We start from the raw sequence: 56,542 nt of genomic DNA, 5'->3' as shown, positions 1-56,542 counted from the left end.
TGATCGTGCCAGTGGCGTTGCGCGTGACACGAACGGTCTTGTCCACTTCGTAATTGGTGACGGCCTCGCGGCGGCTGGTACCGGTGGTGCCACCGGCGCCTTGGCCTGCTTGCAAAGCTTGTGCGGTGCCATTCACTGGCGCCGTGGCGGGTGTGGGTGGCTGGTTGCTGGCAGCCCCGGGCACACCCGATGGCGTGACCGAGCCGCCCCCCGCTTGCTCGGTGCTTTGCTGGCTGCGCACCGAAGCGGGCGCCTGGCCTTGGTTAGGTTTGTACTCTTCAGCGGTCGACTCGACCTGCGAGAAATCCACATCGGCCGTCACTTGGGCGCGCAGGTTGTTCTGCCCCAGCACCGGCTCCAGGATGTCCTTGATGCGCTGTGTGTAGTTGGCCTCGATCTGGTGAACGTACTGCAGTTGCTGCGCATCCAGGCCCGCTTGGTCCACACCATCATTCGGGCCCGACAGCAAGCCGCCCGACTGGTCCAGCACGCTCACGGCCTTGGTCGGCATCTCCGGCACGCTGGACGACACCAAATGCACGATGCCAGCCACCTGGCCACGGTCCAGGGTGCGACCGGGGTACAAAGTCAGCACCACGGAGGCCGAGGGCTTTTGCTGTTCGCGGAAAAAACCGTTTTGATTGGGCAGCGCCAAATGCACGCGGGCGCTCTGCACGCCATTCAGGGTCTGGATCGAGCGGGTCAGTTCGCCTTCCAGGCCCCGTTGAAAATTCAAACGCTCCTGAAACTGGGTCACGCCGAATTTCTGGGCTTCCATCAACTCAAAACCCACCACCGAGCCTTTGGGCAAGCCGGCCGAGGCCAGCTTCAGACGCACGTCATGCACCTTGTCGGCAGGCACCAGGATGGCGCCGCCGCCATCGGCGTACTTGTAGGGGATGTTCATTTGCTGCAACGAGGCCACGATCGCGCCGCCGTCCTTGTCGGACAAATTGGCGTACAGCACCCGGAAGTCGCCCTGCTTGCCCCACATCACCATGGCAATGAAAATCGCGACGATGGCCGCCACGCCGCCCCCCAGCATCAACTTGCGCTGCATGGGCAAAGCCCCCACGCGCTGAACGAAGTTGAGCGGCGGCTTGGGTTCGATCACCTGATTGGGCGATGCGATGACAGCTTGAGTTGGTGCGACTGTGACTTCCATGTGTGGTCGAAGCGTTGGGTCGCGCATCGAAACCATACGATGCCGCAAACCCGCCGGAACACGTCCATTATTCGAAGGAAGAGCAGGCAAAAGTGCCGGGAACAGCCGCAGATTTACCGGGCACTTCCCAACTTCGGATCAAGCATGAGTGCCTAGTATTGGCAACGTGGTGAACTGCATCACGCCTTGTCTGAGATAACGGCACCATGGACCTGAAACTTAAGCCTTTTGATTTCGCACAGGCCGCCGCCAAGGCGGGCATGTCCGACATCGCCGAGCGCGTTCAGGCCAAAACCCGGTTGGACGCCCTCGGCGGCACCGGCACGGTCGAAAAATCCAGTTTCCAGGCGGCTTTCTCCAGCGCACTGGGCTCGGTCAGCCAGGCGCAGAACCAGGCCTCCGCCATGCAGCGCGAAGTCCAGTTTGACAACCCCACTGTCAGCTTGGAGCAAACCATGATTTCGATGCAAAAGGCCCAGCTGGGTTTCCAGTCGGCGGTGCAAGTGCGCAACAAGCTGGTGCAGGCTTACACGGATATCATGAACATGCAGGTCTGACCGACCCGCCACCGTTCAATCCACCGCGCCCGTCGGGCCGCCCTCCTCATGCGCAACGATTCCCGCCTGCCTTTGCAGCAACTGCTGCTGTGCGGCGCCTTGGTCGTCACCCTGTCCATGGGCATCCGCCACGGCTTTGGCCTTTGGCTGCAACCCATCATCATGGAGCGGGGCTGGAGCCGCGAGTCGTTCTCGCTGGCCATGGCGGTGCAAAACCTGGTGTGGGGCGCTGCCGGCCCCATCGTGGGTTGGTGGGCCGACCGCCGTGGCGCCTTCTGGGTGCTGTGGGCAGGCGCTCTGCTCTACGGTTGCGGCCTGCTCGGCATGGCCATGGCCGACACCCCGACCCTGTTCATGCTCAGCACCGGTGTGCTGGTCGGCCTGGGCCAGGCCTGCTCCACTTACGCTGTGGTCTATGGCGTGCTGGGGCGGCATGTCGACCCGGCAAAACGCTCGTGGGCCATGGGCATCACAGCGGCAGCCGGGTCTTTCGGACAATTCCTGATGGTGCCGGTCTCCAGCCTGTTGATCAGCCACTTGGGTTGGCAGCAAGCCCTTTGGGTGCTGGCCAGCTTCGCGCTGCTGTTGATTCCCCTGGCCTGGGGACTGCGCGATGACCCCCAAGCCCTGCGCGACGAAGCCACCGCCCGCAACATCCTGAATCCCGAGCTGAAGCAAACAGCCGGACAAGCGTTGCGCGAAGCCCTCACCCACCCCAGCTACCTGTTGCTGACCGGCGGCTATTTTGTGTGCGGGTTTCAGCTGGCCTTCATTGGCGTGCACCTGCCCAGCTACCTCAAAGACCATCAACTGGATCCCACCGTGGCCACCACGGCCCTGGCCCTGATTGGGCTGTTCAACGTGGTTGGCACCTACATGGCAGGCGCCTTGGGGCAAAAATGGCGCAAGACCTGGATCCTGTCCGCCATTTACACCTTGCGCTCCGTGGTGATGGTCGCCTTCATCCTCACGCCGCTCAGTCCACTCAGCGTGGGCCTGTTTGCCGCCGCCATGGGCACCTTGTGGCTGTCCACGGTGCCGCCCACCAATGCCGTGGTGGCGCAAATGCTGGGCGTGCAGCACTTGTCCATGCTGGGCGCGCTGGTGTTCTTCTCACACCAAATCGGCTCTTTCATGGGTGTGTGGCTGGGTGGCCGCCTGTACGATCTCACGGGCAGCTACGATGTCGTTTGGTGGCTGGCCGTGGGCCTGGGCTTGTTGGCCGCGGCCCTGAACCTGCCCGTCAAGGAAAACGAAGCCCCGGCAGGTCGGTCCTTGGCCAGAGCCTGATCCCTGAAGCAAGATGAACATGCCACTCATGCCATCAAGGCGACCATGGCGCTGGCTGGCCTACCTGGGCGCAGTCGCTTTGCTCATGCTGGTCTTCCTCATGTATTTCCGAAGCCACTTGGTCTTTGACCTGGCCTCGCGTCTGTGGAGTTGCTTTTGAGACAAGTCGCGATCATCACCGGGGCCTCTGATGGCATTGGCGCCGAACTGGCCCGGCAAATGGCCCGGCAAGACGGCGCCAAGCTGGCCCTGGTGCTGGCAGCCCGCAGCGCCGACAAACTGGAACAAGTGGCCGAGCAATGCCGCCAGGCTGGCGCGCAAGTGCTGGTGCGGCCCACCGATGTGGGCCAGGAAGACGCCTGCCGAGGGCTGATCGCCGACACGGTGGCCCGCTTCGGCCGCATCGACACCCTGGTCAACAACGCCGGCATGTCGGCGCACGCCCTGCTGGAAGACGTGGCCGACATGGCCTGGTACGAACAACTCATGCGCATCAACCTGTGGGGCAGCGCCTGGTGCGCCCACGCTGCCCTGCCGCACCTGAAAGCCAGCCGGGGCCGCATCGTCGTGGTGTCCAGCCTGGCGGGCCTGGTTGGCATACCCGGTCGCACCGCCTACAGCGCCACCAAATTCGCCATGACGGGATTTTTCGAGGCGTTGCGCATTGAAATGCTGCCGCACGGTGTCTCGGTCACGCTCACCTATCCCGGCGTGGTCGCCACCGAAATCCGCTACCGCGGCCTCAACGCCAAGGGCGAGGTGGCCGGCAAAAGTGGCTTGGATGAACGCGGCGCCATGTCCATCGAAGAATGCGCCCGCCTGATCCGCGTGGGCGCTGAAAAACGCCAGCGTGAAGTCGTCATGTCAGCCAAAGGCAAACTGGCGCGTTGGTTAAAGCTGATCGCGCCGGGGCTCGTCGACAAACTCGCCCTGGCCGCGCTCAACCAGGACGTTCACAACCCCCATTGATGCGCTTGCTCAGGCGCTCCACCACAGAGCCCCCGGGCATACCCCGCACGCCCCTTTACACACGACCCCGTCGCGCTGGGTAAAATCCCGCGATTGAAGGAACCAGCATGAAATCCATTTTTGGCAGTATCGTCGCCCTCATCACCCCTCTGCACGACGACGGCAGCGTTGACTACGACAGTCTGCGCAAGCTGATCGACTGGCACATCGCCGAAGGCACCAACTGCATCGGCGTGGTCGGCACCACCGGCGAATCGCCCACCGTGTCGGTTGAAGAGCACCGCGAAATCATCCGCGTGGCGGTGGAGCAGTCCGCTGGCCGTGTGCCCATCATGGCCGGTTGCGGCGCGAACTCCACGCGCGAAGCGATCGAGTTGAGCGAATACGCCAAAAGGGTCGGGGCTGACTGCACCCTGCAGGTCGTGCCCTACTACAACAAGCCCACCCAAGAAGGCATTTACCAGCACTTCAAGGCCATCGTTGAAGCGGTGGACATCCCCGTGGTGCTGTACAACGTGCCTGGCCGCACCGTGGCCGACATGCTGCCCGAAACCGCCCTGCGCCTGGCCACCTTGCCTGGCGTCATCGGGCTGAAGGAAGCCACAGGCAACATTGAACGCGCCGCCTGGCTGATCAAGCACGCCCCCAAGGGCTTCAGCATCTATTCGGGTGACGACCCCACCGCCGTGGCGCTGATGCTGCTGGGCGGACACGGCAACATCAGCGTGACGGCCAACGTGGCCCCGCGCGGCATGGCCGAGCTGTGCAAAGCCGCCATGGCGGGCAATGCCAAGCATGCCGTCGAATTGCACATGGGCTTGCTGCCACTGCACAAGCACCTGTTCGTCGAACCCAACCCCATCCCCGTCAAGTGGGCCCTGGCCCGCATGGGCAAGGCCGGTGGTGCACTGCGTCTGCCATTGACCCCGCTGACCGAGTCCAGCCAGACCATCGTTGAATCCGCGCTGCGCGAATGCGGCCTGTTGTGATCCCTGTAGGATCACGCCCTGTGCGCAATTCATGCGCCGATTGACTTGACCCCGGATGCCCTTGCCCATGTTGAAGACACAAAGCCCTCTCCGCCTGACCGCTCTCAGCCTGGCGCTGATCGGCGCACTGAGCACCACCGGGTGCTCATCCGTCAGCAACGTGCTGGCCGGCGACAAGGTGGATTACCGCAGCAGCGGTGCCAAAACCGTGAACCTGGACGTTCCACCTGACCTGACGCAGTTGTCCGGGCAGTCTCGCTATGGCCAGCAAACCCAGCCTTCCACTGTGTCGGCCACCAGCATGGCCATCCCTGATCGCGCGTCTGGCGTTGATGCAGGCACCACCGTCGCCATGCCGCAGTCCGGTCTGGTCAAGCTGGAGCGCAGTGGCCAGAACCGCTGGTTGAGCGTGGCCTTGCCCCCTGAAAAGGTCTGGGAACAAGTCAAGTCGTTCTGGCTTGAGTCAGGCTTTGAATTGCCGGTTGAACAAGCCAGCACCGGCCTCATGGAAACCAATTGGTCGGAAAACCGCGCCAAACTTCCCCAAAGCGGCGTGCGCAAACTGTTGGGCGGCATCCTGGACAGCCTGTACGACACTGGCGAGCGCGATCAATTCCGCACGCGCATCGAACGCACGGCACAAGGCAGCGAGATCTACATCACCCACCGCGGCACGCAAGAAGTCTACGAAGACTCGCGCAAGGACCAGACCAAATGGGTGGCCCGTCCGGCCGACACGAGCCTGGAAGCAGAAATGCTGTCGCGCCTGATGCTCAAATTGGGTTCCCCCAAGGACACGGCTGCTGCGGCCAAGGCCAATGTGGCGGCTGGCACGGCGGCTCCCGCAGCCCCCGCGCGTGTCAGGCTGGAAGCCGATGGCGTTTCGCTGGCCGCCGATGACGATTTCGACACCGTGTGGCGCCGCGTGGGCCTGGCCCTGGACCGTGGCGGCTTCACGATTGAAGACCGCGACCGCAGCCAAGGCACCTACGAGATCCGCCTGGCCCCAAGCAATGACCCCAATGCCAGCAAACCTGGCTTCCTCTCGCGTCTGTTCGGCTCATCGGATGGCAGCGCCGATGGCTTGAAGCGTTACCGCGTGCAGGTCTCCGCCAAGGGCATCAACAGCGCCATCAAGGTGCTGAACACCAAGGGCGAAGCCGAGACATCGGACACTGGTCGCCGTATCACCAAGCAGTTGCTGGACGAACTCAGCTGACCGGAGACGGCCACGCGAGATGGCCCGCGCCTCAAAGGCCAAAAGCCCTGTGCTGGTATCAACCAGCCAGGGCTTTTTTCTGTGCTCACGCCTCAGCCAGATGCAAAAAAGCCGCTCCGAAGAGCGGCTTTTTAATCTGCGAGGACAGATTACTTCGAGGCAGCGTCAGTAGCGGCCGAAGCTGCTTCCATGACGGCCGAAGCGGCTTCCGAAGCGGAAGCAGCCACAGAAGCGGCAGCTTCCGAAGCGACTTCAGCAACAGCCGAAGCGGCGGAAGCGGCTTCCGAAGCAGCCGAAGCGGCTTCAGCAACAGCGGTTTCTTCAGCTTTCTTACCGCAAGCGGCCAGGGCCATGGCAGCGATCAACGAAGCCAGCAGGAGCGACTTTTTCATGCTTGTGTCCTCAAAAGGAATAGTCAAAAAACGGGGTTCTATGGAACTATGTGCAAAGCTCACAGCCCCAAAAAAATGTGAGACGGTGACTTTGGATGTGCAGCAATCGTTAAATTGCCACTCATTCAGACTGCAATTATACGATGCTTCGGGCAATTCCCTATAGGCCCAAAGTTGTCGGAGGCAAGGCCTCGCTGCAACGTTGCAAAATAACATCAGCTTCTTGACGCCATTCGCTGAGGTCGGAGGGCCTGCGAGACCACAGGCCTCGCCCAGAAATGGGATCGAGCAGGCGCAGGCCCAGCTGTTTTTCAAGCACCAAGGTGGGCATCAAGGACGGCGCTTGGTCAGGATCTGCCAGATAGCATTTCACGCGGTGTGCCCAAGTACCGCGCCAAGCCACCCAGCGCGGATGCCGACGGGGCAACTCATCCAGCGTGGCCGCCACCAGCGTGCAATGGGTTGTGCGGCTATTCAGCCCCCACTGCTGAAAGGCCTCCATGACGCTGCGCTCACCCAACGGCCACCGGCTGAAATCACCATCGCAGAAATACAAAGGCACCGGGTGGGCCGCCGCCATGGCCATCGCGGCACGCACACGGTCAATGAAGTCCGGCCAACCATCGATTCGGCCCAAGGCAGATTCGCTGTGATCGCCCGGCGGCGCCGTCATTTCAAGGGGGTCCATGGCAAGCCTCCATCAGCCAACAAACGTTTCTACACGCGGGGGTGAAGCCAGCCATCTTCCGACCACTGGTCCAGCAATTCTCGGGCATCGGCGCTGGCCTTGCCCACGGTAGCTGCACTGAGTTGACGTCGGTCGGCCAAGGCCCGCATCAAGCGCGCGTCGGCACCGGCCGCCAACCAGGACTCGCCGTTGGCAAAGATGCGTTTGTCGTCATAGGCCATGCGGGTTTTGGCATCCAGTACCACGCCCACACCATCGGGCAGAGGCTCACCGGGCTCGAACCACACGCGGGGCTTGAGCTCCGTCAAGGACTCGCCCAAGGCGGCCTGGATCTGTTGTGGATCATTCAGGAAGCGCTGCACCGCATCAAGCGCGAACTGCTGCAGGTCGGCCGGAATGCGTCCTGGCTCATCGGTCGCGGCTTGGTGCGGATCTTTGTAAAGGCGGGGTTTGAGGGCAGGCTCCAGGGCCTGGGCACAGCGCCCCATCACCTCCCGGGTGATCTCGGTGGCCTCGGGCGCGCGAAAGCCGATCGAACAAGTCATGCACTCACCCTCGGCCACGCCGTCGTGACCCCACATGGGCGGCAGGTAGAGCATGTCGCCTGGCTCAAGCAACCATTCCTCCTGGGGCTCGAAGTTGGCCAGCACCTTCAGCGGCATGTCAGGCCGCAGAGTGGCGTCTTTGAGCGGCCCCACGCGCCAGCGGCGGCGTCCGTGAACCTGCAGCAAAAACACGTCGTAGGAGTCGTAATGCGGCCCCACACCGCCGCCATCGCTGGCATACGAAATCATCAGATCGTCCACACGCGCCTGGGGCACGAAGCCAAACAGTCGCAGCAGCGCATGGGCGGCAGGCACGTGCAGGTCCAGGCCCTGCACCAACAAGGTCCAGCCTGCTTGGTCGAGCTTGGGCAAGGCGCGCCGCGGGATCGGGCCTTGGCGCAAGCGCCAGTCGTTGCTGGCCAGGTCTTGCACGATCAGGCGGGATTCGACCTCGTCCTGGCCCGCCAAAGTGAACAAGGCGGAGCGGTCCACCGGGGGCTTGACGCCGGGGATGGCCTGGCGGATCAGCAGGGGTTTTTTCTGCCAATGGCGGCGCATGAATTGCTGGGGCGACAAGCCGCCCAGCAAGGTCGATGGCGCGTCCAGAGGCGCGTGGTTCAAATCGTTGGTGGTCAATGTCATGGTCGCCATTGTGCGACCACTCGCCCCAGCTGGAATGTGGGCCATGAGATGATTGAGGGATGATGATTTCCTCCCCCTGCGTCGTCAGCCTGGTCTGGCGACTCGAAGATGCGCAAGGCCAACTGATCGATGAACTGCCCGAACCCATGGAGTTCTTCGTCGGTGGCGATGACCTGCTGGCCAAGGTCGAAGAAGTCCTGCTCGGGCAAGTCCCAGGCTTCGCGGCCGACCTGAACCTGGAGCCTGAAGAGGCTTTTGGCGACTACAAGGCCGAACTGGTTTTCTTTGAAACCCGCGACGTTTTTCCAGCCGAAGTGGACGTGGGCATGCAGTTCGAAGGCCCCCCTGAGGGCTCGACCACCCCCGACCTGCCGCTGGACGTGCTCTACACCGTGACCGAGGTGTACGACACCCACGTGGTGCTGGACGGCAACCATCCCTTGGCGGGTGTGGCGCTGCGCTTGTCCATGAAGGTGGAAGGTGTGCGCACGGCCACGCTGGAAGAGATTGAGCAAGGCTCGGTGGCCGAATCGGTGTTCACGCTGGCACCCAGTCAGGCGCCGCCGGGCTCAGTGTTGCACTGAGCCTGCTGCCTCACCCTCGACCTGTTGAGCCGAAGCCGCCCTCGCCTCGCGCCGTGGCTTCAAACGACTCAACGCGCCGAAAGCTGGCCTGCACAACCGGCACGATGACCATTTGCGCAATGCGCTCCATGGGCTCGATGGTGAAAGGCGCGTTGCCACGGTTCCAGCAGCTGACCATGAGCGGGCCCTGGTAGTCGGAGTCGATCAGCCCGACCAAGTTGCCCAGCACGATGCCGTGCTTGTGGCCCAGCCCGGAGCGCGGCAGGATCATCGCCGCCAGGCCGGGGTCGCCCAGGTGCATCGACAAGCCCGTGGGGATCAGTTGAGCCTGCCCAGGCTCCAGCACCACGGCCTGTTCAAGGCAGGCGCGCAAGTCCAGCCCCGCGCTGCCGGGCGTGGCATACGATGGCAGGTAGTCGGCCATGCGGGCATCCAGCACTTTGATGTCAACGGTCGTCATCGAAATCTCAACTCAGTTCACTTCACGGAAAGAAGATTCAGCCTGCGCGCCAGCTCCAACATGAGTGCGCGCGCCAGCACCAGCTTGTCGGCTTTGCTGCCGTCTTCGGGCAACTGGCGCTGGCCGGTGGCATCCACCACCAGCAGGGCATTGTCGTCGTGGCCAAAGGTGGCCGGGCCCAGGTTGCCGATGATCAAAGGGATGCGCTTGCGCAGCAACTTGGCCCGGGCGTGCTCCAGCAGGTTTTCGCTTTCGGCGGCAAAACCCACACAGTAAGGTGCGTTGGGCAAGGCGGCCACGGCGGCCAGGATGTCGGGGTTCTCGGTCAGCTCGAAAGTGGGTGCCACTTTCTTGCCTTCCTTCTTGATTTTGTGCTGGCTCAGTGAAGCTGGGCGCCAGTCGGCCACCGCCGCTGTGGCGATGAACACATCGTGATCGCTGGCCACCGGCAGCACGGCGTCCTGCATCTGCAAGGCCGACATCACGTCGATGCGGCGCACGCCGCGCGGTGTGGGCAAATGCACCGGGCCAGCGATCAGGGTGACCTGGGCACCCGCTTCGACCGCCGCGCGCGCCAGGGCAAAACCCATCTTGCCGCTGGAGTGGTTGGTGATGCCGCGCACCGGATCGATCGACTCGAAGGTGGGCCCGGCGGTGATCAATAGCCGCTGCCCTTGCAGAATCTTAGGCTGGAAAAAGGCGATCAGGTCGGCCAGCAGGTCGGCGGGCTCGTTCATGCGGCCGTCACCCACCTCGCCGCAGGCTTGGTCACCACTGTCGGGGCCGAGCAGGATGGTGCCGTCGTCTCGCAACGTTTGCGCGTTGCGCTGCGTGGCGGGGTGCGACCACATCTCGCGGTTCATGGCGGGGGCCACCAGCAAAGGGCAACGCTCACGAGGGCGTGCCAGGCACAGCAAGCTGAGCAGTTCATGCGTGCGGCCCTGCACCAGTTGCGCCATGAAATCAGCACTGGCGGGCGCCACCAGGATGGCATCGGCCTCGCGGCTGAGGTTGATGTGCGCCATGTTGTTGGGCTCGCGCGCGTCCCATTGGCTGGTGGCCACAGGCCGACCGGACAGCGCCTGCATCGTCACCGGGGTGATGAAGGCCTGCGCCGCTTCGGTCATGACCACTTGAACGGTGGCACCTGCCTTGACCAGCAGGCGGACCAATTCGGCCGATTTGTAGCAGGCGATACCGCCTGTCAGGCCCAGCACAATGTGCTTGCCCAGGAGATCTGAACGTTCTGACATGGGCCGGACTCTAGCAGGGTTGTCCAGCCCGCCGGGTCATGCGCGCCGCAAAGCCGCCACGGGTGACTGGAGAACCCGTGCGCGGTAGGTGCTGGGCGAAATGCCCGACCAACGCTTGAAGGCGTAGGTAAAAGCGCGCCGGTCGGAAAAACCCAGTTCGACACTGATGCTCTCCATGCTGATGGCCTTTTTGCTCAGCATTTGTCGGGCACGGGTGTACTTGGCCTGGGCTTGCAGGTCGGCGAACTTGAAGCCTTCGGCCTGCAGGCGCCGCTGCAAGGTCCGTGCATGGATGCCCATGGACTCGGCCACCTCGTCCAGACCGCCTTTGAGCAGTTCGGGCTGAACCTCAAAGGCTTGGCGCACCGCTTCGGTCGAAGCAAAGTGCGGTTTGCTGGCCTCCAGCTCACGCACGATGGCCTGGCGCGCCTGGCCGTGGACGGACGGGAGCGCGCCTTGCAGCGCAACGTCCAACAGGGCCTTGGGAAAGACCAAAGCATTGCGAGGCGCCCCGAATTGCACATGACACAGGAAGAAATCCTGAAACAGGGCCGCGTTATCAGGACGCGCCCTTTGAAACTGCACGGCGTGAAGCGGCTGTGGGAACAGCGCCAGGGAGCGACCCAGCATGGCCTTGGCGAACTTGCGGCACGCGGCCAGCACGATCTCAATCACGAAAGGCGCCTCGGGTCGGCGGGCCAGTTCGGGATCGAGGGTCACCACGATCGCGGCTTCGGTGTCGGTCTCTTCCAGACTGACCCACAGCCACGGCAGCTGCATGGCCCGAATCCAGGGCAAGGCGTCAATGGCCTCGCGCATGGTGGGGCTGGTGGCCAGAAAAGCCTCGACCTGGGGGAAACGGTCAAACACATAGGCTTCACCCAATGCCAGAGGGAAATAGTGCGTGGTAGAGCGCTTGACACACACCTCAATGGCCCGCAGCAGGGCATCAGCGGTGACCATGCCACCGTGCGGTTTGGTCACGTCGAGCTCAACGCCCGCCTCTTGGAATGCGGCCTCAACCGGAAAGCCGCACCGGGCGGATGCGCGCACCCAGCTGGGGACACCGAACATGGGAATGGGGGCAGACAAGCTCGAAATCTCAGGATTCCAGACAGGCGCCTCAGTTGATCTGGATTGGACATTGGAGGGGAACAAAATCATTTCCAATCAATATCTGAATACATGCGTTTTCTAATAAATGGGACAAATCAACGAATATCGAACGATCGTATGAATTGATTATTCCAATCTATTTAAATTCGCGACCCACCACAAGCATTTCAGGTATCAATCAGGAACAAATGGCGACAACAATCGCATCCATGTAGCTAAATATGGTTCGTCAGGCCCCGCACGGCAAGGAGGTCATGGCGCATGGCGCCCACGTTCAGACTGCAGAAAAGCCGCCGCTCTCACCATTTGGATACGGGTGTTGTCCGCACAGGCGTGGCTCAGCGACTCAGAACCGGCCCTGCTGGTCGCGCCAATTGCTGGGGGTGCAACCTTCCCAACGCTTGAAAGCCGCCGTGAATGCCCGGCGGTCTGAGAAGCCCAGGCGCGCGCTGATGTCGTCGATGGACATGTCACCCTTGCGCAGCCAATCGCAGGCCAGCCGGTGACGCATGCGGGCTTGCAGGTGCAGGTAGCCGTCGCCCTCGTCCTTCAGGCGGCGTTGTAGCGTGCGGGGGTGCAGGTTCAGACGCTCGGCCATGTCTTCCACACCCAGGGCCAGCAGGCCGGGTTTGAGGGCGATGATTTCTTCGATCTCAGCAGCCACGCCTTGGCGGCGGGCCTCTTTGCCCAGGCGCTGCTCGGCCAGGAAGTGCGCCTGCTCGTGCAGGGCTGGGAAGGCGCCTTCCAGCGGCAGGTCAAGGATGCGGCTTTCAAACACCAAAGCATCAATGGGCTGGTTGAAGTTGACCGGCACTTCGAAGAATTGCTGCAACTGCTCGGCGTAGGGTGGTGGTGGCCGCTTGATGGACACCGACACGAAACCATCGGATGAACCCTGCAAGGAGCGCCCGAACTTGCGAATGCAGGCCAGCAGGGCTTCGGTCACATAGTGCAATGGCAGGCCAAGGTTTTCAACGTCGATCACCGGGATCTCGAAGCTGATGGCCACGTAGGCCAGCTCGCCTTCTTCGCGGATGTCGAACTGTGCCCAGGGCAGCACCATGCGCTTGGCCATTTCGGCCACGTCCAGGGCCTGGCGCAAGGTGGGGCTGGTGGTCAGCAAGGTTTCAAATTCCGGCAGGGATTCAAACGCAAAGGTGTCGCCCAACACCACCGGGAAATGCTTGTGGGGCGACATGGCCACGCACTGCTCCAGCACCGAGATCAACTGCAAGGGCGACACGCGGGCGTCTTCCAGACGGATCAGGTCAATGGTGATGCCGGCCTCTTTGAACAGCGGTTGCACGTTGAACCCGCACTTGGCGGCCGCCTTGATCCAACTGGACAACATGAACAGCGGAATGGGCTTGATGCCCAGGGCTTTGAGAACGATCGATGGAATCTGCATAAATGAAAACGGCCCACTCAGCGTGAGTGTGCCGCAGTCTACCGAAGATCGGGGTTTCAACAACGACGCAAAAAAAAGCCTCCGTCACCGGAGGCTTGTTGGCCAAGATGTCACCGATCACATGGCCAGGGACTGGCGCATTTGCTCGCTCGCCTTGACGGGATCACCCCCACTGCCATTGAAGGCGGCCAGCCATTCGGCGTAACCGCGTTGTTCGGACTCTTGCCAGGGGTGGAAGCCCACTCGGTAGTAGGTCCAGTAAGCCTTGGCCATGGGCTGCAGCAAGCCGTTGGGCTTGAGCAACCACCACAGGCCGCCTGCTGTCATCTTCACGCGCTGGAAGAAGCCGAAGCCGTCCTGGATCAACATCTTGCGTTGGATGTAGAAAATGGTGACGGGGAACAGGATGGTGGCATCCACCAAAGCCAGCACGCGCTTGAAATAGCCCACCTTGGCCACATCGACCATCACGTCGTAGGCGACGCCCTTGTGCTCGACTTCTTCGATGGCGTGCCAGGCGTACATGGCGCGCACACGGGGGTCGGCTTCCTTGAGCAAGTCGCGCTTGTCGAACATGCTGTGGGCAATGATTGAGGTGAAGTGCTCCAACGCAGCGGTAACGGCCACGGTGTAGCTGCGGCTGTACCACTTGCGGTAGCGGTTGGTCAGGAAGTTCTCGACCCAGGCGCTCAGGGCTTCGGTGTCGATGCCTTGCTTGCGGATGCGTTCGTTGTCCTGGCGGTGGACGATGCCGTGCTGGGCTTCTTGCTTGTTGAAGTCCTTGATCTCTTGCAGCATCTTCGGGTCGGTGACTTGGTCGCGGAAATCGCGCACACAGGTCATGAAGAATTTTTCGCCAGGCGGGAAGATGATGGACAGTGCATCCCAGAAGCGCGACTTGAAAGGGTCGCCGCCAAACCAGTATTTGGGGATGTCGCCGTCCAGGTTGAAGTTCAGCTTCTCGCGGGGGACGATGGGATGGATTGCAACGGGGGTGGTCATGAGCAACACCTTTCTTGTAGTAAGTCGGTCCTCGGTGATTGAACTATAGGGAGGCGATGCCCTCGTTCACAGGATGCTGGATGACAAGATGGCATTGGCGCCGACATTCGCACAAAGAAAAAGGCTCCCGAAGGAGCCTTTTAGGGTGAACTCACGACATCAGAGTCGCTCAGTCACCCATGCGGGCACACTGGCCAGCGCTTGTGCCAGTTTGGAGGGGTCGGTGCCGCCAGCCATGGCCATGTCGGGCTTGCCGCCCCCCTTGCCACCCACTTGCAGGGCCACGAAGTTGACCAGCTCGCCGGCTTTGAGCTTGCCGATGGTGTCGGCGGTCACGCCAGCTGCGATTTGCACCTTGCCCCCCTCAACGGCGGCCAGCACGATGGCGGCGGTCTTCAGCTTATCCTTGAGCTTGTCCATGGTGTCGCGCAGAGCTTTGGCATCGGCACCGTCCAGCACGGCGGCCAGCACCTTGATGCCCTTGATGTCCACGGCTTGGCTCAGCAGTTCATCGCCTTGGCTGGAGGCCAGCTTGCCCTTGATGGCAGCGAGTTCTTTTTCCAACGCGCGGATCTGATCTTGCGCTGCAGCAACGCGGGCAGGCACTTCGGCGGGCGCGGCCTTGAGCAGGCTGGCCAGACCCTGCACGGTGCCTTCCAGCGATTGCAGGTAGCTCAAGGCGCCAATGCCGGTGACGGCTTCAACACGGCGCACGCCAGCGGCCACACCGCTTTCGGCCACGATCTTGAACACGCCGATGTCGCCGGTGCGCTTGACGTGCGTGCCACCGCACAACTCTTTGGAGGTGCCGATGCTGAGCACGCGGACTTCGTCGGCGTATTTCTCGCCAAACAGCATCATGGCGCCGGTCTTTTGGGCGTCTTCCAGGCCCATCACGGCGGCGTTGGTGGCCTCGTTGAGCAGGATCTCGGCATTGACCAGTTCTTCAACCTGGCGGATTTCGTCGGCCGTCATGGGCGCGTTGTGCGCGAAGTCAAAGCGGGTGCGGTCGGCGGTGACTTGCGAGCCCTTTTGCTGCACATGGCCGCCCAGCACTTCGCGCAAGGCTTTGTGCATGAGGTGGGTGGCGCTGTGGTTGCGGATGGTGCGGGCGCGCACGTCGGCATCGACGCGGGCGTTGAGGGTATCGCCCACCTTGATCTCGCCTTCGACCACGCGGCCGTGGTGGCCGAACACATCGGCCTGGATCTTCAGGGTGTCTTCGACCACGAAGCGCGAGGTGCCGTTGCGCAGGTCGCCGCTGTCGCCAGCCTGGCCGCCGGACTCGGCGTAGAAGGGGGTGTCGTCCAGCACGATGACGGCGTCGTCACCGGCGCGGGCGGATTGGGCAGGTGAGCCATCCACGTAGACGGCGGTGACTTGGGAGCCCTCGTGGGTCAGGTGGTCGTAGCCGTGGAAGGTGGTGGGCGTGCCGGTGTACTCCAGGCCAGCGGCCATCTTGAACTTGCCCGCAGCGCGGGCTTGTTCGCGCTGGCGGGTCATGGCGGCATCGAAACCGGCGCTGTCCACGGTCACATCGCGCTCGCGGCAAACGTCAGCGGTCAGGTCGACCGGGAAGCCGAAGGTGTCATGCAACTTGAACGCGGTATCCCCGTCGATCACCTTGGTGCCGGATTTTTCGACGGCGGCCAGGGCCGTTTCCAGGATCTCCATGCCATTGGCGATGGTCTGGAAGAAGCGCTCTTCTTCGGTCTTCAAGACCTCGGTAATGCGCTTTTCATTCTGGCGCAGCTCGGGGTAAGCATCGCCCATCTGTTCGACCAGCGCGCCCACCAGCTTGTGGAAGAACGGCGTGCGGGCGCCCAGCTTGTAGCCATGGCGGATGGCGCGGCGCGTGATGCGGCGCAGCACGTAGCCACGGCCTTCGTTGCTGGGGATCACGCCATCGGCCACGGTGAACGAGCACGCGCGGATGTGGTCGGCGATCACCTTCAGACTGGGGCTGGATGCGTCGACATCACCACCGCCTGCCGCGTCCACGGCGGACTTGGCGGCAGCCAGCAGCGCCACGAACAAGTCGATCTCGTAGTTGCCGTGCACGCCTTGCAGCACAGCGGCGATGCGCTCCAGGCCCATGCCGGTGTCCACGCTGGGCTTGGGCAACTTGTGCATCACGCCCGCTTCGTCGCGGTTGAACTGCATGAACACGTTGTTCCAGATCTCGATGAAGCGGTCGCCATCTTCATCGGGGCTGCCGGGCGGGCCGCCGGGGATGTGGTCGCCGTGGTCGTAGAAGATCTCGGTGCAGGGGCCGCAGGGGCCGGTGTCGCCCATCATCCAGAAGTTGTCGGAGGCGTAGCGCGCGCCCTTGTTGTCGCCGATGCGGATGATGCGCTCGGCGGGCACGCCGATCTCTTTGTTCCAGATCTCGTAGGCCTCGTCGTCTTCGGCGTAGACCGTGACGGTGAGCTTGTCCTTGGGCAGCTTGAAGACCTCGGTCAGCAACTCCCAGGCGAAGCTGATGGCGTCGCGCTTGAAGTAGTCCCCGAAGCTGAAGTTGCCCAGCATCTCGAAGAAGGTGTGGTGGCGGGCGGTGTAGCCCACGTTATCCAGGTCGTTGTGCTTGCCGCCGGCGCGGATGCACTTCTGCGACGAGGTGGCGCGTGTGTAGGGGCGCTTGTCGAAGCCCAGGAACACGTCCTTGAACTGGTTCATGCCCGCGTTGGTGAACAACAGGGTCGGGTCGTCACCGGGCACCACGGGGCTGGAGGCCACGATGGTGTGGCCCTTCGACTCGAAGAACTTCAGAAACTTGGAGCGGATCTCGGCGGCTTTCATCTTGGGGGCTTCCAGTTCGGGACGTGGGCGGGGCGACCCGGGCCTGATGGCTGCCGGGTGAAGCAAAGCTTCTGATTATAGGTTTCAGGGGGGTGGCCTATGATTCTGGCCCGTGCATGCTTTCCCGAGAACCGCCATGACCGCTTTTCCATCTCCGCTGGCCGCGCTGAAAGACCCCTCGCTGCTGAAGACCCGGGCCCTCATCGACGGCCAATGGGTGGACGCCGCCGAACGCTTCGATGTGTGCGACCCGGCCACGGGGCAATTGCTGGTGCAGGTGCCCAATCTGGGCTTTGCAGAGACGGAAGCCGCCATTGCCGCCGCCAACCGCGCTTGGCCCGCGTGGAAGGGGCTGACGGCCAAGGCGCGGGCCACCATCATGATGAAGTGGTACGCCCTGCTGATGGACAACGCGGACGACCTGGCCCGCATCATGACCGCCGAGCAAGGCAAGCCGCTGGCCGAATCCAAAGGTGAAGTCGCCTATGGCGCCAGTTTCATCGAGTGGTTCGCCGAGGAGTCGCGCCGCGTTTATGGCGAAACTGTGCCCAGCACCGACCCCAGCAAGCGCTTCCTGGTGATCCGCCAGCCGATTGGCGTTTGCGCGGCCATCACGCCCTGGAACTTCCCCATTGCCATGATCACTCGCAAAGTGGCGCCCGCGCTGGCCGCTGGCTGCCCCGTGGTCATCAAGCCCGCCGAGGCCACGCCGCTGTCGGCCCTGGCCGTGGCCGAACTGGCCTTGCGCGCGGGCATGCCGCCGGGTGTCCTGAACATCATCACCGCCGATGCCGACCGATCGATCGAAGTGGGCAAGGCGCTGTGCGCCAGCGACACGGTGCGCCACCTGTCTTTCACGGGCTCGACGGAAGTGGGCCGCATCTTGATGAAGCAGTGCGCGCCCACGATCAAGAAGCTGTCGCTGGAGTTGGGCGGCAACGCGCCCTTCATCGTGTTCAACGATGCCGACATTGACGCGGCCGTGGAAGGCGCCCTCGTCGCCAAATACCGAAATGCGGGACAGACCTGCGTCTGCGCCAACCGCCTGTACGCGCAGGCCGACATCTACGACCAATTCGTGGCCAAGCTGGCCGAGCGCGTGGCGCAGATGAAGGTGGGCAATGGTTTCGAAGCGGGCGTGACGCAAGGCCCGCTGATCGACGACCAGGCCCTGGCCAAGGTGGAAGACCTGGTGGCCGATGCTTTGGCCAAGGGCGCCAAAGTGGTCACCGGTGGCCAAAAGGCCGCCATCGACGGCGGCAACTTCTACACGCCGACGGTGCTGTCGAATGTGTCGAGCAGCATGCGCTTGGCGCGTGAAGAGATTTTCGGCCCGGTGGCCCCAGTGTTCAAATTCGACTCGGAAGCTGAAGCCATTGCCATGGCCAATGACACCGAGTTCGGCTTGGCAAGCTACTTCTACAGCCGCGACGTGGGCCGCATCTTCCGCGTGGGCGAGGCCCTCGAATACGGCATGGTCGGTGTCAACACCGGCCTGATTTCAACCTGTGAAGTGCCCTTTGGGGGCGTGAAGCAATCGGGCCTTGGCCGCGAGGGCGCGCGCCAGGGCATGGACGATTACCTGGAAGCCAAGTACCTTTGCCTTGGCGGATTGGACAAGTGAGCCGAGCATGAGTTTTCTGAATGAGCTGTGGCCTTTGGCGCCACGTCACTGGGTGCTGCTGGCCTTCATCGCCGCCGCCCTGCACTCGCACTTGCGCGGCAAGATGCGCTTTGGGCTGGTGCGTGCCCTGACCGACTTCACGGTGCTGATCGCGCCTCTGAACTCGCTGATGGTGCTGTTCTCGAAAGTCGGCTCGCAGCCCTACCTGGACCCGAAGAAGTTCCCTGAGCTGCAGTTGCTGCAACAGAACTGGCAGGTCATCCGCGAAGAGGCCCTGCACCTGGACGGGCGCGGCAACATCAAGGCCGCCGACACTTACAACGACATTGGCTTCAACTCCTTCTTCCGCACTGGCTGGAAGCGTTTTTACTTGAAGTGGTATGCCGATGAACTGCCCTCGGCCCAAGAGTTGTGCCCCAAGACGGTGGCGTTGCTCAAGCAGATCCCCAGCATCAAGGCGGCGATGTTCGCCTCATTGCCACCCGGTGCTCGCCTGGTCCGTCATCGCGACCCGTACGCGGGCTCACTGCGCTACCACATGGGTCTGATCACGCCCAATGACCCCGGCTGCTACATCGACGTCGATGGCGAGAAGTACCACTGGAAAGACGGCGAAGTGGTGATGTTCGACGAGACCTACATCCACTACGCCGAGAACACCACCGACCACCCGCGCATCATCTTGTTCGCCGACATCGAGCGCCCGGTCTACACACCGGTCATGCGTTGGATCAACCACCTGTTCGGCACCCTGGTGATGACCGCCGCCGCCACGCAGAACGTGGAAGGCGAGCCCGTGGGCGGCCTCAACAAGTTCTTCTTCCACTTTTACCAATTGCGTGCCAAGGCCAAAGTCTTGAAGGCCCGCAACCGCACCGCCTATTACGTGGGCAAGTGGGTTTTGATCGGTGGCCTGCTCTGGGCGTTGTTTTACTGAGGAGACCTGCTGACTGGCATGGCCGCCTGATCAGTGATTTAATGGGCAAGAAATAAAAGGGAAGGGGCTCATGCCATGGAAGCCGAGACCGTCGCCTTGATGACCCTCGAATCGCCCGACGCCCTGGTCTTGCTGACGGCCAAGGGCCATGTTGCGCACTGGAGCAAAGGCGCCCAGTCCATATTTGGTTACAGCGAGCAAGAAGCGGCTGGCCAACACTGGGAAACCCTCAGCGTCCCTGCCGACCAGGCGATCGAACCAGGTCTGCACATTCAGGAAACTTTGAGCCTAGGCACGGTCACCTATGAAGCCGTGCGCCGCAGAAAAGATGGCTCGCTGCTGTATGTCGATGTCACGACCAAACTCGTGCGTACTGCCAATCTTGAGCCCATGGTCCTGTCGGCCGAGAAGGATGTGACCACCATCAAAGTCTTGCGAGACGCCAAGCTGATGGAAGCCCGGTTTCGCGACCTCCTCGAATCCACCCCAGACGGCATCGTGATGGCCAACCCCACCGGGCACATCGTCATCGCCAACAGCCAGGCCGAGCGATTGTTTGGCTATTCCGAAGGTGAGTTGCGAGGCCGGTCTGTCGATGCGTTGCTGCCAGAGCGCTACCGCAAGGCCCATGTGGGGCACCGTTCCAACTACTTTTTGCAACCCCGCAAGCGCGCCATGGGCTCGGGCCTGGATTTATCGGGTTTGCGCAAAGATGGCAGCGAGTTCCCGATCGAGATCAGCCTCAGCCCTTTGCGCACCGAAGAAAGCGCTTTCGTGATGAGCGCCATCCGGGACATCAGCGAGCGCAAGCGCTTTGAAAAGGCCCTCCAGGAGAAGAACCTGGAGCTGGCCAACGCCAACCAGGCCAAAGACCGGTTTCTGGCCAGCATGAGCCATGAGTTGCGCACCCCTCTGAACGCCATCATCGGCTTCACCGGCACGCTGTTGATGAAGCTCCCAGGGCCTCTCAACGATGAACAGCAAAAGCAGCTGAAAACCGTCCAATCCAGCGCACGCCATCTGCTCGCGCTCATCAATGACCTGCTGGATGTCTCCAAGATCGAAGCCGGCAAGGTGGAGTTGCACCTGGAAGCGGTGGACGCGAGGGCCCTTCTGGATGAAGTGGCCGACACCCTGCAGCCGCAGGCGATCAGCAAGGGATTGACCCTGGCCGTGCAGGGACCTGCGTTGGGCTCCATGATCCACACTGACCGGAGGGCGCTCAGCCAGATCGTGCTGAACCTGGCAGGCAATGCGCTGAAGTTCACCGAGCGAGGTTATGTGAGGCTCATCCTGGCACCGGGGGTGAATGGCGCCGCCACGATCCACATCGAAGACACGGGCATTGGCATCTCGAAGGACGATCAGGGCAAACTCTTCGGCGCGTTCAGCCGCGTGCGCAACGAACGCCCCGACGCGCCCGAGGGCACCGGGCTGGGCCTGCACTTGAGCCAGAAGCTGGCCGAGTTACTGGGGGGCAAAATCGTCTTTCGAAGCGAAAGCGGGAAAGGCAGCACCTTTTCGCTGATGCTGCCTGGAGACTGACTCATGACGACAACCTTCCTCATCATCGAAGACAACGCCGCCAACATGGAGCTGGTGCGCTACCTGTTGACATTCAGCGGCTACAAGGTGCTGCTGGCGCATGACGGCCAGCAAGGACTCCAAATGGCCTTGAACGAGCGCCCCGACCTCATCATCTGCGACCTGCAGATGCCCCGGCTGGACGGGTACCAGGTGCTTGAGCAACTGCGCTCCAGCAGCCAGGGTGAGCAGCCCATCGTGATCGCCGTCACCGCGTTTTCCATGCCCAATGACCGTCAGAAGAGCCTGACAGCCGGGTTCAACGGCTACATATCCAAGCCCATCGAACCGGAAAACTTCGTCAGCCAACTCGAATCGTTTCTGCCCGAGCAGATGCGCTTGCCGCGTCCCGTGCCGGGCCATTGAGGTCCCTGCGCCATGGCCAAAATACTGGTGGTCGATGACCATGCCCCCAACCGAGAGTTGATCGTGGCCCTCATGGGCTACAGCGGGCACCAATCGATCGAGGCTTCGGATGGCAGCATTGCCCTGGAACAGGTTCGCGCAGAACGCCCGGACCTGGTGATTTGCGACATCCTCATGCCGACCATGGATGGGTATGAGTTCGTCAGGCAGTTGCGTGCAGACGCCGCCATCGCGCAAACCGAAGTGGTCTTTTACACGGCAACATTCATGGAGCGCGAAGCCCGCAGCCTGGCCCATGCCTGTGGGGTGTCCAACGTGCTGATCAAGCCGTGTGAGCCGCAAGAGATCCTGCGCGTTGTCGAGCACGCGCTGGCCCACGCCAGCTCACCCGAAATGCAGCCCGACGCCGAGCAGTTCGACCGCGAGCATTTGCGTTTGCTGACCGACAAGCTGGCCCTCAAGGTCAGCGAACTGGAATGCGCCAACCAACGTCTTTCTGCGCTGACCGACCTCAATTTGCAGCTGGCTTCCGAGCGAGACCCCTATGTGCTGCTAGACAAGGTGTGCCGTGGCGCCAGAGACCTGCTGGGGGCACGCTACAGCGTGCTGGGCGTGCGTGACAAGCATGGTGCTGCTGACCAGTACATGTCGACTTGGGGTTTGGCGCCGGAACAATCAGACCAGGTGAAAAGCCTCGGCATCGAGGGGAAGATCTTTCGCGAGGTCATGGCGGATGGTCGCGCTCGCCGCTTTTCCCAGTCGGACCCGGCTTCTTCTACCTCGGGGCTGCCAGACACCTACCCCCCGGCGCAAAGCATTTTGTTGGCACCCGTGATGTCGCTGAACCGAATCCATGGGTGGATCCTGCTGGTCGACAAGCTCGGTTCACCGGCCTTCACGCTCGACGACGAACATCTGTTGACGATCCATGCGGCCCAAGCCGGGCGCATCTACGAAAACGGCAGCCTCTACAACGAGATCAAACGCACCGCCGAGCAACTGCAGATCGAGATCGTGGAGCGCAGGCTTGCAGCGGAGGCCCTCGTCAAAGCCAATGAAACACTGGAACACCGGGTGCAACTGCGAACGGCCGAGTTGAGCGAAACCATCGACGGCCTTGAAACCTTCAACCGAAATGTCTCCCACGACATCCGTGGTCCGCTGGGTGGCATCGCCAGTGCGGCCAAGATGGCACAAGCATTGATCGAGGGTAACCAGAAAGACAAGGCCATTCGCCTGCTTCAAGCGGTGGCCGCACAGGCCACGATGACCGAGAAGGTGGTCGAGTCCCTGCTGGCACTGGCGCGGACCAGCAACGTCACCCTGCGAACGCGCAACGTGGACATGAACGCCCTCTTGAGTGAAGTGGTCGAGTCCATCCGCCAGGCCCGATCGGTGGGGACGATTCCCGTGACCCAGGCCCCACTCCCGGAAATCGAAGCCGATCTCGAACTCGCCCGGCAGGTTTTTGTGAACCTGATCGGCAACGCACTGAAGTTCGCGGCAGAAGTCGGCAAGCCCCAGGTTGAAGTGGGCGTGATCAAGTCAGCGGATCAGCCCGTGTTTTTTGTACGTGATAACGGCGTTGGCTTTGACCCGGAACAGGCCAAACGCCTTTTCAAACCATTTCAGCGCATGCATGACGCCCGTTTTGAAGGCTCGGGGGTGGGTTTGTCCATCGTCAAGCGCATCATCGATCGCCATGGCGGAAAGGTCTGGGCGGAAGGCACACCTGGTCAGGGCGCCACTTTCTATTTCAGTTTTGGCGAATCACCATTGCCTTGCTCTCAGGCAACGTGACTCATCATAGAAAGGATCGGCATGTTCATTGATGTCCCAGGGGCCAAATTGTTCACCACCCGAAGCGGCCCGCCCAAGGGCACCGCCATCCTCGCGATCGGCGGGTGGATCGGAAGCTCCGAGTTGTGGACGGAACCGCTGGCCGCCCTAGGGCCACCCTTGAGCGATTTGTCCAGCTTTGCGTGCCCGAGGCGGAATCAGAACATGTCAAGGCATGTGGGCTTAAAAATGGGCATCGCCTTGGCCAAAGCCCTGCCAGACGAGGAACTCATGGTTTTTGCAGGAGCCGGGCACGTGCCAATGCTCACGCATCCGACCAGGGTGGCGAACACCATCCGCGACTTCCTGCACCGCCGTGGCGCTTGAGCGCATGGCAAATAACCGGAGCCCTTCATGTCCCATGAATTCATCAAGCACCTTGTGTTGACGTCCGCACTGACCACAACCTGCGCCATCGCCAGTGCGGCAGAGCCTCCTCAATTTGTCACCGATGCTGCCAGCAAGGCCTCGTCGGTGGCGGCCAAGGTCGAAAAATCTGTCAAGCATGGCCTGCAAAAAGCAGCCAGCGCAGTTGAACGCGGAGCCTCCGCCACAGGCCATGCTGTCAACAAAACCGCACGCAAGCTCGGCCTGCCCACACCACCAGCTTCTTCTGCCAGCGAATGAATAAGCCTGAACTGTGGGTTTAGAATGCGCCCTGTTCGCGGGTGTCGTTCAATGGTAGGACTCTTGCTTCCCAAGCAAATAACGTGGGTTCGATTCCCATCACCCGCTCCAAGACCAACGCTATCGGCGCCGAGACCTGCCCAGCCCATGCAGTCCGATGGCGACCAGGCCCAAGCCCAACAAGGCAAAGCTGGGCGACTCGCTCACCGTGGCAACCGGGCTGGACGCCCGCTCCTTGACCTTGCCCGACGCCTCGGATGCAGCAGCATGGGCACTCATGCCGACGAGCAAGCTGAACGCCGCCAAACAGCGACTGGCATTCAGCAACAAAGGGGCACTGCTCACGTTCAAAACTCCACTCAGGGCATGGCGGGCAAATCCGCTCACCCAATGATGCGCGCACGTTCCTTGGAAAAGCGGACTCTTCACCCCCCAGATGAATGCCTGCCCCGCACTGATCAGCCTCCCGCGTGATTTAGTGCCCTGCCTGGCTTAAGGGACAGCCCTAGGGCGGCCGGTAAAGGACAATGGCGACCTGTATCCAGTTCCAAGCCGCATTGCCCCCCGACTTCACCATGAGCACCGACCTGCCCCCTGACGACGACGCCCAATCGGCGCCCGCCTACCCCCACCGCACCATCCGCAGTTTCGTGATGCGCGCCGGGCGGACCACGGAAGGCCAGGCCAAGGCTTTGGCCGAACTGGGCCCCAAGTACCTGCTGCCTTTTGACAAAGCCCCGCTGGACTACGTCGCCACTTTTCAGCGCCAGGCCCCCGTGGTGCTGGAAATCGGTTTTGGCATGGGCGACGCCACAGCCACCATTGCGCAAACCCTGCCTGACACCGACTTCATCGGCGTTGAAGTGCATGAGCCCGGCGTGGGGGCCTTGCTCAAGCGCATTGGCGATCAAGGCATCACCAACCTGCGCCTGATCCGCCACGATGCGGTCGAAGTGCTGGACCACATGATCCAGCCCGCCTCGTTAGCTGGCGTGCACATCTTCTTTCCCGACCCCTGGCACAAGACACGCCACAACAAGCGCCGACTGATCCAGGCGCCTTTGGTGGCCCACCTCGCCTCGCGCCTGGCCCCTGGCGCGTACCTGCACTGCGCCACCGACTGGGAGCCCTATGCCCGCCAGATCCTGCAAGTGCTGAGCGACGAGCCCACCCTGGTCAACGCCGCCGAAAGCTACGCCCCCAAGCCCGCCTACCGCCCCCTGACCAAGTTCGAGAACCGCGGCCTGCGACTAGGTCACGGTGTTTGGGACTTGGTGTTCAAAAAGCGCTGAAAAGCCCCTCTGATGACCTAGACCCCACGCACCCGTTGACGTTACGCTGAAGACGTTGACTGGAGTGCGCTGTGAATAAACTCTCCGACCGCTTACCGCTTCCCTGGGCCGATGAAGCCGCGCAAATCGACAAGCTGAGGCTGCGCCTGCAAGACAAGCTGGACTGGGGCATCGTGCGCCAGCAATGCGAGCCCTGGGTGCGCGGCATCCGCCACCGCCCGCCGCCCTTCTGGGCGCTTGAATCCCTGCTGCAAGAGTTCCCGTTGTCCAGCACCGAAGGCCTGGCCTTGATGCGACTGGCCGAAGCCCTGTTGCGCGTGCCCGACCAGGACACCGCCCAGGCCCTGATCGGCGACCAGTTGACCCAGGCCGACTTTGCCAAGCACGCGGGCCACGGCTCCGCCCACCCCTGGCTGTCCGGCGCCTCGGCCCGCGTGCTTGACCTGGCGCATCAACTGCTGCCATCACCCGCTGGCCGCACGACCGCGCCCACCTTGGTTCAACGCCTGGGCGGCCCCACCGTGGTGTCCGCCACCGCCCGCGCCCTGCAATTGCTGGGTCGCCAGTTCGTGCTCGGCCAGACCGTGGAAGAGGCCCTGACCCACGCCCGCAAGCAAACCCAGTCAGACGCCGATCAAGGCCTGACCACCCGCCACAGCTTCGACATGCTGGGCGAAGGTGCCCGCACCTGGGCTGATGCTGACCGCTACCTGGCTTCTTACCAGCGGGCCTTGTCGCAACTGGGCCAGCCAGGTGACAAGAAAGCGCGGCAACTGCCGTTTTCGCAACGCCCCGGCTTGTCGATCAAGCTGTCGGCCCTGCACCCGCGCTTCGACCCTTCGCAACACGAGGCCCTGGTGCGCGAACTGCTGCCCAGGCTGGAACAACTGGCCCGCCAGGCCGACGAGGCCGGCGTGCTGCTGACCTTGGACGCCGAAGAATCCTTCCGCCTGGAGTTGCAGCTGGACCTGCTGGCCCGCTTGATGCCCGCCGTCGGCGACGGCCTGGGCCTGGCCGTGCAGGCCTACCAGCACCGCGCCCTGGCCGTGATCGACGAAGTGCAGCGCCTGGCCACCTTGCACGACAAACGCCTCTCCGTGCGCCTGGTCAAGGGCGCCTATTGGGACACCGAGATCAAGCGCGCCCAGGAGCTGGGCCTGAACGGCTACCCGGTCTACACCCACAAGGCCAACACCGACCTGTCCTACCTGGCTTGTGCCGATGCCCTGCTGGCCCGCAGCGACGTGCTCTACCCGCAGTTCGCCACGCACAACGCGGCTACCATCGCCGCCGTGATGCAGCTGGCCAAGCAGCATGGCGTGGGACCGGAGCGCTACGAATGGCAGCGACTGCACGGCATGGGCGAAGGCGTCTACCGCGAGCTTCGCCACCCCAAAGCCTCGCCTGAAACGGGCGCGGCCCTGCGCATTTACGCGCCAGTGGGCGAACACCGCGACCTGCTGGCCTACCTGGTGCGGCGCCTGCTGGAAAACGGTGCCAACGCATCCTTCGTGCACCAACTGGCGGACCCTCAGGTCAGCCTGGACGAGTTGCTGGCCTCACCCTGGCTCAGCGCCATCGACACTGAACACGGCCCTGGCGTGGTGCCGCCCGCCAGGCTCTACGGCTCCGATCGGCGCAACGCGGTTGGGCGAGACCTGAACTGCCAGATGCACCGCGAGGCCCTGGAGGCCGCTGTGCACGTCAGGCGCCAGCAATCGACCGTGCCCTCGCCTGCCCATGCCCTGTGTGCTGCCGAGGCTCAGGCCCTGATGGAATCGCTCAGCCAAGGCTGGCAAGACTGGGAAGAAACCACCGCGCCTGCACGCTGCGCGGTGCTCGACAAAGTGGCCAACCTGCTGGAAGCCGAGTTCGACAGCTGGGCCGCCGACCTGGTGGTGGAAGCCCGCAAGACCATGAGCGATGCCGTGGCCGAGGTGCGCGAAACCATCGACCTGGCCCGCTACTACGCCCAGCAAGGCCGTCACCACCTGCAAGTGCAGGTGCTGCCCGGCCCCACTGGTGAAAGCAATGAATGGCAACTGCGTGGCCGTGGTGTGTTCGTCTGCATCGCGCCCTGGAACTTCCCGCTGGCGATTTTCGGTGGCCAAGTGATGGCCGCGCTGGTGGCCGGCAACGCCGTGGCCGCCAAGCCCGCCGACCAGACGCCGGACATCGGGCGCCGCTTTGTGGCCCTGCTGCACCAGGCCGGCGTGCCCACCGACGCGCTGGGCTGCGCCTGCGGGCCCGGTGCAGTGGTGGGTGCCGCTTTGGTGGCCAGCAAGCACTGCGCGGGCGTGGCCTTCACCGGCTCGGTAGCCACCGGCAAACGCATCCAGCGCATGTTGGCCCAGGGTGACCGCCCCATCGTGCCTTTGATTGCAGAAACCGGCGGCCTCAATGCCATGGTGGTGGACAGCACCGCCTTGCCTGAACAGGTGATGGACGCGGTCGTGGCCAGCGCCTTTTTGAGTGCAGGCCAACGCTGCTCAGCCTTGCGCCTGCTGTGCCTCCACAGCGCCACGGCGGACTCGCTGGAAGCCATGCTGGCGGGCGCCTTGCAAACCCTGGTGATCGGCGACAGCGCTGATTGGGCCACCGACGTGGGCCCCGTCATCGATGCCCAGGCGCACGATCTGCTCAATGCCCACCTGTCTGAGCTGGACCATCAGTCGCAGCAGCCCCGTTCTGGCGTGCGCCTGATTGGTCGAACCACCTTGGCCGCGTCATCAACCGCACCGCACACCGTGCCCCCCACGGCCTACACCCTGCCCCGCGTCAGCGCCCTGACGGCCGAGCACTTTGGCCCTATCCTCCACGTGGTGCGCTGGGGCCCGGGCACCCAGGCGCCCGACATCGACGCGCTGATCGAGCAGATCAACGCCACCGGCTATGGCTTGACTTTGGGGGTGCAGACGCGCATCGACTCGCGCGCACAGCACATCGCCCGCCGCACGCGTGTGGGCAATGTGTATGTGAACCGGGGAATGACTGGCGCCGTGGTCGGGTCGCAACCCTTTGGCGGCCAGGGATGGAGCGGCACCGGCCCGAAAGCCGGGGGCCCTCACTACCTGCTGCGGTTTTGCACCGAGCAGGTGGTCAGCATCAACACCGCAGCAGCAGGCGGCAATGCCGCGCTGCTGACACGGGGAGACTGACCCGATCGATGATCAGTTAGCCGCAGCAGCAGGTGCGCTGAACTTGAAGTCGGTCTTGGCCTTGGCCTTCAGATCGTCGCGGTACTTGGCCAGCTTGGCTTGCCCATTGCGCTGCTGCAGCTGAGCCTTGACTTCGTCATAGGGCGGGAACTGCGTGGCGCGCGAGTCTTCCAGCTTGATAATGTGGTAGCCGAACTGCGACTTCACCGGGGTTTCGGTGAACTTGCCTTTTTCCAGCTTGGACATGGCTTCGGAGAACTCAGGCACGTAGTTGCCCGGTGCCGCCCAATCCAGATCGCCACCGTTTTCGGCAGAGCCGGGATCCTTGGAGTTCTTCTTGGCCAGGTCTTCGAACTTGGCACCGGCCTTGAGCTGGGCGATCAGCGACTTGGCGTCTTCTTCCTTCTCGACCAGGATGTGGCGAGCGCGGTATTCCTTGTCACCGTTCTGGGCCTTGATCTTGTCGTATTCAGCGCGCAGATCGGCTTCGCTGTCCTTGGACTTGGCCTGGAAGTCAGCAAACAAGCCTTGGATCAGGATAGACTGACGCGCGAATTCCATTTGCGTCTTGTAGTCGGCGGTGGCGGCGATGCCCTTCTTTTCGGCCTCTTGCACGAAGATCTCGCGCAGCACCAGCTCTTCCTTGACCTTGGCTTCCAGATCCGGCGTCTTGGCTTGTTGGCCTTGCTTGAGGATCTGGGTCATCATGGCGTCGAACCGGGCCTTGGGCACGGGCTTGCCATTGACCATGGCGATGTTCTGGGCCATCACCAGAGGTGCGGCCAGCGACAGGGTCGCGGCCAGCACGGCGGACTTGATGACATGGGTGCGGAAAGTCTTCATGAGCGAATTTTGTTAGGTTGTTTCGTTGTCAGACAGGCTCGGCTTTGATGGCCAGCGCATGGATGCCCTGCGGTATCAAATCGCGAAGGGCATCATACACAAGGCGATGCCGTTGAACGTGTGACAGTCCGTTAAAGCACTGCCCACGCAAATGCACGCTGAAATGCCGTCCGGCTTTGGCGCCTTCGTGCCCGGCATGGAGGTGACTGTCATCGGTCACGTCAATGCTGAGCGGCTGCAGCGCCAATGTCAGGCTGGCTTGGATCTGTTCGGCGGTCACGCCTTGGAGTGGAGTCATGGTCGGGCCTTAAAGTTCACTTGGCCTTGGCGGTATCGTCGGCGGGCAGCGGAGGCATGTGGCGGCTCAGGTACAAACCCTGAGCCAGCATGAACAGCAACATCAAACCGGAAGCCCCCCAGACCTTGAAGGTGACCCACTGCTCTTCGGTGTAGTTGTAGACCACGTAAAGGTTGAGCACGCCCATGAAGGCAAAAAAGCCGACCCAGGCCCAGCCCAGTTTGATCCAGACGGCATCGGGCGCATCGATCTGGCCGCCCATCATCTTGTGCAGCACCCGGCGCTTCATGACGATCTCGGCCACCAGGAAGCCCGCGCTCATCAGCCAGTACAGCACCGTGGGCTTCCACTGGAAGAAGATGGCGCTGTGCAGCCACATCGACACACCGCCCAGCACCGTGCCCACGATCAGAGTGCCCCACAGCATCATGTCCACCTTGTGGCGCAGGATCTTGAGCACGGCGATTTGAATCACCCCGCAAAACACCATCACCACGGTGGACAGCAGCATGGGCGCTTCCTTGGCCGCGACCACGCCCCCAGACACCATGAAGCCCAGGTATTGCGTCATCCACTCGGCCGCCAGCTCCTTGTGGCCACCGGCCCAGGTGTAGGCGCCGAAAAACAGGAGGAGTGGCAGCAGGTCAAAAAATATCTTCATGGGGAACCGGTTTGAGGGTCAGGGGCGCAGATCAGCGTGGCTCGAAGTCTATCGCGGCCGAGTTGATGCAGAAACGCTCGCCGGTGGGCGCCGGGCCGTCGTCGAACACGTGGCCCAGGTGGGCGCCGCAGTTGTTGCAGCGCACCTCAACCCGCACCATGCCGTGGCTTTTGTCCACCACGCGCTCAACGCTGCTGTCGTCCACCGCCTGGGAGTAGCTGGGCCAGCCACAGCCCGCGTCAAATTTGGTGCTTGATTCGAACAACTTGGCGTTGCAACAGATGCAGCGGTAGGCGCCATCCACGAAGTGGTCCCAATACTGGCCGCTGAACGCCCGTTCTGTGGACGCATGGCGCGTGACTTCGAATTGCATCGGATCCAACTGGGCACGCCATTCCGCGTCGGACTTCTTGACTTTGTAATCGCTCATGATGAACAGGACACCTCGATGGATTGAGCCCAGTCGGGCGGGAAGTCGGCATCGGCCTCGCAGCCGGGTTGCTCGTCGAAAGGGGTTTGCAAGAGCTGGTGCAAGCGCCGCACCTCGGAGTCGTCACCGGCCTGGGATAGACGGATCGCTGTTTCGGCCAAATGGTTCCGCAAAACGTAGACCGGGTTGACGCGGCGCATGCGGGCGCAGCGCTCGGCGTCCACGCTGTTTTCCAGCTTCAGACGCTCGGCATAACGGCGCGCCCAGGCGTCAAATGCCTCGCGGTTGATGAACAAATCGCGCACCGACGCGTTGGCGGCGTCTTCTGGCGGCAGGCTGCTTTGGAAGTCGCAGAGGCGGCGGAAGGTGATGGTGAAGTCGGTGTGGTGCTCGGCCATCACGGTGAGCAGGTCCACGGCCAGGGCGCCATCGTCGGCTTGCTCGGTGGCCAAGCCCAGCTTGGCTCGCCAACGCTCGGTCATGGCTTGCGGAAAGCGCTGCTCGTACGATTTGAGCACGTTGAGGACGACGTTCTCATCCTTGTCGAATTCCGGGATCGCGGGCAACAAAGCCTGGGCCAAGGCCCGCAGGTTCCAGTAGCCGATCTGGGGCTGGTTCTGCCAAGCGTAGCGGCCCTGGTCGTCGGAATGGTTGCAGATGTGCTGTGGGTCGAAGCCATCCAGGAAGCCGAAGGGTCCATAGTCGATCGTCAGGCCCAGGATCGACATGTTGTCGGTGTTCATCACGCCATGGCAAAAGCCCACCGATTGCCAGGCCGCCATCAGGCGGGCGGTGCTGTCCACGGCGTGTTGCAGCAGGGCCAAGGCGCGCTGGGGCGCGTCTCCGTGCTCGGGCCGGTGGTGCGCGATCACGTGATCGACCAAGGCCTGCAAGACCTCGTGATGCCCGGCCTCGCCGCTGTGCGCGAAATGCTCGAAGTGGCCGAAGCGGATGAAGCTGGGCGCCACGCGGGTGACCACGGCGGCGGTTTCCATGGTTTCACGGCGCACGCCTTGCGGCGAGGCGGTCAGGGCCAGGGCCCGGGTGGTGGGGATGCCCAAAGCGTGCATGGCTTCGCTGCACAGGAACTCGCGGATGGACGAGCGAAGCACGGCCCGGCCATCGGCCCGGCGCGAATACGGGGTCGAGCCTGCGCCCTTGAGTTGAAATTCGCGCGTGCCCACAGCCGTTTGTAACTCGCCCAGCAACAGCGCGCGGCCATCGCCCAACTGGCCGGCCCACACGCCGAACTGGTGGCCGCTGTAGACCGTGGCCACGGGCTGCATGCCGGGCCACTGCGCGTTGCCGGTAAAGACACGTAAAGGCAGATCGCCCTCGCGCCAACCCACGGGCCAGCCCAGGTCATGAGCCAGCTCATCGCTCCAAGCCACCCACCGCGGTTCAGGCAAGGCTTGCGCCTTCACCGACGTGGCCATGGGCGCTTGCAAGCGAGCCCGCCACGATTCGCTCAGCTGCGCATAACGGTTGACCCAATCGTGGGCAGGCGGGGCGAAAACAGCATCGAGATCAGAGGACATGTGGCGAAGTGTAGACAAGACCCCCCATCCAAGGGTGGCAGTGGGCAATTTCTGCCGACGGGCATGTGGCTTTGAGGCGCTTGCCCTGCCCTAAGATGCCGCTTTGCTTGCAACACAGGACTCGCCGACGTGGATACCTTGCTGTTTTTCAAAGCCGTGTTGATGGGCATCGTCGAGGGGCTGACCGAGTTCCTGCCCATCTCCAGCACCGGCCACCTGATCCTGGCAGGATCGCTGCTCGACTTCCAGTCGAACGTGGGAGCCGACAAGGCCAAGGTGTTCGACATCGCGATCCAGTCGGGCGCCATTTTTGCCATCGTGCTGGTGTATTGGCAGCGCCTGCGCGACACCGTCGTCGGCCTTGGATCCGAACCCAAAGCCCAGCGTTTTGCACTCAACATCATTGTCGGCTTCCTGCCAGCAGCCATCCTGGGCCTGGCATTCGGCAAGGTCATCAAGGCGCATTTGTTCAACGCCCCGGTGGTGGCCAGCGCGTTCATCGTGGGGGGGCTGATCATCCTGTGGGCGGAACGCCGCGCCGCCAGTGCGGGCACCAGCCACTACCGTGTCGAGGCGGTGGATGACATGAGTCTGCTCGATGCGTTCAAGGTCGGGTGCATCCAGTGCCTGGGCATGATCCCCGGCACCAGCCGCTCGGGCGCCACCATCATCGGCGGCATGTTCCTGGGCTTGTCGCGCAAGGCCTCCACCGAATTCAGCTTCTTTTTGGGCATCCCGACGCTGTTCGGCGCCGGGGTGTACAGCCTCTACAAAGAGCGCGCGCTGCTGTCGATGGACGACCTGCCGCTGTTCGGCGTCGGCCTGGCGTTCTCGTTCTTGTCGGCCTGGGTGTGCGTGCGCTGGTTGCTGCGCTACGTGGCCACGCACAACTTCATCCCCTTCGCCTGGTACCGGATCGCGTTCGGGATTTTGGTGCTGGTGTCAGCCCACCAGGGTTGGATCTCGTGGGCTGAATGAAGACCCTCCGCAAGCAGGCCCTCCAACTTTTGCTGACCCGCGACCCTGAGGCAAAGGCCCAGGGCACGATGAAACTTGACCTGGCAGAGCAAGTGGGCGCAGAAGAAGTCATCGCGGAGCCCGCCGACATCCCGGGGCGCCCGCTCCTTCCTGAACTGGTGCCGCCTACCCAGCTCAAAACGCGGTCGGTGCGAAATCCTGAAGGCCATGCCGCGCTCATCCACGCGCTGGCTCACATCGAGCTGAACGCCATCGATCTGGCACTGGATCTGGCCTTCCGCTTTCACGGCATGCCCGATGAGTTCTACCTGGACTGGCTGAACGTGGCCAAGGAAGAAGCGCTGCACTTCACCTTGCTTCGCAACCACCTGGTGCACCTTGGCCATGACTACGGCCACTTTCCCGCCCACAACTCCCTTTGGGAAATGGCGGAAAAGACCAAGCATGACATCCTCGCCAGAATCGCCCTGGTTCCCAGAACGATGGAAGCACGCGGCCTCGATGCGTCGCCCCCCATCAAAGCGAAATTGCTGACCATCGAGGATCAAAAGGGCGCGGAGATCATCGACCTCATCTTGCGGGATGAGATTGGGCATGTGGCCGTGGGCAACAAGTGGTATCGCGTGCTCTGCACCGAACGCGGCCGTGATCCTCTGACGACCTATGCGGCCTTGGCCTCAGCCTTCAGCGCACCGCGCCTGAAAGGCCCGTTCAACCTCGAAGCCCGGCGCGCCGCTGGCTTCGATGAGGATGAGCTTTACGCGCTGGAACAACTTTGGACCTCCAAAGCAAACTGACCGCCGGGAACCAGGACTGAAGGTTCAGCCGCGCGGATGGTGTTGCGCGTGCAGCAAGCGCAGCCGCTCTCTCGCCACGTGCGTGTAAACCTGAGTGGTCGAGATGTCAGCATGCCCCAGCAGCATCTGCACCACGCGCAAATCAGCGCCATGGTTCAGCAAATGGGTGGCGAAGGCATGGCGCAAGGTGTGCGGTGACAAAGGCTGGCTGATGCCCGACAGCACAGCGTATTTTTTGACCAGCTTCCAGAACATCTGCCGCGTCATGGGCCCACCACGCGCCGTGACGAACAAGGCGTCGCTGCTTTGGCCGTTCAGGATGAATGCCCGAGAGTCGATCAGATAACGTTCAAGCCACACACCCGCCTCGGCCCCAAAAGGCACCAACCGCTCCTTGCTGCCTTTGCCCGTGATGCGCAGCACGCCTTCATTCAGGCCGACGTGCACGGTCTTGAGTTCGACAAGCTCACTCACGCGCAGCCCACTGGCGTACATCAGTTCCAGCATGGCACGGTCACGCAGGCCCAACGTCTCGTGGGCATCGGGCGCGCCCAACAGGGCCTCCACCTGCAACTCGGTCAAGGTGCCTGGCGTGCGCAGGCGCTGGCGGGGCGCATCCATGCGCAAGGTGGGATCCTGCGCGGTGAGGCCTTCGCGCAGGGCCCAGCGGTAAAACCGCCGGAACACGCTCAAACGCCGCCCCACCGAGGTGGGTTTGGATTCAGCGTGGCGGTGAGCAGCATAGGCCTGCAAATCCAGTTCGCGCGCCTGGATCAAGGTGGGAGCATCCGGCTGCTTGGCCAGCCATACGGCCAGCCCCGCCAGATCGCGCCTGTAGGCGGCCAGGCTGTTCGCGCTCAGGCCATCTTCCAGCCACAGCGCGTCAATGAAGCGGTGCAGGTGCGGGTCGTCAGACGCCCGCGTCTCGTCAGGCAGCCGCACCACGCAGCAACCCCGCCTTCATGCGCTTGTCCACTGGCCGTTCGCCAATGAAAATCTTCAAAATGGCCCGGTAAAAATCATCGCCCGCGATGGGTTTGGACAGGACCTTGCCATTGAGCACCAGTTGCGTGCCCTGACCTGGCACAAAGTCCAGGTCCAGCACGTCGCCCGGGCGGAACGTGCCGATGCTGTCCAGGCCCGAAGCCAACAGTTCGACGCGGTCGCGCAACTGGGCATGGACCTCGGCAGGCTCGTTGCGCTGCACGCCCCGGCGCATGGATTTGGTCATCTCGATACTGGGGGCTTCCAGCATGACCTTCAAACGCAAACGCTTGGGGCCTTGCATGGCCAATATTTGCGAGGGCTCCCTGGAAGGAGCCGCCAGGTAAAGCCCGGCCACAAAGGCCTTGACCCAGGCCACCCCCCGCAGGCCCAAGCCATTGAGGCGCAGGGTGCGGTCGGACAGCACCATCGTGTCGTCAAAACCCTGCCCCTCCAGCTTGGCAGCCTGGGCAATGCCAGGTTGTACCGGAACCGGCAGGCCGAACGCCCCCGACAGCAGCATCAGGGCAGCGGCCACCATCAGTTGCCTCAAGGCCAGCGTGGCAATGCTTGTTGAATTCATGAACCCCTCGCTCGCCTAGGAATAGGGCGATGAGTGTTCAACGTGGGGACGACCTTCCACGCTGACAAGCTCGGGTCAACCCGGTGTAAAGCTGCGTAAACCGTTACCCTTGCGACCATCTCTGTTTCCTGCCAATGCGACATCCGTGCACTGATCGTGACAGGTTTGGCCAGCGCGGTCATTTCCGCTTTGAAACAACCATGCCTTTGACACCCTAGCTGGGGTCCACCGAATTCATCGACCACACCCATCCAGCCATCGCAGGCAAGGCCAGAGAGTTGACTGATGGCTGCCAGACGGATGTCGACATGGCCCAACGCTGCTTCGAATTCGCGCGCGACCGGTCTGAATGCCGTTCACTGGCCCGACCATGAATGCAAAAAAAGCCGCCGGGTTACCCCAGGCGGCTTTTCAGTGCAAGCGCTGATCAGTGAACGATCAGTTCTTCGATTGGTCAACCAGCTTGTTCTTGGAGATCCAAGGCATCATCGCGCGCAGGTCGGCGCCCACGGTTTCGATGGGGTGCACGGCGTTCAAACGACGGCGAGCGGTCATGCTCGGGTAGTTCGTCTTGCCTTCTTGAATGAACATCTTGGCGTATTCGCCAGTCTGGATGCGCTTCAGGGCATTGCGCATGGCGGCGCGCGATTGCTCGTTGATCACTTCCGTGCCGGTCACGTACTCGCCGTATTCGGCGTTGTTCGAGATCGAGTAGTTCATGTTGGCGATGCCGCCTTCGTACATGAGGTCAACGATCAGCTTCAGTTCGTGCAGGCATTCGAAGTAGGCCATTTCAGGCGCGTAACCGGCTTCGGTCAGCGTCTCGAAACCCATCTTCACCAGTTCGACCGCACCACCGCACAGAACGGCTTGCTCGCCGAACAGGTCGGTTTCGGTTTCTTCGCGGAAGTTGGTCTCGATCACGCCACCCTTGGTGCCGCCGTTGGCCGCCGCGTACGACAGGGCGATGTCCTTGGCCTTGCCAGACTTGTCTTGGTAAATGGCGATCAGGGAAGGCACGCCGCCGCCTTTGAGGTACTCGGAGCGCACGGTGTGGCCGGGGCCCTTGGGGGCGACCATGATCACGTCCAGGTCAGCGCGGGGGATGACTTGGTTGTAGTGCACGTTGAAACCGTGGGCAAAGGCCAGCACGGCGCCTTGCTTGATGTTGGGCGCGACGTTGTTGTTGTACACCTCGGGGATGTTCTCGTCGGGCAGCAGGATCATGACCACGTCGGCGCCCTTGACGGCGTCATCGACTTCAGAAACCTTGATGCCAGCGGCTTCCACCTTGTTCCAGGAAGCGCCGCCCTTGCGCAGACCGACTGTGACGTTCACGCCAGAGTCGCGCAGGTTTTGGGCGTGGGCGTGGCCTTGCGAGCCGTAGCCGATGATGGCGACATTCTTGCCCTTGATCAGGCTCAGGTCAGCGTCTTTGTCGTAATAAACCTTCATGTTCAGCTCCGTCGAAAAATCAGTGAATGTGTGAGTGGGATGCGCAAATAAGCGGGAAAAGTTCAGACGCGCAAGATGCGCTCGCCACGCCCGATCCCGCTGGTCCCGGTGCGCACGGTTTCTAGGATGGCGGCGCGGTCGATGGCTTCGATGAAGGCATCGAGCTTCGAGGCGTCGCCCGTCAATTCAATGGTGTAGGTCTTGTCGGTCACGTCGATGATGCGGCCACGGAAGATGTCGGCCATGCGCTTCATCTCTTCCCGTTCCTTGCCCACGGCGCGCACCTTGATGAGCATCAGCTCACGTTCGGTGTAAGGGCCTTCGGACAGGTCGACAACCTTGACGACTTCGATCAAACGGTTGAGGTGCTTGGTGATCTGTTCGATCACGTCATCCGAGCCGCTGGTGACGATGGTCATGCGCGACAGAGAGGCGTCCTCGGTCGTGGCCACGGTCAGGCTCTCGATGTTGTAGCCCCGGGCGGAAAACAAGCCGACCACACGCGACAGCGCGCCGGGTTCGTTTTCAAGCAGCAATGCAATGATGTGTTTCATGTCGTTATCGTCCTTCGCGCTCTTGAACCAGCGGGCGGTAACCCGATGGCCGTGGCCACGTCGTTCGATGAATCAGGAGTGTTGAAACCCCGGCATCGCTTGAGAAACCGCCCGCGCAGGCACCGGCAAGCACCTGGCTGCGGCCCTCTTGCAAAGGCCGGGAAGATAAAACCTCAAAGGTCTTCGGAACCCAGCAGCATCTCGGAAATGCCCTGACCAGCCTTGACCATCGGCCAGACGTTTTCCGTCGGGTCGGTGCGGATGTCCAGGAACACGGTGCGGTCCTTCAGCTTGATGGCTTCGCGCAAAGCGCCTTCCACATCACCCGGACGCTCGATCAGCATGCCGACGTGGCCATAGGCCTCGGCCAGCTTCACGAAGTCAGGCAGCGCGTCCATGTAGCTGTGCGAATAGCGGCTGCCGTAATCCAGCTGCTGCCACTGGCGCACCATGCCCAGGTAGCGGTTGTTCAGCGACAGCACCTTGACCGGGGTCTGGTACTGCAGGCACGTCGACAGCTCCTGGATGCACATCTGGATCGAGCCTTCGCCCGTCACGCAGAACACGTCGGCGTCAGGCTTGGCCAGCTTGATGCCCATGGCGTAAGGCAGGCCCACGCCCATGGTGCCCAGGCCACCGGAGTTGATCCAGCGGCGGGGTTCGTCAAAGGGGTAGAACTGCGCCGCGAACATCTGGTGCTGGCCCACATCGGACGTGACGTAGCAGTCGGTGCCACGGGTCAGCCTGGCCAGCGTTTCAACCACGAATTGCGGCTTGATGACGTCGTCAGACGTTTTGTACTTCAGGCACTCGCGCTTCTTCCATTCGCCGATCTGGTTCCACCACGTGGCCAGGGCGTTGGGGTCGGCGCGTTGGGTCGATTCCTTGATCTGGGCGATCAGCTCTTGCAGCACGTCCTTGACGTCGCCCACGATGGGGATGTCAACCTTGACGCGCTTGGAGATCGACGAAGGATCGATGTCGATGTGGATGATCTTGCGTTCGACCTGGGCGAAGTGCTTGGGGTTGCCAATCACGCGGTCGTCGAAGCGGGCGCCCACGGCCAGCACCACGTCGGCGCTCTGCATGGTCATGTTGGCTTCATACGTGCCGTGCATGCCCAGCATGCCCAGGAAGGTCTTGTCAGACGCGGCGATGGCGCCCAGGCCCATCAGGGTGCTGGTGGTGGGGTAGCCCAGCAGGTTGACCAACTCGCGCAACTCAGCCGCCGCATTGGCCAGGATCACGCCGCCGCCGGTGTAGATGTAGGGACGCTTGGCGCCCAGGATCAGTTGCACGGCCTTGCGGATTTGCCCGCCATGGCCCTTGCGCACCGGGTTGTACGAACGCATTTCAACCGTTTCAGGGTAGCTGAACGCGGTCTTGTTGAGGGAGACGTCTTTCGGGACATCGACCACCACCGGGCCGGGACGGCCCGTGCGCGCAATGTGGAAGGCCTTTTTCATGGTGACGGCCAGGTCGGCAACATCTTTCACCAGGAAGTTGTGTTTGACGATGGGGCGCGTGATGCCGACGGTGTCGCATTCCTGAAAAGCGTCCAAGCCGATCGCGGGCGTGGGCACCTGACCGGTGATGATCACCATCGGGATCGAGTCCATGTAGGCGGTGGCGATGCCGGTGATGGCATTGGTCACGCCGGGACCGGAGGTGACGAGGGCCACGCCGACGTCGCCCGTGGCGCGCGCATAGCCGTCAGCAGCGTGGACGGCGGCCTGTTCGTGGCGCACCAGCACGTGCTGGATCGTGTCTTGTTTGTAGAGGGCGTCGTAGATGTACAAAACGGCGCCGCCGGGGTAGCCCCACATGTACTTGACACCTTCGGCCTGCAAGCAGCGCACGAGAATGTCAGAACCATTGAGGACTTCAGGCGTGGTGGGAGAAGACATGTCCATGATGTAAAAAAGACCTTTCGGATTTTTCTCTAACGAAAAATGATCGGTGCCCCTCCTCAAACAGCATCTGCGGTGACGGATCACCAGCGTGCTCGCCCTTGTGAGGCGGATTTGGAGCCTGCGCGGCCTGCCATTGAACCCCAGTTGATAACCGGGTGGGGGATCAATTCAGGCCAGATCGGGATGACGCAAAGACGAACATTATCGCACTGAAAGTCACCGCCACGGTGCCATAATCCGCCCTCCCTCGCCGATCTGACGCCCCGGTCTCGCGCCTTGTCCCCTCTGCCCAGTCCCTCCACCTTAGACGAGCTCAACAACTTCCTGATAAGTGTTGAGCGCCGCGCGTTCAAACGCACCGCTTTTGCCGTGCGCGATGAGGATTCGGCGCTGGACATCGTGCAGGACGCCATGATTCGTCTGACGCAAAGCTACGCCGACCGCCCGTCCAACGAATGGCCCATGTTGTTCGCCCGGATTTTGTCCAACGCCACGCTGGATTGGTTCAGGCGCCAAAAAGTGCGCAACGCCGTTTTCCAGAACCTGGGAGACTTCGAGTCATCCTCGGACGACGGCGATGGCGACTTCAACCTGCTGGATTCCCTGAGGATTGACGATCCGGGCACGGAAGGTGCTGAGGACACCGCCAGCCGGGGCGAAACGCTCAAAATCATCGAGGAAGAAGTGGGCAATTTGCCAGCGCGTCAACGGGAAGCCTTCCTGCTGCGTTACTGGGAGGAACTGGACGTCGCTGAAACAGCGGCCGCCATGGGTTGCTCCGAGGGCAGCGTGAAAACGCACTGCTCGCGGGCGGTTCAGGCGCTGTCCAAGGCGATGCATGCTCGCGGAATATCCTTGTAAATCAAAAGCAGTCACACCGTGAAAAGTCCAAACACCCCACTGTCGAGCACGCAGATCGAGGCCATTGAAGCCCGTTTTGCGCTGCGCCTCAGTGCGCGGCTGGACGATTCCGCCAAAGCGCTGCCCCACGACATCACCGAGCGCTTGCGCGTGGCCCGAGAGCAGGCCGTTCGCGCCGCCGTGCTGGTCCGCCCCCAAGTGGCCGTGGCCACAGCCCCCGAATACGTGCCCTCCAGCCAATTGGCCGGGGTGAGCATGGCCGGCTCGGGATCGTCTGGCGTGGCCTCGCTGTCGGGCTGGAGTTCCTCCGGCATGAAGCACCGCGACAAGCACCACGGCAGAGCCATGGACGACGGCCCCCTGCCCTGGGGTTGGCGACTGGCTTCCGCCCTGCCGGCCCTGGCGCTGGTGGTGGGTCTGTGGGGCATCCACCTCTGGTCTCAGTCTGAAAAAGTCCAAGCCGCCTCCGACGTGGACATGGCGCTGCTGACCGACGATCTGCCCCCGGCGGCCTACGCCGATCCAGGTTTTGAAGAGTACCTGCAGACCGAACCGCCCATCAGCGCCGAGCCTGACGTGGCGGAAACCGACGAAGCGGCGATGGTCGATTCAGAGGGCCAAGCCAGCGATGAAAGCGCAAGCAGCGACAGTGAGCCTGAGGCTCAGCCATGACGCGCACCGCGACGGCCTGGGCATGGGCGGTGTTGGGCGTGAGCTTGGCCTGCTGCCAACTGAGCACGGCCGCCCCGCCGCCCAAGAACGCCTCAGTGGCGACCGTAGCCAGCAGCGCGTCGTCAGACGGCACCAGCACGTGGGCCGGCCTCAGCGGACCCCAGCGTCGGGCTTTGCAACCATTGGCAGCCTTGTGGCCCACGATGGAAATCTCCAATAAGGAACGCTGGGTGAACGTGGCCAACCGCTTCGGTAGCCTGTCACCCCACGAGCAGCAGCGCATGCAGGAACGCATGACGCAATGGTCCAAGCTACCCCCGCAGCAGCGCGGTGAGGCTCGCCTGCGCTTTCAGCAATCGCGCCAGTTGTCACCTGAAGAGCGCCAGAAAAAGTGGGCCTCCTACCAAGCCCTGAGCCCTGAAGAACGTGGCGATTTGGCGCAGCAAGCCCGCCGCAAGCAACAACCCGTGGTCCTGAGCGACAACATGCCGGGCCCCCGCGAGCGCGCCCAACAGGCGTCGAAGCGGCAACGTGACAACGAATCCACCCGCAAATCAAACTGGGTGCCTGGCGCCACGCCCAACGCCCCCGCGCAGGTGGCCGTGGCCCCTTCCCTGATCAAGGCGGGGCGCGGCGCCACCACCACCCTGGTGAGCCAGCGGCCCACGCCCCCTTTGCACCAGCAAACGGGGCTGCCCAAAATTGCCGCGACCAAGGGCTTCGTGGACCCGGTCACCTTGCTGCCCAAAAAAGGCGCGCAGGGAGCGGCCATGACGGCCGTGCCGACGGCGTCGCAGCCGAAGCCGCGCTGACCTCCCGGGGCATGCTGCGGCGTGGTGTATTGTTCGCGCCTTGCCCCGCTGCCCCTGCCGATGAAATCTCGCCCTGACGCCCCTTTCGTGCCCTTGTCCGCCGCTGAAAGCGCTGTGCGCGCCCAGGGCAATGCACCTGCCTTGCGTCGCCGCCTGGCCGCTTACCTGTACGAAGGCGTGCTGCTGTTCGGAGTGGTGATGGTGGTGGGCTTGATTTTTGGCGTGATCGCCGGTCAGCGCCACGCCTTGCAACACCGCCAAGGCCTTCAAGCCACGGTGTTCCTGGTGCTGTCGCTCTACTTCATGTGGTTCTGGACGCACGGCGGCCAGACCCTGGCCATGAAGACTTGGCAATTGCGCATCGTGTCCATGGACGGCGCGGGGCTGAACCTCAAGCAGGCCCTGATGCGATACATCAGCTCCTGGCTGTGGTTTGTTCCCGCACTGGTGGGCGCCTGGCTGGCAGGGTGGCACCAATCCAAATGGTTGTACGGCGCGCTGTTTGGCTGGATGGCCATCTACGCACTGCTGAGTTGGCTGCACCCCCAACGGCAGTTCCTGCACGATGCCCTGTGCAAGACCCGCCTCATCGACACCCGAACCTGATCCTCATCACCCATGGCTGCTTTTTCAGTGTGCGTTTATTGCGGCTCCCGCATGGGCAATGAACCGGCCTTTGAAGCCGCTGCCCGCGAGGTGGGTCGCCAGATCGGCTTGCGAGGCTGGCAACTGGTGTACGGCGGCGGCAGCACCGGATTGATGGGTGCCGTGGCCGATGCCGCTTTGGCGCATGGCGCCTCGGTCATCGGCGTGATCCCGCACCGGCTGGTGCAACGCGAGCTGGGCCACCCGGGCCTGACCGACTTGCAATTGGTGGACACCATGCACGAGCGCAAGCACCAGATGGCCATGCAGTCCGATGCGTTCGTGGCGCTGCCGGGCGGCATCGGCACCATGGAAGAAATTTTCGAAGTCTGGACGTGGCGCCAACTGGGCTACCACCAAAAGCCAGTGGGCCTGCTCAACACGGGCGGCTACTACGACGACTTGCTGAACTTCATCAACCGCAGCCGAGATGGCGGCTTCCTGTGGCCCGATGTTCAGGAGTTGCTATTGCTGGACACCCATGCAGGCAGCCTGCTGGACCAGTTGCACGCCGACGCCCTTCGACTGAAGGCCCTGGCCGCGCAAACGCAAACGCCGCCAGGCACGAATGGGATCGGCCCTGGCGGCGTGTCGCCAGACATTTAAGCAGGCCGCCACATGGGCGGCCCTGCATCAGACAGCGGCTTCGTCGGTTTCGCCAGTGCGGATGCGCACCACCTGCTCCACGGCCGTCACAAAGATCTTGCCGTCGCCGATCTTGCCGGTCTTGGCAGCTTTGACGATGGCTTCGATGCAGCGGTCAACGTCGACCGTCTTGACGACCACTTCGATTTTGACCTTGGGCAGGAAGTCAACCACGTACTCGGCACCACGGTACAGCTCGGTGTGGCCCTTTTGGCGACCAAAACCTTTGACTTCGGTGACGGTCAAGCCGGTGACGCCCACTTCAGCCAGCGCTTCGCGGACTTCTTCGAGCTTGAAAGGTTTGATGACGGCTGTGATTTGTTTCATGGAAGGCTCCGGGAAGTTCTGCGAAAGAATAGTGAATATTTAAGCACGATCGCCAGATTATCGTCAGGCGCGGAACCTGGAGGTGATGGGATAACGCCAATCCCGGCCAAATGCACGGTGTGTGATGCGCACCCCAACCGGGGCCTGACGGCGCTTGTATTCATTGATCTTGATGAGACGGGTGACCTGGTCCACATCAGCCCGCTTGAAGCCCGCAGCCACGATGTCCTCGATGGACTGGTCGCGCTCCATGTAGCGTTCCAGGATGGCGTCCAGCACCTCATAAGGCGGCAGACTGTCCTGGTCGGTCTGGTCGGGCCGCAGTTCGGCCGAGGGCGGGCGCGTGATGATCCGCTCCGGGATGGGTTCGATCTGGCCCGCGGCTTTGGCCTGCTCGTTGCGCCAGCGCGAGAGCTTGTAGACCAGGGTTTTGGCCAAGTCCTTGATGACGGCAAAGCCGCCCGCCATGTCGCCATAGAGCGTGCAATATCCAGTGGCCAGCTCGCTTTTGTTGCCCGTGGTCAACACAATGGCCCCTGTCTTGTTCGACAAGGCCATGAGCAAGGTGCCCCGGATGCGGGCCTGGATGTTCTCTTCGGTGGTGTCCTCGGCGCGACCCACGAACAGCGGCGCCAGCGAGGCCTTGAAGTCGTCGAACATCGGTGCGATGGCGATCTCGTCGTGCTGAACGTGCAGGCGCTCGGCCATGTCCCGCGCGTCGATCCACGAGATGTCCGCCGTGTAGGGCGAGGGCATCATCACCGTGCGCACCTTGTCGGCGCCCAGGGCATCGACCGCGATCGCCAGGACCAAGGCCGAATCGATGCCGCCCGACAGGCCCAGGATGATGCCTGGGAAGCCATTCTTGCCGATGTAGTCGCGCACGCCGCAGACCAGCGCCCCCCAGATTTCGGCCTCGGGCGACAGGTGGTCGGCGATGGGGCCTTGCACCGCGCCTCCGGGTGCCAGGCTGATCAGCAAGGTGGCAGCTTCGAAGCTGGGGGCGCGGGCCTGGACCTGGCCATGCGCATCGACCGCGAAAGAGGCACCGTCGAAGACGACTTCATCCTGCCCCCCGACTTGGTGGGCGTACAGCAAAGGCAGCCCCGTCTGGCGGGCGCGCTCGGCCATGCTGGTTTCACGCTCGGCGCGCTTGCCAGCGTGGAAGGGCGAGGCGTTGAGCACCACCAGGGCTTGCGCGCCCAGGGCCTTGGCCGACAAAGCGGGCTCGTCGAACCAGGCGTCTTCGCAAATCAACAGGCCCACTCGCCATCCGCCCAGCTCGATCACCACAGCACCCAGGCCTGCCTCGCGGCCGCTGATGAAATAGCGGCGCTCGTCGAACACCTGGTAGTTGGGCAGCTCGCGTTTGGCGTAACTGGCGATGACCTGGCCAGCGTTCAGCACCGAAGCCGCGTTGAGCAGGCTGGGCGCCGACACCGATCGGGTGCGGAGCTCTTCGGCCAGCCCGGCGCGGGGATGGCCCAGCACCAGGTGCAGGTCAGGCAAATGGGCCAGGGCACGGGCAATGTCTTGCACGGAGGCATCGCAAGCGGCCAGGAAGGCCGGGCGAATGAGCAGGTCTTCGGGCGGGTAGCCACACAAGGCCAGCTCGGGCGTGACGATCAGGCGGGCACCCTCGGTGTAGGCTTGCTGGCTGCCTTCAATGATCTGGCGGGCATTGCCGACCAAGTCACCCACCGTGGGGTTGAATTGCAGCAAGGCCACGGACAAGGGCGTGGTGGCCGACACTGGCGGAGCAATGACTGAAACGGAACTCATGATCAAGACGACAACCCATGGTGGCGCGCCAGCTGCGCGCAAGTCAGCATGGTAGCCGCCCTCACTTTGGACCTGACGGCGCAATGGCACGATCACCCCGGTGCCATCGATGCAAGCCAGTGGGATCGGCTGGTGGCTGGCATCCCGGGCGGCACCCCCTTCATGCGCCACAGCTTTTTGTCCGCCATGGTCGACAGTGGCAGTGCCTGCGCCAAGACGGGTTGGCAACCGTTGTTCGTCACCTTGCACGACGGTGCCGGCCAAATGGTGGCCGCCTGCGCCACCTTCGCCAAGTCGCACTCTTACGGGGAGTACGTGTTTGATTGGGCCTGGGCCGATGCCCACGACCGGGCCTTTGGTGCGGCGGGCGCCAGCTACTTTCCAAAGTTGTTGGGGGCCGTTCCGTTCTCGCCGGTACCAGGGCCCCGTCTGCTGGTTGACCCCAATGCTGCCCCCGAGGTTCAGCAAGCCTTGCGCAAAAGCTTGCTACACGCCATCAGCCAGCAGGTCCAGCAACAAGCCTGGTCATCGGCCCACATCCTGTTCGTGTCTGACCAGGAGGCCGGGGCCGCCAAGGAGCAAGGTTGGCTGGAACGCCATGGCGTGCAGTTTCACTGGCAAAACCGCCAGGGCGAGCCCTACTTTGACTACGAGGATTTTCTCGCCAGCCTGCACCGTGACAAGCGCAAGAAGATCCACCAGGAACGGCGCAAGGTGCGCGATGCAGGGGTGAGCTTCGAGGTGCTGGAAGGCGCGCAGATCCTGGACGCAGATTGGGATTTCTTTCACCGTTGCTACACGCAAACCTATTTACAGCACGGGCAACAGCCCTACCTGAGCCGTGAGTTCTGGCGCCTGGCCAGCGAGTCACGTCCCCAGGATTGGGTGCTGTTCGTGGCCAGCCGCGAAGGCGAGCGCATGGCCTGTGCCCTGCTGGCGGTGGACACGGAACTGGGCCTGGCCTACGGTCGCTATTGGGGCGCGCTGAGCACCGTGTCGTGCCTGCATTTCGAGGCTTGCTATTACCAACCCATGGCCTGGTGCATTGCCAAGGGCTACCAGCGTTTTGAAGGTGGTGCTCAGGGTGAACACAAGCTGGCACGGGGCCTGCTCGGGACACCCACCCAGTCGGTGCATTGGTTGGCCCACCCGGGTTTCAAACAGGCTGTGGCTGATTTTTTGCATCGTGAAGGTTGCCAAATTCAGCACTACATCGATGAATTGGATGACCGAAAACCGTTCAAACCCTTGGATGCACTCGATTAAACGAGTGCGAGACTGGGGTCTGAATAACCTAACAAACACCAGGGTCCCGATGTCGTCGTTCATGCCCACCTTCACCTCCCTTGACTACCCTCCCCCTGTCCTCGACATAGAGGCGTCAGGTTTCGGTTTGGGGAGCTATCCGATTGAAGTGGGCATCGTGATGCCCGACGGCAGTTCCTGGTGCAGCCTGGTCAAGCCCGAGCCCGAGTGGCAGCACTGGGATCCCAGCGCCGCAGATGTTCACCACATCACGCGCGACAACCTGGAGCGTCATGGTCGCTCTGCCCTTGAGGTGGCCGACGCCTTGAACGATTGGCTGGAAGGCATGGTCGTCTACTCAGACGCCTGGGCCCACGACTACACCTGGCTGAACCGCCTGTTCGACGCGGCCAACCGCACGCCCCATTTCAGGCTCGAAAACCTGCGTGCCTTGCTCTCGGAAAGCGAGGCCGCCTCGTGGCACGACCTCAAGCGCCAGGTGGCCCTGGGCATGGTCCTCCAGAGGCACCGCGCCAGCTCGGACGCGCGCCTGCTGCAGTCCACCTTGAAGGCCCTGAGGCAACAAGCCGCCGTGGCCTGATCCCCCTCAGGGAAACGCAGACCGTTGCCCCTGCTCCTGCTCGGTCATGCGCTTGCACTCGGCGTGGCCCGCGTAGGCTGGACGCGAACAATGCCGCTTCATGCAGATGGCCAGCGAGATGAAAGTCCGTGATCCACAGGCCTGCCTGGGGTTGAGCGGCTCTGGCGCATCGTTGCTACCAGCGCGCTTGCGCGGCTTGGCAGCCTGATCGTCCAGCGGCGGTTCAGCTTTCGCCTGTGCCTTGGCAGGCGCCGACTTGCCGACGGCACTGGCCATGGCCGCACTGGCAGAAACGGCGCCCGTCGGCAGGTCTTGAGACGGGGAACGCGTTGTTGAGTGGCGCTGCGCCCACAACCCGGAGGCCGCCATGACCACCACAAGCGCCATGCCTGTGAGCCAGCGCCGGTTAAGGGTTGACTGCGCCGAGGCCGACGCCAACGCCGCCTCTGCGGTCGGAAGCGAGATGACTTTCTTGGGCTTGGCCACGGTGATCGGCCATTTGGGCAGGGCCCGCAAAGCGCCCGCCGCCGGAATCGTGGTCAGGTAAGCGCGCGCCTCCACGGCCTCGTGCCCAGTCGGCTTGCCCCCATGGGCAGGCCGAATCAGCACGGTCTGCGGTACCCAGCCATCACCCTGGGTCATGCCCTGCTGACCGACATTGACGATGCCCGACAACTCCTGACGCCATGCGGCGACCGAATCGGGACGGTCCTGTGGGCGCACCGCCAGCGCATGGTCGATGGCGTTGACAAAACTGCTGCTGTAGTGCCGGTCAAAACCACTGGCCAGACCTTCGCTCATTTGGGTCAGGCCGGGCAGGTCGTCGTGCACGGCGCGCGCGCTGGCCGGCGTGGGGGGGCGGCCGGTGATGCAAAAGTGGACCACGGCGGCCAGGGCGTACAGGTCGGTCCAGGCGCCTTGCCGCAATTGCACGGTCTCGGCATATTGCTCGATGGGCGCGAAGCTGGGCTTGAGGATGGCGGTCAACGATTGGGTGTGATCACCGATCACGTGGCGGGCCGCGCCCAGGTCCAGCAGCACGGGGCGCGGGCCTTCGCCCTCCTCCACATCCTCCAGCAAAAGGATATTGTCGGGCGCGATGTCGCGGTGAAAGACTTGCTCGCGGTGCAGGCAGTCCAGCGCGCCCAGCACGGGTTCGATGACCTGGCGCAACCAAGTCTCATCCGGCGGCACCGTCATCTCGCGACGGGCGTTCTGCACAGTCTGGCCACGGTAATAGGGCATCACCATGTAGGCGGTGCCGTGCTCTTCCCAGAAACGGTAAACCTTGACGAGCGCAGGGTGGTCGAAACGCGCCAGCAGGCGGGCTTCATTGATGAACGAGCGCAGTCCCAGGGCGAAAGTTTCGGCATGACTGGCGGCGCGCAGGCTCACGCCCAGGCCCTGGCCACGGGCAGCCAGGGCCACCGGCATGTATTCCTTGATGGCGACCTGGCGCTGCAGCGCGTGGTCCAAAGCCAGGTACACGATGCCGAAACCACCCACGCCCAGCACGCGTTCGATCTCGAACTCGCCAAGGCGTGTGCCAGTGGGCAGGGCGTCGTGCTCAGCTACAGGGGGCATGGCAAATGGGCATCTCCAGTCGAACCATGCAGCTTACTCCACATGTCTGTGGGCATTTCAAGGCCGTTATTTATGCTTAAGGTTGATCATATTCGTCCGAAAATACCTCAGCTGTCATTTGCAGCAGGGGTGTCCATGTCTTCGTTCCTTACGTCGATGATCGTGGGGACGCCCAATCAGTTTCGTCATCCATCAGCCTGGGCTTTGGCCTTGCCCATGCTGGCTTCCCTGGGTGTCGGATACGAGCTGTCGTCCTCTTCCAATCCGGTGACTCAAGCCGGGGCATTGCTGCTTTTGAGCCTTTTGGGGCTTCGATGCTGGCGAATGCAACGCCAACATTGGACGAAGTCGGGGCCCTTGCCCGCGACCTTGCCCGCCATGGCCGAGCCACCGTCCAAAGTAAACGCCTTGTCGTCCCAGGTGCTGCAAGCCTGTGGCGACGCCGTGGTGGTGAGCGACGGGCTGGACCGCATCGTCATGGTCAACCCCGCTTTTCTGGCGATGACGGGGTTGAGTCCTTCCGAGGTCATGGGCCACAGCGCCGAGTTGCTGGGCATGGCGCCTTTGCGCAACTCACACCTGAACGGCGTGCGCGCCTCGCTGGAGGCAGGCGGGCGCTGGTCCGGTGAAAGCACCCAGACCTGCGCCGATGGGCAGCAAATCGACACCTGCCTGACCGTGACCGCCCTGCGCAACGAGGCGGGCCAGATCACCCAGCACATCCGCACCTTCAACGACATCACGGCGCTCAAGCAACAGCAGCGCGTGCTGGCCGAGCAAGCCCGCCATGACAGCCTGACCGGGCTGCCCAACCGCCGGGCCTTTGGCGAGCGCCTGCAGCAGGCCATGTCGCGTGCCCGCCGCCAACCCCAGACCATGGCGGTGCTTTATGTGGACCTGGACGGCTTCAAGTTGGTGAACGACCGCCACGGACACGCAGCAGGCGACCAAGTGCTGGTGGAGGTCGGCCGCCGCCTGGACGCCTGCGTGCGCCTGACCGACTGCGTGTGCCGACTGTCTGGCGACGAGTTCACCGTGATCCTGGAAGGCGCCGGCCACCCGGACGAGGTGCGCCGCATTGGCAACCGCATCCTTGAACGCCTGAGCTTGCCTCACCCATTGGATGGCCAGACGGTGGTGGTCACGCCCAGCATTGGCGGCACGCTCTTCATCGTGGGCGACAACGCCAGCACCTTGTGCCAGCGGGCGGACGAGACCATGTACGAGGCCAAACGCGCCGGCAAGGGCAGATTCATCCTGAACCTTCCTCAAACCGAGATGAAGCAAGAGCAAGGCACTTGATTTGGGGGGAAAGGGCGAGTCGGTCCCCATGATCAAGGGATGCACCACGACCGTGCGGGGCCACATGAGCCGAGGGCGACTGGTATAAACGCCAGTCCCGATCCAACGCCCTTTTCCATACCGGCCCTGCATGAATCGACCCACCCACGCCATCGCCACCCCTGACGCCGCCAAGACCCCCGCTGTGCCGCGCGTCGTCATCGTCGGTTGCGGATTTGGCGGGCTGGAAGCGGCCAAGGTGCTGTCCAAGGCGGCGGTCGAGATCATCGTCATTGACCGGACCAACCACCACCTGTTCCAGCCACTGCTCTACCAGGTGGCCACAGCCGGTCTGCCAGCGCCCGCCATTGCCGGCCCGATCCGGCACATCCTGCGCCGCGAGATCGCGCGGGGCAACCTGACGGTGCTGTTGGGCGAGGTGATGTCGATCGACACCGCGTCGAATTGCGTGGTGCTGGACGGTGGCGAACACCTTCATTTCGACCATCTGATCCTGGCCTCCGGTGCCACACACAGCTACTTTGGCCGCGACGACTGGGCCAAGTACGCCCCGGGCCTGAAGACCTTGGGCGATGCCTTCACCATCCGCCGTCGGGTGCTGACCGCTTTTGAGCAGGCGGAGCGCGAAACCGACTTGGCCAAACGCGAGCCCTGGCTCACTTTTGCCATTGTGGGCGCGGGGCCCACGGGCGTTGAAATGGCCGGCACGCTGTCGGAGATCGCCCAGCACACACTGCATGCCGAGTTCCGCCGCATCGATTCGCGGCACGCCCGCGTGGTCCTGCTGGAAGGGGCGCCTCAAGTCTTAGGCACCTTCCCGCCAGACCTGTCGCAACGCGCCAAGGAACAACTGGTGGACCTGGGCGTCGAAGTGCTGGTGGGCGCCAAGGTGAGCAACATCACCGCCTTTGGCATCCACTACGACACGGTGGACGTGGCCGCCGACGGCACCAGCCAGACGGTCTCGCACTTCCTGCCCTCACGCACCGTGATCTGGGCCGCCGGTGTGGCCGCATCCCCACTAGGCCGCTCGCTGGCCAAAAGCACAGGTTGCGAAGTGGACCGTGCCGGGCGCGTGATCGTTCAGCCCGAACTGAACCTGCCCAGCCACCCCAACATCTACGTGGTGGGTGACCTGGCCAGTGCCAAAAGCTACCTGGACCCCAAGAACCCCACCGTGGTCCCCGGGGTCAGCCCCGGCGCCAAGCAAATGGGCCGCAAGGCCGCGAAGAACATCGCCCGCCGCCTGCAGGGCGAGGAGGCTGGCGCCTTTCGCTACCTGGACTATGGGGCGCTGGCCACCATTGGCCGACGCGCGGCCATCGCCTCGGTCGATGTGCCCTTCACGTCCATCAAGATCAAGTTCAGCGGTTTTCCGGCCTGGTTGTTCTGGTTGTTCGTGCACGTGTACTTCCTGATCGGGTTCCGCAACCGCATGCTCGTGTTCATGGACTGGGCCTGGGCCTATTTCACCTCGCAGCGGCACGCGCGGATCTTCATCGCACCTTATTTGCGAGACACCCACCAAGCCGCTGCACGCAGCGACCCACCGGCCCCACCGCCGCCAGCCTGAGACAGATCATGGCAACATAGGGCCATGACTTCTTCGACCATTCCCCAGCGCCTCTCGGCCTTGCGCCAACACCTGAGCCAGCAAGGCTGGCACGCCTGCCTGGTGCCCAGCAGCGACCCGCATTTGTCCGAGTACCTGCCCGATCGCTGGCAGGCGCGCGAATGGCTGAGCGGCTTCACCGGCTCGTCCGGCACCTTGATCGTGGCCGAGCAACAAGCCGCTTTGTTCACCGACAGCCGTTACTGGGAACAGGCCGAGGCCGAGTTGGCGGGCAGTGGCATCGCCCTGTTCAAGCTGGAAGGCGCGGCTGTGCCGGCTTATGTGGGCTGGCTGAAGGCCCTGAACCTGATGACGCCGCAGGCCCAACTCGCCGTGGATGGCGCGGTGCTGGGGCTCGCCTTGACGCAGGCTTTGCGCGACGCGCTGGCGCCAGAAAGTTGGACCCTGGTCACCTCACACGACCCGGTGGACACCATCTGGCCCAACCGCCCTGCCCCGCCTCTCGTGCCCGTGTTTGAACACACCCTGCCGCATGCATCAACCCCCCGTGCCGACAAGCTGGCTGCTCTGCGCCAGGCCTTGATTGACAAGGGCGCCACCCACCACTGGATCGCCACGCTGGACGACTTGGCCTGGGTGCTGAACCTTCGTGGGGCCGATGTCGACTACAACCCGATTTTCGTGGGCCACGCCCTGATCTCGCTGAACAGTGCCACCTTGTTCGTGGCGCCAGAGAAGGTTTCCACCGACATCCAGGCGCGCCTGGCGCAGGACGGCGTGCACTGCCAGCCCTACGACCAGGCCCTGCCAGCTTTGCGTGCATTGCCCTCGGACGCCCGCCTGCTGATCGACCCCAAGCGCATCACCTGGGGTCTGCGAGAAGCGGTGCCCACCGGCGTGGCCGTGATTGAATCGATCAACCCGACCACCTTGGCCAAATCGCGCAAGACCGACGCGGAGGCGGCCTTCGTGCGCGAAGCCATGGAGCGCGATGGTGCCGCCATGTGCGCCTTCTATGCCTGGTTTGAATCCGCCTTGGGCCGCGAGCACGTCAGCGAACTGACCGTTGACGAACGCCTGACCGCCGAGCGTGTCAAGCAGCCCGGCTTCGTGTCGCTGAGCTTCCCGACCATCGCCGGCTTCAACGCCAACGGCGCCCTGCCCCATTACCGCGCCACACCAGACAGCTTCGCCGTGCTGAGCACGCCGCAAGGCTTGACGGCGCAGGGTTTGCTGCTGATCGACTCGGGCGCGCAGTACCTGGGCGGCACCACCGACATCACGCGCGTGTGGGCCATTGGCACCCCGACCAAGGCGCAGCAACGTGACTTCACCCTGGTGCTCAAGGGCACGCTGGCCTTGTCGCGCGCACGCTATCCACGCGGCACCTTGTCACCCATGCTGGACGCGATTGCACGCGGGCCTTTGTGGGCCGAGGGCATCGACTTTGGCCATGGCACCGGGCATGGCGTGGGCTACTTTTTGAATGTGCACGAAGGCCCGCAATCGATCTCGAAAGCGGTGCCCGATGCCAACATGGCCATGCACCCCGGCATGATCACCTCGATCGAGCCGGGCCTGTACCGCCCCAAGCAGTGGGGCATCCGCATCGAGAACCTGGTGATCAACGTGCCGGTGGCGCCCAGCGTGGCCCACACGGCGCCCGGCGATCCCGAGCATGGCGAGTACCTGGCGTTTGAGACGCTGAGCCTGTGCCCCATCGACACCCGCTGCATCGACCTGTCGCTGCTGCGCTTGGATGAGGTCGAATGGCTCAACGGCTACCACGCTCAAGTGCTGAAGCGGCTGCGCCCGCTGGTCAGTGGCGAGGCCCTGGCCTGGCTGGAAACACGCACCCAGCCGATCTGAGCCACCAGCCTCAGGACATCACGACCGGGCCGCCCTTGGCCAGCGCACGCTGGTAAGCGGGGCGGGCCACCATGCGGGCCTTGTAGGCGGCCAGCTTGGGGTAGCGGGCCGCATCGGCTCCGCGCGCCATCGCGGCCTCAACCGCGAAGCTCATCTGGAAATCAGCCACCGTGAGGTGTTCGCCAGCAAACCAAGCGTGCGTGGCCAGGTGCTGCTCCATGAAGGCAAACGCGGTGCTCAGGTTGGGGTCGATCAACTTGCTGCGCACCTGCTCACACATCTTGCGCGCAATGGGCCGCACGAAGAAGGGCATGGGTTGCGTGGGGATCGCCAGAAACACCAGCTTCATCACCAACCAAGGCATCAGCGAGCCTTCGGCATAGTGCATCCAGAAACGCGACTGGGCGTATTCGGGCGTGCCTTTGGCAGGCTGCAAATGGGCCAGTTCACCCTGGGCTTGCGCGCCGTGCTGGTCCACCAAGTATTCCAGGATCACGGCGGACTCGGCGATGGCCTGGCCGCCGCCATCGGTGATGACGGGTGACTTGCCCAGCGGGTGCACCGCTTTCAATTCGGGCGGTGCCAGCTTGGTGACACGGTTGCGTTTGTAGATCTTGAGCTCGTAGGGCACGCCCAGCTCTTCAAGCAACCACAGCACGCGCTGCGAACGGGAGGTTTCAAGGTGGTGGACGGTGATCATGGTGTCCAGCATAAACGGTGCCCCACCGCTTGCCCACAGCCTATGCGTTCGGTGCGAGGCATGAAGCACCCGCTTGGTCGGGTGATGCCCCGTTTTCGTCCACCACCAACACGGGGGCAAAGCCACCGCCTGGAGTGCGGAAGTTCGTGGTCTGGCCAGAATACATGCGCGCCGCCAACAACTGCACCTGCCCGTTGTAGACATACGCGCGCACGTCGAACTTCAGGTCTTTCAAATCACCGTCGACCTCTGCCACACGTTGGCTGGGAGGCACCAGGGCCTGGGCCACGAAGTCGCCGGCGAGGATGTCGGACCAGACACCCCGGGTGAGCTTTTCACCTCGGTAGGCGGCCTTGCCAGCGTAGCCCCCCACCGGCTTGAAGAACAGCTGGCGACGTTGAGCCCACAATCCATCGGCCTTGTCGGTGGTCACCAACTGGGTGTGAGGCACGCCCGCGCTCAACAGTGCCCGGTCCTGTGGGGGCACGCCCCAGGCTTGCAGCATGGCGTCGTCACTCAGGGCGATCAAGTTTCGCTTGTCAGCGTACAAGGCATGGGCGCGCGGGTGCGGGGTCACCACCACCGCCTCGGCCTCAAAGGCAGCGCGCAAGGCTTGATGAGGGGCCTCGCTCAGGTAGAAGTCGGTGAGGCGGTTGTAGACCATGTCAACCGCCTTGCCCTGGTGCCACAACCGGCCGTCATGCCACTCAAGCGCGGCCGGATCGGCAATGCTGGCGGTCACGCCGTGCTGCTCGAACAGTTGCCTGAACAGGGTGAACTCCGGCGCCAGATACTGCGCGTCGGGCTGGTCGTCCACGATCACGATGGACAACCAGGGGGCGTCCCCACGCTGCAAGCGCCACTCGGCGGCGAACATGTCAAAGAACAGCTGGTCCAGCGAGGCCCGGCTGAGCTGTTTCAAAGGGAAGGCCCAATCCATGGCCGCACAACAGGCATGCTGGGCATGGGCCAGCGCGGCGTTCAACATGGCGCCGCCCGCGTTGGTGTTGATCTCGATCAGTTGAGGCCCTTGGGGCCCCAGGTGAAAGTCGTAGCCCATGAACACGCCCAAGGGCGCCCGCGCCCGCTGCGCAATGGCTGGCGCCCGACCTAGGGCCTGCGCCTGGTAAGCCGACAGCGCGATGACCCGCTCAATGGCGGTCACGAGCTGGGCAATCCGCTGGTAGACCGCACTGGAGAGGAACACCACCGTGGACGAGAACAGGTGCGGCCGCGTTTGCGCCAGGCTCTCGGCCAAGCCCGCCAGGCTGGGGTCGCGTTCAAGCTGTTGGCGCAGCAGGTCGGGGCTCAAGGTCCGGCAATGGCAAGCCAGGTTCAAAGCCTCGGCCATGTCGGCGCTGGTCGGCAATGAGGTCGTCATGATCAGGCCTGACAAGGGCGAGTGAACGGCACCTGGACCACTTGCACGGTCACGTGGTCGATGTCGAACTGGTCGTGCAATTGCTGAGTCATGTTCTTCAGAAAAACATCGTCCGGGTGACCGGTGGGCATGACCAAGTGCGCGGTCATGGCCACCTCTGAGCTGCCCATGGCCCACACGTGCAGGTCATGCACGCGCTCAATGCCTGGCAGGGATTGAAGGTAGCCTTTCACAGCACCCAGGTCGATGCGATCGGGCACACCATCGAACAACAGGTGCATGGATTGGCGGAACAGGCCCCAGGTGCCCGCCACGATCACCGCGGCAATGGCGAGGCTGACGGCCGGGTCCAGCCAGTTCCAGCCGAACTTCAAGGTCAAGCCCCCCGCGATGACCACGCCCAGCGAGACCAAGGCATCGCCGGCCATGTGCAAAAAGGCCCCGCGGATGTTCAAGTCGTGCGCGCTACCGCGCATGAACAGCAAGGCCGTGGCGGTGTTGACCACAATGCCAATGCCCGCCACCACCATGACGGTGACACCCTGTGTGGGCACGGGCGAACTGAACCGTCCCACGGCCTCCCAGGCGAGTGAGCCCATGGCCACCAGCAGCAACACCGCGTTGGCGAACGCCGCCAGGATGGACGCTCGCTTGAAACCATAGGTGTTGCGCGCACTGGGCTGCAGCTTGCCCGCCAAGGCGCCGCCCCAGGCCAGCACCAGCCCCGCGACATCGCTGAGGTTGTGACCCGCATCGGCCAGCAGGGCCAGGGAATTCACTTTCCAGCCATAGAAGGCTTCGATGGCGACGAAAGCCGCGTTCAGACCGATGCCGATGGCGAAAGCCTGGTTGAAGTTGGCAGGCGCGTGGACGTGCCCGTGGCCATGGTGGTGATCGGCGTGGTCGTGTCCGGCGCTCATGTGGGATGTCCTGATGGCTGGCAAGAGACTAACTGTCAAGTCCCGGCTGGTTATAAACGCGCTTCTTGAATAATTCAGGTTTTT

General features: G+C 63.0%; 54 protein-coding genes and 1 tRNA gene (1 of these 55 cut by a window edge). 28 read left to right on the top strand and 27 right to left on the bottom strand.

What is annotated here, in order from left to right:
• Window positions 1-1,165: the 5' portion of a flagellar basal-body MS-ring/collar protein FliF gene (gene fliF / locus PSV38_RS16155; protein WP_300549169.1), read on the bottom strand. Its footprint begins 563 nt before the window's first position; only the first 1,165 of its 1,728 coding nucleotides appear in the window; it begins with the start codon at window positions 1,163-1,165; its stop codon lies beyond the left edge, outside the window.
• A 206-nt stretch (window positions 1,166-1,371) separates the two neighbouring features.
• On the opposite strand from fliF, the gene fliE reads away from it, so the two are divergent.
• The 6 genes from fliE (at window position 1,372) to bamC (ending at window position 6,189) form a co-directional block, all read left to right on the top strand.
• A complete protein-coding gene (gene fliE / locus PSV38_RS16150) occupies window positions 1,372-1,722 on the top strand; it encodes a flagellar hook-basal body complex protein FliE (protein ID WP_300549167.1) in 351 nt (116 codons plus the stop codon).
• 48 nt (window positions 1,723-1,770) lie between these two features.
• On the top strand, window positions 1,771-3,012 hold the full coding sequence (locus PSV38_RS16145) for an MFS transporter (RefSeq protein WP_300549166.1): 1,242 nt from the start codon (window positions 1,771-1,773) through the stop codon (window positions 3,010-3,012).
• A 13-nt stretch (window positions 3,013-3,025) separates the two neighbouring features.
• Window positions 3,026-3,172: a hypothetical protein gene (locus tag PSV38_RS16140; RefSeq protein WP_300549164.1), complete on the top strand. Its 147-nt coding sequence runs from the start codon at window positions 3,026-3,028 to the stop codon at window positions 3,170-3,172.
• Complete coding sequence (locus PSV38_RS16135; protein WP_300549162.1) at window positions 3,169-3,981, top strand: SDR family oxidoreductase; 813 nt, start codon at window positions 3,169-3,171, stop codon at window positions 3,979-3,981. Before PSV38_RS16140 ends, PSV38_RS16135 begins: the two co-directional genes overlap by 4 nt.
• A 107-nt stretch (window positions 3,982-4,088) precedes the next feature.
• Window positions 4,089-4,970 carry a 4-hydroxy-tetrahydrodipicolinate synthase gene (dapA, locus tag PSV38_RS16130; RefSeq protein WP_300549161.1) on the top strand — a complete coding sequence of 294 codons (882 nt, stop codon included), beginning with the start codon at window positions 4,089-4,091 and terminating at the stop codon, window positions 4,968-4,970.
• A gap of 67 nt (window positions 4,971-5,037) precedes the next feature.
• Window positions 5,038-6,189, top strand: coding sequence for an outer membrane protein assembly factor BamC (gene bamC, locus PSV38_RS16125; RefSeq protein WP_300549159.1), 1,152 nt, complete (start codon window positions 5,038-5,040; stop codon window positions 6,187-6,189).
• A 149-nt stretch (window positions 6,190-6,338) separates the two neighbouring features.
• Here the strand turns inward: bamC and PSV38_RS16120 are convergent, their stop codons facing one another.
• The 3 genes from PSV38_RS16120 to PSV38_RS16110 form a co-directional block, all read right to left on the bottom strand.
• Entirely contained in the window at window positions 6,339-6,581 is a 243-nt protein-coding gene (locus PSV38_RS16120; protein WP_300549157.1) for a hypothetical protein, read from the bottom strand.
• 160 nt (window positions 6,582-6,741) lie between these two features.
• Entirely contained in the window at window positions 6,742-7,269 is a 528-nt protein-coding gene (locus tag PSV38_RS16115; protein WP_300549155.1) for a hypothetical protein, read from the bottom strand.
• 29 nt (window positions 7,270-7,298) lie between these two features.
• Entirely contained in the window at window positions 7,299-8,456 is a 1,158-nt protein-coding gene (locus tag PSV38_RS16110) for a cupin domain-containing protein (protein WP_300549154.1), read from the bottom strand.
• Window positions 8,457-8,515: 59 nt separating this feature from the next.
• On the opposite strand from PSV38_RS16110, the gene PSV38_RS16105 reads away from it, so the two are divergent.
• Entirely contained in the window at window positions 8,516-9,040 is a 525-nt protein-coding gene (locus tag PSV38_RS16105; protein WP_300549152.1) for a peptidylprolyl isomerase, read from the top strand.
• A 10-nt stretch (window positions 9,041-9,050) separates the two neighbouring features.
• Here the strand turns inward: PSV38_RS16105 and dut are convergent, their stop codons facing one another.
• From dut to alaS, 6 genes are all read right to left on the bottom strand, one after another.
• Entirely contained in the window at window positions 9,051-9,500 is a 450-nt protein-coding gene (gene dut / locus PSV38_RS16100) for a dUTP diphosphatase (RefSeq protein WP_300549150.1), read from the bottom strand.
• A gap of 17 nt (window positions 9,501-9,517) precedes the next feature.
• A complete protein-coding gene (coaBC, locus tag PSV38_RS16095) occupies window positions 9,518-10,753 on the bottom strand; it encodes a bifunctional phosphopantothenoylcysteine decarboxylase/phosphopantothenate--cysteine ligase CoaBC (protein WP_300549148.1) in 1,236 nt (411 codons plus the stop codon).
• A gap of 36 nt (window positions 10,754-10,789) precedes the next feature.
• Entirely contained in the window at window positions 10,790-11,845 is a 1,056-nt protein-coding gene (locus tag PSV38_RS16090; protein ID WP_300549146.1) for an AraC family transcriptional regulator, read from the bottom strand.
• A 370-nt stretch (window positions 11,846-12,215) separates the two neighbouring features.
• Window positions 12,216-13,277 (bottom strand): AraC family transcriptional regulator, encoded by a 1,062-nt coding sequence (locus PSV38_RS16085; protein WP_300549145.1) that lies wholly within the window; start codon window positions 13,275-13,277, stop codon window positions 12,216-12,218.
• Between the two features lie 117 nt (window positions 13,278-13,394).
• The gene (locus tag PSV38_RS16080) at window positions 13,395-14,279 is read right to left on the bottom strand and encodes a metal-dependent hydrolase (protein ID WP_300549143.1); all 885 of its coding nucleotides are present in this window, start codon (window positions 14,277-14,279) and stop codon (window positions 13,395-13,397) included.
• 159 nt (window positions 14,280-14,438) lie between these two features.
• A complete protein-coding gene (gene alaS / locus PSV38_RS16075) occupies window positions 14,439-17,078 on the bottom strand; it encodes an alanine--tRNA ligase (protein ID WP_300549141.1) in 2,640 nt (879 codons plus the stop codon).
• Between the two features lie 136 nt (window positions 17,079-17,214).
• Between alaS and PSV38_RS16070 the strand changes: the two genes are divergently transcribed.
• The 7 genes from PSV38_RS16070 to PSV38_RS16040 all read left to right on the top strand — a co-directional run bounded on the left by PSV38_RS16070 (window position 17,215) and on the right by PSV38_RS16040 (window position 24,166).
• Window positions 17,215-18,702, top strand: a complete 1,488-nt coding sequence (locus PSV38_RS16070; protein WP_300549140.1) for an NAD-dependent succinate-semialdehyde dehydrogenase — start codon at window positions 17,215-17,217, stop codon at window positions 18,700-18,702.
• A gap of 7 nt (window positions 18,703-18,709) precedes the next feature.
• Window positions 18,710-19,639: an aspartyl/asparaginyl beta-hydroxylase domain-containing protein gene (locus PSV38_RS16065; protein ID WP_300549139.1), complete on the top strand. Its 930-nt coding sequence runs from the start codon at window positions 18,710-18,712 to the stop codon at window positions 19,637-19,639.
• A 75-nt stretch (window positions 19,640-19,714) separates the two neighbouring features.
• Complete coding sequence (locus tag PSV38_RS16060) at window positions 19,715-21,184, top strand: PAS domain S-box protein (protein ID WP_300549136.1); 1,470 nt, start codon at window positions 19,715-19,717, stop codon at window positions 21,182-21,184.
• A gap of 3 nt (window positions 21,185-21,187) precedes the next feature.
• Window positions 21,188-21,589 (top strand): response regulator, encoded by a 402-nt coding sequence (locus tag PSV38_RS16055; protein ID WP_300549134.1) that lies wholly within the window; start codon window positions 21,188-21,190, stop codon window positions 21,587-21,589.
• Between the two features lie 12 nt (window positions 21,590-21,601).
• On the top strand, window positions 21,602-23,389 hold the full coding sequence (locus PSV38_RS16050) for an ATP-binding protein (RefSeq protein WP_300549132.1): 1,788 nt from the start codon (window positions 21,602-21,604) through the stop codon (window positions 23,387-23,389).
• A 393-nt stretch (window positions 23,390-23,782) separates the two neighbouring features.
• Window positions 23,783-24,055 (top strand): hypothetical protein, encoded by a 273-nt coding sequence (locus tag PSV38_RS16045; protein ID WP_300549130.1) that lies wholly within the window; start codon window positions 23,783-23,785, stop codon window positions 24,053-24,055.
• Window positions 24,056-24,092: 37 nt separating this feature from the next.
• Window positions 24,093-24,166, top strand: a tRNA-Gly gene (locus tag PSV38_RS16040).
• A gap of 9 nt (window positions 24,167-24,175) precedes the next feature.
• Here PSV38_RS16040 and PSV38_RS16035 read toward each other — a convergent pair.
• The gene (locus tag PSV38_RS16035) at window positions 24,176-24,400 is read right to left on the bottom strand and encodes a hypothetical protein (RefSeq protein WP_300549129.1); all 225 of its coding nucleotides are present in this window, start codon (window positions 24,398-24,400) and stop codon (window positions 24,176-24,178) included.
• 230 nt (window positions 24,401-24,630) lie between these two features.
• Between PSV38_RS16035 and trmB the strand changes: the two genes are divergently transcribed.
• Window positions 24,631-25,347 carry a tRNA (guanosine(46)-N7)-methyltransferase TrmB gene (trmB, locus tag PSV38_RS16030; RefSeq protein WP_300549127.1) on the top strand — a complete coding sequence of 239 codons (717 nt, stop codon included), beginning with the start codon at window positions 24,631-24,633 and terminating at the stop codon, window positions 25,345-25,347.
• A gap of 71 nt (window positions 25,348-25,418) precedes the next feature.
• On the top strand, window positions 25,419-28,505 hold the full coding sequence (gene putA, locus PSV38_RS16025; protein ID WP_300549125.1) for a bifunctional proline dehydrogenase/L-glutamate gamma-semialdehyde dehydrogenase PutA: 3,087 nt from the start codon (window positions 25,419-25,421) through the stop codon (window positions 28,503-28,505).
• 12 nt (window positions 28,506-28,517) lie between these two features.
• On the opposite strand, the gene PSV38_RS16020 is transcribed toward putA, so the two are convergent.
• From PSV38_RS16020 to PSV38_RS16000, 5 genes are read right to left on the bottom strand one after another with little or no spacing between them, the layout of a single operon-like run.
• Window positions 28,518-29,348, bottom strand: coding sequence for a peptidylprolyl isomerase (locus tag PSV38_RS16020; protein ID WP_300549123.1), 831 nt, complete (start codon window positions 29,346-29,348; stop codon window positions 28,518-28,520).
• A gap of 28 nt (window positions 29,349-29,376) precedes the next feature.
• Window positions 29,377-29,646 carry a BolA family protein gene (locus PSV38_RS16015; protein WP_300549121.1) on the bottom strand — a complete coding sequence of 90 codons (270 nt, stop codon included), beginning with the start codon at window positions 29,644-29,646 and terminating at the stop codon, window positions 29,377-29,379.
• A 16-nt stretch (window positions 29,647-29,662) separates the two neighbouring features.
• A complete protein-coding gene (locus PSV38_RS16010) occupies window positions 29,663-30,307 on the bottom strand; it encodes a septation protein A (protein WP_300549119.1) in 645 nt (214 codons plus the stop codon).
• A gap of 31 nt (window positions 30,308-30,338) precedes the next feature.
• Window positions 30,339-30,737 carry a peptide-methionine (R)-S-oxide reductase MsrB gene (gene msrB, locus PSV38_RS16005; protein ID WP_300549117.1) on the bottom strand — a complete coding sequence of 133 codons (399 nt, stop codon included), beginning with the start codon at window positions 30,735-30,737 and terminating at the stop codon, window positions 30,339-30,341.
• Complete coding sequence (locus tag PSV38_RS16000) at window positions 30,734-32,275, bottom strand: protein adenylyltransferase SelO (protein ID WP_300549115.1); 1,542 nt, start codon at window positions 32,273-32,275, stop codon at window positions 30,734-30,736. The genes msrB and PSV38_RS16000 overlap by 4 nt, the downstream gene beginning before the upstream one ends.
• Before the next feature lie 129 nt (window positions 32,276-32,404).
• Here PSV38_RS16000 and PSV38_RS15995 point away from each other — a divergent pair, with 129 nt between their 5' ends.
• Window positions 32,405-33,253, top strand: a complete 849-nt coding sequence (locus tag PSV38_RS15995) for an undecaprenyl-diphosphate phosphatase (protein ID WP_300549113.1) — start codon at window positions 32,405-32,407, stop codon at window positions 33,251-33,253.
• A complete protein-coding gene (locus PSV38_RS15990; RefSeq protein WP_300549112.1) occupies window positions 33,250-34,050 on the top strand; it encodes a ferritin-like domain-containing protein in 801 nt (266 codons plus the stop codon). Before PSV38_RS15995 ends, PSV38_RS15990 begins: the two co-directional genes overlap by 4 nt.
• Before the next feature lie 24 nt (window positions 34,051-34,074).
• On the opposite strand, the gene xerD is transcribed toward PSV38_RS15990, so the two are convergent.
• From xerD to PSV38_RS15965, 5 genes are all read right to left on the bottom strand, one after another.
• A complete protein-coding gene (gene xerD / locus PSV38_RS15985; protein WP_300549110.1) occupies window positions 34,075-34,992 on the bottom strand; it encodes a site-specific tyrosine recombinase XerD in 918 nt (305 codons plus the stop codon).
• The gene (locus tag PSV38_RS15980) at window positions 34,979-35,617 is read right to left on the bottom strand and encodes a chalcone isomerase family protein (RefSeq protein ID WP_300549108.1); all 639 of its coding nucleotides are present in this window, start codon (window positions 35,615-35,617) and stop codon (window positions 34,979-34,981) included. The genes xerD and PSV38_RS15980 overlap by 14 nt, the downstream gene beginning before the upstream one ends.
• A gap of 438 nt (window positions 35,618-36,055) precedes the next feature.
• Window positions 36,056-37,072 (bottom strand): ketol-acid reductoisomerase, encoded by a 1,017-nt coding sequence (ilvC, locus tag PSV38_RS15975; protein ID WP_300549106.1) that lies wholly within the window; start codon window positions 37,070-37,072, stop codon window positions 36,056-36,058.
• A gap of 62 nt (window positions 37,073-37,134) precedes the next feature.
• The gene (gene ilvN, locus PSV38_RS15970; RefSeq protein ID WP_230179539.1) at window positions 37,135-37,626 is read right to left on the bottom strand and encodes an acetolactate synthase small subunit; all 492 of its coding nucleotides are present in this window, start codon (window positions 37,624-37,626) and stop codon (window positions 37,135-37,137) included.
• A gap of 173 nt (window positions 37,627-37,799) precedes the next feature.
• The gene (locus PSV38_RS15965; RefSeq protein WP_300549104.1) at window positions 37,800-39,533 is read right to left on the bottom strand and encodes an acetolactate synthase 3 catalytic subunit; all 1,734 of its coding nucleotides are present in this window, start codon (window positions 39,531-39,533) and stop codon (window positions 37,800-37,802) included.
• A gap of 282 nt (window positions 39,534-39,815) precedes the next feature.
• On the opposite strand from PSV38_RS15965, the gene PSV38_RS15960 reads away from it, so the two are divergent.
• From PSV38_RS15960 to PSV38_RS15940, 5 genes are read left to right on the top strand one after another with little or no spacing between them, the layout of a single operon-like run.
• Complete coding sequence (locus tag PSV38_RS15960) at window positions 39,816-40,400, top strand: RNA polymerase sigma factor (RefSeq protein WP_300549102.1); 585 nt, start codon at window positions 39,816-39,818, stop codon at window positions 40,398-40,400.
• A gap of 18 nt (window positions 40,401-40,418) precedes the next feature.
• Window positions 40,419-41,072 (top strand): DUF3619 family protein, encoded by a 654-nt coding sequence (locus tag PSV38_RS15955; RefSeq protein WP_366526665.1) that lies wholly within the window; start codon window positions 40,419-40,421, stop codon window positions 41,070-41,072.
• Entirely contained in the window at window positions 41,069-41,884 is an 816-nt protein-coding gene (locus PSV38_RS15950; protein WP_300549100.1) for a DUF3106 domain-containing protein, read from the top strand. Before PSV38_RS15955 ends, PSV38_RS15950 begins: the two co-directional genes overlap by 4 nt.
• A 60-nt stretch (window positions 41,885-41,944) precedes the next feature.
• Entirely contained in the window at window positions 41,945-42,490 is a 546-nt protein-coding gene (locus PSV38_RS15945) for an RDD family protein (protein WP_300549098.1), read from the top strand.
• 12 nt (window positions 42,491-42,502) lie between these two features.
• A complete protein-coding gene (locus PSV38_RS15940) occupies window positions 42,503-43,135 on the top strand; it encodes a TIGR00730 family Rossman fold protein (RefSeq protein WP_300549096.1) in 633 nt (210 codons plus the stop codon).
• Window positions 43,136-43,162: 27 nt separating this feature from the next.
• Here PSV38_RS15940 and PSV38_RS15935 read toward each other — a convergent pair whose 3' ends face one another.
• Both PSV38_RS15935 and PSV38_RS15930 read right to left on the bottom strand, forming a co-directional pair.
• Window positions 43,163-43,501 (bottom strand): P-II family nitrogen regulator, encoded by a 339-nt coding sequence (locus PSV38_RS15935; protein ID WP_300549094.1) that lies wholly within the window; start codon window positions 43,499-43,501, stop codon window positions 43,163-43,165.
• A gap of 63 nt (window positions 43,502-43,564) precedes the next feature.
• Entirely contained in the window at window positions 43,565-45,283 is a 1,719-nt protein-coding gene (locus PSV38_RS15930) for an NAD+ synthase (RefSeq protein ID WP_300549092.1), read from the bottom strand.
• Between the two features lie 48 nt (window positions 45,284-45,331).
• On the opposite strand from PSV38_RS15930, the gene PSV38_RS15925 reads away from it, so the two are divergent.
• The gene (locus PSV38_RS15925; RefSeq protein WP_300549090.1) at window positions 45,332-46,549 is read left to right on the top strand and encodes a GNAT family N-acetyltransferase; all 1,218 of its coding nucleotides are present in this window, start codon (window positions 45,332-45,334) and stop codon (window positions 46,547-46,549) included.
• A 49-nt stretch (window positions 46,550-46,598) separates the two neighbouring features.
• Window positions 46,599-47,129, top strand: coding sequence for an exonuclease domain-containing protein (locus tag PSV38_RS15920; protein WP_300549088.1), 531 nt, complete (start codon window positions 46,599-46,601; stop codon window positions 47,127-47,129).
• Between the two features lie 6 nt (window positions 47,130-47,135).
• Here the strand turns inward: PSV38_RS15920 and PSV38_RS15915 are convergent, their stop codons facing one another.
• Window positions 47,136-48,713 carry a serine/threonine-protein kinase gene (locus PSV38_RS15915; RefSeq protein ID WP_300549086.1) on the bottom strand — a complete coding sequence of 526 codons (1,578 nt, stop codon included), beginning with the start codon at window positions 48,711-48,713 and terminating at the stop codon, window positions 47,136-47,138.
• A 324-nt stretch (window positions 48,714-49,037) separates the two neighbouring features.
• Here PSV38_RS15915 and PSV38_RS15910 point away from each other — a divergent pair, with 324 nt between their 5' ends.
• The 3 genes from PSV38_RS15910 to PSV38_RS15900 all read left to right on the top strand — a co-directional run bounded on the left by PSV38_RS15910 (window position 49,038) and on the right by PSV38_RS15900 (window position 53,457).
• Window positions 49,038-50,015 (top strand): sensor domain-containing diguanylate cyclase, encoded by a 978-nt coding sequence (locus PSV38_RS15910; protein ID WP_300549084.1) that lies wholly within the window; start codon window positions 49,038-49,040, stop codon window positions 50,013-50,015.
• A 130-nt stretch (window positions 50,016-50,145) separates the two neighbouring features.
• Window positions 50,146-51,588 (top strand): NAD(P)/FAD-dependent oxidoreductase, encoded by a 1,443-nt coding sequence (locus PSV38_RS15905; RefSeq protein ID WP_300549082.1) that lies wholly within the window; start codon window positions 50,146-50,148, stop codon window positions 51,586-51,588.
• A 24-nt stretch (window positions 51,589-51,612) separates the two neighbouring features.
• Window positions 51,613-53,457: an aminopeptidase P family protein gene (locus tag PSV38_RS15900; protein WP_300549080.1), complete on the top strand. Its 1,845-nt coding sequence runs from the start codon at window positions 51,613-51,615 to the stop codon at window positions 53,455-53,457.
• A gap of 10 nt (window positions 53,458-53,467) precedes the next feature.
• Here the strand turns inward: PSV38_RS15900 and PSV38_RS15895 are convergent, their stop codons facing one another.
• The 3 genes from PSV38_RS15895 to PSV38_RS15885 are packed head-to-tail and all read right to left on the bottom strand — an operon-like array spanning window position 53,468 to window position 56,458.
• Entirely contained in the window at window positions 53,468-54,157 is a 690-nt protein-coding gene (locus PSV38_RS15895) for a glutathione S-transferase (protein WP_300549079.1), read from the bottom strand.
• 40 nt (window positions 54,158-54,197) lie between these two features.
• Window positions 54,198-55,538, bottom strand: coding sequence for a hypothetical protein (locus tag PSV38_RS15890; RefSeq protein WP_300549076.1), 1,341 nt, complete (start codon window positions 55,536-55,538; stop codon window positions 54,198-54,200).
• 2 nt (window positions 55,539-55,540) lie between these two features.
• Window positions 55,541-56,458 (bottom strand): cation diffusion facilitator family transporter, encoded by a 918-nt coding sequence (locus tag PSV38_RS15885; protein WP_300549074.1) that lies wholly within the window; start codon window positions 56,456-56,458, stop codon window positions 55,541-55,543.
• Window positions 56,459-56,542: the final 84 nt, after the last annotated feature.

Origin of the sequence: Aquabacterium sp. (assembly GCF_029946005.1) — a bacterium.
Lineage (GTDB): Bacteria > Pseudomonadota > Gammaproteobacteria > Burkholderiales > Burkholderiaceae_C > Aquabacterium.
The sequence above is the reverse complement of the archived record's forward strand: the minus strand, read 5'-3'. Positions and strand labels throughout refer to the sequence as shown.

Bases quoted from the DNA above. Each gene is read 5' to 3' on its own strand.
- fliE (WP_300549167.1), top strand. From the start codon at position 1,372: ATGGACCTGAAACTTAAGCCTTTTGATTTCGCACAGGCCGCCGCCAAG.
- PSV38_RS16145 (WP_300549166.1), top strand. From the start codon at position 1,771: ATGCGCAACGATTCCCGCCTGCCTTTGCAGCAACTGCTGCTGTGCGGC.
- PSV38_RS16140 (WP_300549164.1), top strand. From the start codon at position 3,026: ATGAACATGCCACTCATGCCATCAAGGCGACCATGGCGCTGGCTGGCC.
- dapA (WP_300549161.1), top strand. From the start codon at position 4,089: ATGAAATCCATTTTTGGCAGTATCGTCGCCCTCATCACCCCTCTGCAC.
- bamC (WP_300549159.1), top strand. From the start codon at position 5,038: ATGTTGAAGACACAAAGCCCTCTCCGCCTGACCGCTCTCAGCCTGGCG.
- PSV38_RS16120 (WP_300549157.1), bottom strand. From the start codon at position 6,581: ATGAAAAAGTCGCTCCTGCTGGCTTCGTTGATCGCTGCCATGGCCCTG.
- PSV38_RS16115 (WP_300549155.1), bottom strand. From the start codon at position 7,269: ATGGACCCCCTTGAAATGACGGCGCCGCCGGGCGATCACAGCGAATCT.
- PSV38_RS16110 (WP_300549154.1), bottom strand. From the start codon at position 8,456: ATGACATTGACCACCAACGATTTGAACCACGCGCCTCTGGACGCGCCA.
- PSV38_RS16105 (WP_300549152.1), top strand. From the start codon at position 8,516: ATGATGATTTCCTCCCCCTGCGTCGTCAGCCTGGTCTGGCGACTCGAA.
- dut (WP_300549150.1), bottom strand. From the start codon at position 9,500: ATGACGACCGTTGACATCAAAGTGCTGGATGCCCGCATGGCCGACTAC.
- coaBC (WP_300549148.1), bottom strand. From the start codon at position 10,753: ATGTCAGAACGTTCAGATCTCCTGGGCAAGCACATTGTGCTGGGCCTG.
- PSV38_RS16085 (WP_300549145.1), bottom strand. From the start codon at position 13,277: ATGCAGATTCCATCGATCGTTCTCAAAGCCCTGGGCATCAAGCCCATT.
- PSV38_RS16080 (WP_300549143.1), bottom strand. From the start codon at position 14,279: ATGACCACCCCCGTTGCAATCCATCCCATCGTCCCCCGCGAGAAGCTG.
- alaS (WP_300549141.1), bottom strand. From the start codon at position 17,078: ATGAAAGCCGCCGAGATCCGCTCCAAGTTTCTGAAGTTCTTCGAGTCG.
- PSV38_RS16070 (WP_300549140.1), top strand. From the start codon at position 17,215: ATGACCGCTTTTCCATCTCCGCTGGCCGCGCTGAAAGACCCCTCGCTG.
- PSV38_RS16065 (WP_300549139.1), top strand. From the start codon at position 18,710: ATGAGTTTTCTGAATGAGCTGTGGCCTTTGGCGCCACGTCACTGGGTG.
- PSV38_RS16060 (WP_300549136.1), top strand. From the start codon at position 19,715: ATGGAAGCCGAGACCGTCGCCTTGATGACCCTCGAATCGCCCGACGCC.
- PSV38_RS16055 (WP_300549134.1), top strand. From the start codon at position 21,188: ATGACGACAACCTTCCTCATCATCGAAGACAACGCCGCCAACATGGAG.
- PSV38_RS16050 (WP_300549132.1), top strand. From the start codon at position 21,602: ATGGCCAAAATACTGGTGGTCGATGACCATGCCCCCAACCGAGAGTTG.
- PSV38_RS16045 (WP_300549130.1), top strand. From the start codon at position 23,783: ATGTCCCATGAATTCATCAAGCACCTTGTGTTGACGTCCGCACTGACC.
- trmB (WP_300549127.1), top strand. From the start codon at position 24,631: ATGAGCACCGACCTGCCCCCTGACGACGACGCCCAATCGGCGCCCGCC.
- PSV38_RS16020 (WP_300549123.1), bottom strand. From the start codon at position 29,348: ATGAAGACTTTCCGCACCCATGTCATCAAGTCCGCCGTGCTGGCCGCG.
- PSV38_RS16015 (WP_300549121.1), bottom strand. From the start codon at position 29,646: ATGACTCCACTCCAAGGCGTGACCGCCGAACAGATCCAAGCCAGCCTG.
- PSV38_RS16010 (WP_300549119.1), bottom strand. From the start codon at position 30,307: ATGAAGATATTTTTTGACCTGCTGCCACTCCTCCTGTTTTTCGGCGCC.
- msrB (WP_300549117.1), bottom strand. From the start codon at position 30,737: ATGAGCGATTACAAAGTCAAGAAGTCCGACGCGGAATGGCGTGCCCAG.
- PSV38_RS16000 (WP_300549115.1), bottom strand. From the start codon at position 32,275: ATGTCCTCTGATCTCGATGCTGTTTTCGCCCCGCCTGCCCACGATTGG.
- PSV38_RS15990 (WP_300549112.1), top strand. From the start codon at position 33,250: ATGAAGACCCTCCGCAAGCAGGCCCTCCAACTTTTGCTGACCCGCGAC.
- PSV38_RS15980 (WP_300549108.1), bottom strand. From the start codon at position 35,617: ATGAATTCAACAAGCATTGCCACGCTGGCCTTGAGGCAACTGATGGTG.
- ilvC (WP_300549106.1), bottom strand. From the start codon at position 37,072: ATGAAGGTTTATTACGACAAAGACGCTGACCTGAGCCTGATCAAGGGC.
- ilvN (WP_230179539.1), bottom strand. From the start codon at position 37,626: ATGAAACACATCATTGCATTGCTGCTTGAAAACGAACCCGGCGCGCTG.
- PSV38_RS15965 (WP_300549104.1), bottom strand. From the start codon at position 39,533: ATGTCTTCTCCCACCACGCCTGAAGTCCTCAATGGTTCTGACATTCTC.
- PSV38_RS15950 (WP_300549100.1), top strand. From the start codon at position 41,069: ATGACGCGCACCGCGACGGCCTGGGCATGGGCGGTGTTGGGCGTGAGC.
- PSV38_RS15945 (WP_300549098.1), top strand. From the start codon at position 41,945: ATGAAATCTCGCCCTGACGCCCCTTTCGTGCCCTTGTCCGCCGCTGAA.
- PSV38_RS15940 (WP_300549096.1), top strand. From the start codon at position 42,503: ATGGCTGCTTTTTCAGTGTGCGTTTATTGCGGCTCCCGCATGGGCAAT.
- PSV38_RS15935 (WP_300549094.1), bottom strand. From the start codon at position 43,501: ATGAAACAAATCACAGCCGTCATCAAACCTTTCAAGCTCGAAGAAGTC.
- PSV38_RS15930 (WP_300549092.1), bottom strand. From the start codon at position 45,283: ATGAGTTCCGTTTCAGTCATTGCTCCGCCAGTGTCGGCCACCACGCCC.
- PSV38_RS15925 (WP_300549090.1), top strand. From the start codon at position 45,332: ATGGTAGCCGCCCTCACTTTGGACCTGACGGCGCAATGGCACGATCAC.
- PSV38_RS15920 (WP_300549088.1), top strand. From the start codon at position 46,599: ATGTCGTCGTTCATGCCCACCTTCACCTCCCTTGACTACCCTCCCCCT.
- PSV38_RS15915 (WP_300549086.1), bottom strand. From the start codon at position 48,713: ATGCCCCCTGTAGCTGAGCACGACGCCCTGCCCACTGGCACACGCCTT.
- PSV38_RS15910 (WP_300549084.1), top strand. From the start codon at position 49,038: ATGCAACGCCAACATTGGACGAAGTCGGGGCCCTTGCCCGCGACCTTG.
- PSV38_RS15905 (WP_300549082.1), top strand. From the start codon at position 50,146: ATGAATCGACCCACCCACGCCATCGCCACCCCTGACGCCGCCAAGACC.
- PSV38_RS15900 (WP_300549080.1), top strand. From the start codon at position 51,613: ATGACTTCTTCGACCATTCCCCAGCGCCTCTCGGCCTTGCGCCAACAC.
- PSV38_RS15895 (WP_300549079.1), bottom strand. From the start codon at position 54,157: ATGATCACCGTCCACCACCTTGAAACCTCCCGTTCGCAGCGCGTGCTG.
- PSV38_RS15890 (WP_300549076.1), bottom strand. From the start codon at position 55,538: ATGACGACCTCATTGCCGACCAGCGCCGACATGGCCGAGGCTTTGAAC.
- PSV38_RS15885 (WP_300549074.1), bottom strand. From the start codon at position 56,458: ATGAGCGCCGGACACGACCACGCCGATCACCACCATGGCCACGGGCAC.